The sequence below is a fragment of the Ectothiorhodospira magna genome, from assembly GCF_900110965.1.
In the GTDB taxonomy this organism is placed as follows: Bacteria; Pseudomonadota; Gammaproteobacteria; order Ectothiorhodospirales; family Ectothiorhodospiraceae; genus Ectothiorhodospira; species Ectothiorhodospira magna.
Genome location: NZ_FOFO01000025.1, coordinates 1 through 46,894, shown reverse-complemented (window position 1 = coordinate 46,894; position 46,894 = coordinate 1). Strand labels below are relative to the sequence as shown.

39 protein-coding genes, 1 tRNA gene and 1 rRNA gene are annotated in these 46,894 nt (G+C 59.9%); 8 read left to right on the top strand and 33 right to left on the bottom strand.

Annotated features, from left to right (window positions below; genetic code table 11):
* The coding region (locus BMX62_RS10650; RefSeq protein WP_143339752.1) for an RNA-guided endonuclease TnpB family protein at positions 1–446 on the top strand (446 nt) is incomplete at its 5' end.
* A gap of 141 nt (positions 447–587) precedes the next feature.
* Here the strand turns inward: BMX62_RS10650 and BMX62_RS10645 are convergent.
* Both BMX62_RS10645 and BMX62_RS10640 read right to left on the bottom strand, forming a co-directional pair.
* Positions 588–1,415: a uracil-DNA glycosylase gene (locus tag BMX62_RS10645; protein WP_090208575.1), complete on the bottom strand. Its 828-nt coding sequence runs from the start codon at positions 1,413–1,415 to the stop codon at positions 588–590.
* A 6-nt stretch (positions 1,416–1,421) separates the two neighbouring features.
* Positions 1,422–2,972 carry a 2-isopropylmalate synthase gene (locus tag BMX62_RS10640; RefSeq protein ID WP_090208572.1) on the bottom strand — a complete coding sequence of 517 codons (1,551 nt, stop codon included), beginning with the start codon at positions 2,970–2,972 and terminating at the stop codon, positions 1,422–1,424.
* 419 nt (positions 2,973–3,391) lie between these two features.
* Here BMX62_RS10640 and folD point away from each other — a divergent pair, with 419 nt between their 5' ends.
* A complete protein-coding gene (folD, locus tag BMX62_RS10635; RefSeq protein ID WP_090208569.1) occupies positions 3,392–4,267 on the top strand; it encodes a bifunctional methylenetetrahydrofolate dehydrogenase/methenyltetrahydrofolate cyclohydrolase FolD in 876 nt (291 codons plus the stop codon).
* A gap of 57 nt (positions 4,268–4,324) precedes the next feature.
* Here the strand turns inward: folD and cysS are convergent, their stop codons facing one another.
* Positions 4,325–5,707, bottom strand: coding sequence for a cysteine--tRNA ligase (gene cysS, locus BMX62_RS10630; protein WP_090208566.1), 1,383 nt, complete (start codon positions 5,705–5,707; stop codon positions 4,325–4,327).
* A gap of 149 nt (positions 5,708–5,856) precedes the next feature.
* On the opposite strand from cysS, the gene BMX62_RS10625 reads away from it, so the two are divergent.
* Both BMX62_RS10625 and BMX62_RS10620 read left to right on the top strand, forming a co-directional pair.
* Entirely contained in the window at positions 5,857–6,429 is a 573-nt protein-coding gene (locus BMX62_RS10625; protein ID WP_238375962.1) for a peptidylprolyl isomerase, read from the top strand.
* Between the two features lie 10 nt (positions 6,430–6,439).
* Positions 6,440–7,159, top strand: coding sequence for a UDP-2,3-diacylglucosamine diphosphatase (locus BMX62_RS10620; RefSeq protein WP_090208559.1), 720 nt, complete (start codon positions 6,440–6,442; stop codon positions 7,157–7,159).
* A gap of 12 nt (positions 7,160–7,171) precedes the next feature.
* Here the strand turns inward: BMX62_RS10620 and BMX62_RS10615 are convergent, their stop codons facing one another.
* From BMX62_RS10615 to rnr, 9 genes are all read right to left on the bottom strand, one after another.
* Positions 7,172–8,362 (bottom strand): O-succinylhomoserine sulfhydrylase, encoded by a 1,191-nt coding sequence (locus tag BMX62_RS10615; RefSeq protein ID WP_090208556.1) that lies wholly within the window; start codon positions 8,360–8,362, stop codon positions 7,172–7,174.
* A gap of 55 nt (positions 8,363–8,417) precedes the next feature.
* Positions 8,418–9,506, bottom strand: a complete 1,089-nt coding sequence (alr, locus tag BMX62_RS10610) for an alanine racemase (RefSeq protein WP_090208553.1) — start codon at positions 9,504–9,506, stop codon at positions 8,418–8,420.
* A complete protein-coding gene (gene dnaB, locus BMX62_RS10605; protein WP_090208550.1) occupies positions 9,503–11,446 on the bottom strand; it encodes a replicative DNA helicase in 1,944 nt (647 codons plus the stop codon). The genes alr and dnaB overlap by 4 nt, the downstream gene beginning before the upstream one ends.
* A 116-nt stretch (positions 11,447–11,562) precedes the next feature.
* Positions 11,563–12,015 carry a 50S ribosomal protein L9 gene (rplI, locus tag BMX62_RS10600; protein WP_090208546.1) on the bottom strand — a complete coding sequence of 151 codons (453 nt, stop codon included), beginning with the start codon at positions 12,013–12,015 and terminating at the stop codon, positions 11,563–11,565.
* A 65-nt stretch (positions 12,016–12,080) separates the two neighbouring features.
* The gene (locus tag BMX62_RS10595; RefSeq protein ID WP_238375960.1) at positions 12,081–12,965 is read right to left on the bottom strand and encodes a DUF2232 domain-containing protein; all 885 of its coding nucleotides are present in this window, start codon (positions 12,963–12,965) and stop codon (positions 12,081–12,083) included.
* Between the two features lie 70 nt (positions 12,966–13,035).
* A complete protein-coding gene (gene rpsR / locus BMX62_RS10590; RefSeq protein ID WP_090208543.1) occupies positions 13,036–13,260 on the bottom strand; it encodes a 30S ribosomal protein S18 in 225 nt (74 codons plus the stop codon).
* 35 nt (positions 13,261–13,295) lie between these two features.
* Positions 13,296–13,706: a 30S ribosomal protein S6 gene (gene rpsF, locus BMX62_RS10585; protein ID WP_090208540.1), complete on the bottom strand. Its 411-nt coding sequence runs from the start codon at positions 13,704–13,706 to the stop codon at positions 13,296–13,298.
* An 86-nt stretch (positions 13,707–13,792) separates the two neighbouring features.
* Positions 13,793–14,566: a 23S rRNA (guanosine(2251)-2'-O)-methyltransferase RlmB gene (rlmB, locus tag BMX62_RS10580; RefSeq protein ID WP_090208537.1), complete on the bottom strand. Its 774-nt coding sequence runs from the start codon at positions 14,564–14,566 to the stop codon at positions 13,793–13,795.
* A 3-nt stretch (positions 14,567–14,569) separates the two neighbouring features.
* The gene (rnr, locus tag BMX62_RS10575; RefSeq protein WP_238375959.1) at positions 14,570–16,828 is read right to left on the bottom strand and encodes a ribonuclease R; all 2,259 of its coding nucleotides are present in this window, start codon (positions 16,826–16,828) and stop codon (positions 14,570–14,572) included.
* Positions 16,829–16,952: 124 nt separating this feature from the next.
* Between rnr and BMX62_RS10570 the strand changes: the two genes are divergently transcribed.
* A tRNA-Leu gene (locus BMX62_RS10570) sits at positions 16,953–17,039 on the top strand.
* Between the two features lie 113 nt (positions 17,040–17,152).
* Here the strand turns inward: BMX62_RS10570 and BMX62_RS10565 are convergent.
* Positions 17,153–17,377, bottom strand: coding sequence for a tetratricopeptide repeat protein (locus BMX62_RS10565; protein WP_090208535.1), 225 nt, complete (start codon positions 17,375–17,377; stop codon positions 17,153–17,155).
* 488 nt (positions 17,378–17,865) lie between these two features.
* Here BMX62_RS10565 and BMX62_RS10560 point away from each other — a divergent pair, with 488 nt between their 5' ends.
* Positions 17,866–18,378: a pilin gene (locus BMX62_RS10560; protein WP_090208532.1), complete on the top strand. Its 513-nt coding sequence runs from the start codon at positions 17,866–17,868 to the stop codon at positions 18,376–18,378.
* A gap of 310 nt (positions 18,379–18,688) precedes the next feature.
* Here BMX62_RS10560 and BMX62_RS10550 read toward each other — a convergent pair whose 3' ends face one another.
* The 5 genes from BMX62_RS10550 to BMX62_RS10530 all read right to left on the bottom strand — a co-directional run bounded on the left by BMX62_RS10550 (position 18,689) and on the right by BMX62_RS10530 (position 22,951).
* On the bottom strand, positions 18,689–19,447 hold the full coding sequence (locus BMX62_RS10550; protein WP_202906258.1) for a sulfite exporter TauE/SafE family protein: 759 nt from the start codon (positions 19,445–19,447) through the stop codon (positions 18,689–18,691).
* A 94-nt stretch (positions 19,448–19,541) separates the two neighbouring features.
* Positions 19,542–20,612, bottom strand: a complete 1,071-nt coding sequence (locus BMX62_RS10545; RefSeq protein ID WP_090208580.1) for a 3-deoxy-7-phosphoheptulonate synthase — start codon at positions 20,610–20,612, stop codon at positions 19,542–19,544.
* Between the two features lie 141 nt (positions 20,613–20,753).
* Positions 20,754–22,094, bottom strand: coding sequence for a UDP-glucose dehydrogenase family protein (locus BMX62_RS10540; RefSeq protein WP_090208529.1), 1,341 nt, complete (start codon positions 22,092–22,094; stop codon positions 20,754–20,756).
* Between the two features lie 77 nt (positions 22,095–22,171).
* A complete protein-coding gene (locus BMX62_RS10535; RefSeq protein ID WP_090208526.1) occupies positions 22,172–22,381 on the bottom strand; it encodes a DUF6447 family protein in 210 nt (69 codons plus the stop codon).
* 150 nt (positions 22,382–22,531) lie between these two features.
* Complete coding sequence (locus BMX62_RS10530) at positions 22,532–22,951, bottom strand: OsmC family protein (RefSeq protein ID WP_090208522.1); 420 nt, start codon at positions 22,949–22,951, stop codon at positions 22,532–22,534.
* Positions 22,952–23,244: 293 nt separating this feature from the next.
* Here BMX62_RS10530 and crp point away from each other — a divergent pair, with 293 nt between their 5' ends.
* Entirely contained in the window at positions 23,245–23,886 is a 642-nt protein-coding gene (gene crp, locus BMX62_RS10525) for a cAMP-activated global transcriptional regulator CRP (RefSeq protein ID WP_090208520.1), read from the top strand.
* Between the two features lie 22 nt (positions 23,887–23,908).
* Here crp and recQ read toward each other — a convergent pair whose 3' ends face one another.
* From recQ to BMX62_RS10490, 11 genes are all read right to left on the bottom strand, one after another.
* Positions 23,909–25,723 carry a DNA helicase RecQ gene (gene recQ, locus BMX62_RS10520; RefSeq protein WP_202906257.1) on the bottom strand — a complete coding sequence of 605 codons (1,815 nt, stop codon included), beginning with the start codon at positions 25,721–25,723 and terminating at the stop codon, positions 23,909–23,911.
* 142 nt (positions 25,724–25,865) lie between these two features.
* Positions 25,866–28,499, bottom strand: coding sequence for an aminopeptidase N (gene pepN, locus BMX62_RS10515; protein ID WP_202906259.1), 2,634 nt, complete (start codon positions 28,497–28,499; stop codon positions 25,866–25,868).
* A gap of 198 nt (positions 28,500–28,697) precedes the next feature.
* On the bottom strand, positions 28,698–29,648 hold the full coding sequence (locus BMX62_RS10510; RefSeq protein WP_090208512.1) for a CobW family GTP-binding protein: 951 nt from the start codon (positions 29,646–29,648) through the stop codon (positions 28,698–28,700).
* Between the two features lie 13 nt (positions 29,649–29,661).
* Positions 29,662–30,543, bottom strand: coding sequence for a hypothetical protein (locus BMX62_RS12710; protein ID WP_143339750.1), 882 nt, complete (start codon positions 30,541–30,543; stop codon positions 29,662–29,664).
* Positions 30,543–31,481: a hypothetical protein gene (locus BMX62_RS12705; RefSeq protein WP_143339749.1), complete on the bottom strand. Its 939-nt coding sequence runs from the start codon at positions 31,479–31,481 to the stop codon at positions 30,543–30,545. Before BMX62_RS12705 ends, BMX62_RS12710 begins: the two co-directional genes overlap by 1 nt.
* The gene (locus tag BMX62_RS12700) at positions 31,478–34,375 is read right to left on the bottom strand and encodes a hypothetical protein (protein ID WP_143339747.1); all 2,898 of its coding nucleotides are present in this window, start codon (positions 34,373–34,375) and stop codon (positions 31,478–31,480) included. The genes BMX62_RS12705 and BMX62_RS12700 overlap by 4 nt, the downstream gene beginning before the upstream one ends.
* A 2-nt stretch (positions 34,376–34,377) precedes the next feature.
* A complete protein-coding gene (locus tag BMX62_RS12695) occupies positions 34,378–34,809 on the bottom strand; it encodes a hypothetical protein (RefSeq protein WP_143339745.1) in 432 nt (143 codons plus the stop codon).
* 130 nt (positions 34,810–34,939) lie between these two features.
* A complete protein-coding gene (locus BMX62_RS10505; protein WP_090208509.1) occupies positions 34,940–35,953 on the bottom strand; it encodes a peptidoglycan-binding domain-containing protein in 1,014 nt (337 codons plus the stop codon).
* A gap of 149 nt (positions 35,954–36,102) precedes the next feature.
* Complete coding sequence (locus BMX62_RS10500) at positions 36,103–38,283, bottom strand: HAD-IIB family hydrolase (RefSeq protein WP_090208507.1); 2,181 nt, start codon at positions 38,281–38,283, stop codon at positions 36,103–36,105.
* The gene (locus BMX62_RS10495; protein WP_090208504.1) at positions 38,284–39,657 is read right to left on the bottom strand and encodes a glycoside hydrolase 100 family protein; all 1,374 of its coding nucleotides are present in this window, start codon (positions 39,655–39,657) and stop codon (positions 38,284–38,286) included.
* A gap of 19 nt (positions 39,658–39,676) precedes the next feature.
* Complete coding sequence (locus BMX62_RS10490) at positions 39,677–40,756, bottom strand: EAL domain-containing protein (protein ID WP_090208500.1); 1,080 nt, start codon at positions 40,754–40,756, stop codon at positions 39,677–39,679.
* Positions 40,757–41,008: 252 nt separating this feature from the next.
* Between BMX62_RS10490 and msrB the strand changes: the two genes are divergently transcribed.
* Positions 41,009–41,407, top strand: coding sequence for a peptide-methionine (R)-S-oxide reductase MsrB (gene msrB, locus BMX62_RS10485; RefSeq protein WP_090208497.1), 399 nt, complete (start codon positions 41,009–41,011; stop codon positions 41,405–41,407).
* A 19-nt stretch (positions 41,408–41,426) separates the two neighbouring features.
* On the opposite strand, the gene BMX62_RS10480 is transcribed toward msrB, so the two are convergent.
* From BMX62_RS10480 to rrf, 4 genes are all read right to left on the bottom strand, one after another.
* Complete coding sequence (locus tag BMX62_RS10480; protein ID WP_090208495.1) at positions 41,427–44,543, bottom strand: efflux RND transporter permease subunit; 3,117 nt, start codon at positions 44,541–44,543, stop codon at positions 41,427–41,429.
* Positions 44,540–45,622: an efflux RND transporter periplasmic adaptor subunit gene (locus tag BMX62_RS10475; protein ID WP_143339743.1), complete on the bottom strand. Its 1,083-nt coding sequence runs from the start codon at positions 45,620–45,622 to the stop codon at positions 44,540–44,542. The genes BMX62_RS10480 and BMX62_RS10475 overlap by 4 nt, the downstream gene beginning before the upstream one ends.
* A 51-nt stretch (positions 45,623–45,673) precedes the next feature.
* On the bottom strand, positions 45,674–46,681 hold the full coding sequence (locus BMX62_RS10470) for a glutathione S-transferase family protein (protein ID WP_090208493.1): 1,008 nt from the start codon (positions 46,679–46,681) through the stop codon (positions 45,674–45,676).
* Positions 46,682–46,822: 141 nt separating this feature from the next.
* Positions 46,823–46,894: ribosomal RNA gene (rrf, locus tag BMX62_RS13455) — 5S ribosomal RNA — on the bottom strand; the annotation flags it as partial.

Genomic DNA, 46,894 nt, shown 5'->3' with positions numbered 1-46,894 from the left:
AGCGGGTCGCCAATGCCCGCCACGACTTCCAGCACAAGCTCTCTCGACAGATCGTTGACGACAACCAAGCGGTGATCGTCGAGACGCTGAAGGTCAAAAATATGATGAAAAACGCCAGACTCGCCAAGCACATCGGCGATGCGTCCTGGTATGCCTTGACCACCAAGCTGGACTACAAGGCCAAGGAGCAGGGCAAGCATCTGGTCAAGATCGATCCGTGGTTTGCCAGCTCCAAAACCTGCCATGTCTGCCAGCACAAGAGGGACGCCATGCCGTTGAACGTCCGGTCGTGGGAATGCCCGGCCTGCCACACACAGCATGACCGGGATATCAACGCGGCGCTGAACATCAAGCATCAAGGCATAGTAAAGCTGAAGGCGGAAGGGCTGTCCGTCTCTGCCCATGGAGGCTTGCGTAAGTCCGGCACATCGCCGGCTGCTGCCTGAGAAGTGGGAAGCCTCGCCCGTGGCGCGTCAGCGCTTAGGGCGGGGAGCAGTCACCCAGCATCATGGTGCGTGCGGAATGGGCGCCATTGCGGCCAAATTTGAAGCCGAATTTCTGTTGTGAAGCGGTACTACTCATCCTCATCATGTAACTATCCGAGCAGCGGTAGTAGGGCTTCCAGATGGCGGCACGCAGCGCATGACCTGCCGGGCCAGACATAGATCATCCCATGCCTTGCGCTTATCCAAAGGCTTGCGCAGCAGGTAGGCCGGATGGTAGGTGACCACCAGAGGGATGGTCCGGTATTCCAGAAGATGGCCCCGCAGGGCACCCAGAGGGGTCTTGGTCGCCAGTAGATTCTGGGCCGCCACCCGCCCCAGGGCCACGATGATCCGGGGCTGGATCAGGGCAATCTGCTGGTCTAAAAAATCCCGGCAGGCGCCCGCTTCCTCCGGTTTGGGATCACGATTGTCAGGCGGGCGACACTTGAGGATATTGGCAATGTAGACCCCCTCCCCCCGGGCCAGGCCCAGGGCGGCTAGCATGTTGTCCAGCAGCTTGCCTGCCCGTCCCACAAAAGGCTCTCCGCGCCGGTCTTCCTCCGCCCCAGGGGCTTCACCAATGAACAGCCAGGGGGCCTGGCGGTCACCGACCCCGAACACGGTCCGGGTGCGACTTGACGCCAGTTCCGCGCAGCGGGTGCAGGTCTCAACTTGATGTGACAGGGTTTCCCAGTCGGGTACCGTTTCTACGGGGCTGCTGGTTTTCGGCGCCGGCAACGTCGTTGCCGGACGGTCCTCCTGGGCCGGCGCCATCGACGGGACATCGGGTTCCATGACCGCAGACGCCCTGACAGCGGGCGCCTCATCATGATGGGATACGCCCGCTGTCAGGGTCGGAGTGTCGTCCCTGGGCACCCATTGCTGGATGCCCATGACCTCAAGATAACGACGCCGCAGTCCCTCATCCATGGGGGATCAGACGTCGCCGCGCTGGGGATGGGCACGACGATCCGGCATCACCAGCCGGTTGAGGGCATTGAGATAAGCCTTGGCCGAGGCAATCACGATATCCGTGTCCGCCCCCTGACCGTTGACGATGCGCCCCGCCTTTTCCAGCCGGACCGTCACCTCCCCCTGGGCATCGGTGCCACTGGTGATGTTGTTCACCGAGTAGAGCAGCAACCGGGTGCCGCTGGGCACGATGGTCTCGATGGCCTTGAAGGCCGCATCCACCGGGCCGCTGCCCTCGGCCTGGCCGCCCCGCTCGGCCCCGTCCACGCTGAGGGTGACATTGGCCACCGGCGTCTCCCCCGTCTCGGAACAGACCCGCATGGACACCAGCTTGAGCTGTTCGCTGTCCAGGGCCATGGTGGCTTCCGACACCAGGGCCTGCAGATCCTCGTCGAAGATCTCATGTTTTTTGTCCGCCAGTTCCTTGAAACGGGCAAAGGCTTCGTTGAGTTCCTCCTCGGACTGGAACTCGATGCCCAGGTCCTTGAGGCGGGTGCGGAAGGCATTGCGACCGGAGTGCTTGCCCAGCACGATGCGGTTTTCCGACCAGCCCACGTCCTGGGCCCGCATGATCTCGTAGGTATCCCGATGCTTGAGCACCCCGTCCTGATGGATGCCGGATTCATGGGCAAAGGCATTGGCGCCCACGATGGCCTTGTTGGGCTGCACCGGAAAACCGGTGATGCTGGACACCAGGCGGGAACAGGGCACGATCTGGGTGGTATCCAGGGTGGTGTCGCAGGGGAAGACATCCTGACGGGTACGCACCGCCATGACGATCTCCTCCAGGGCCGCGTTGCCGGCCCGCTCCCCCAGACCGTTGATGGTGCACTCCACCTGACGGGCGCCATTGAGCACGGCGGCCAGGGAGTTGGCCACGGCCACCCCCAGGTCATTGTGGCAATGGACCGAGAACACGGCCTTGTCCGAGTTGGGCACCCGTTCGATCAGGTTCCGCATCAACTCGCCGAACTGCTGGGGGATGTTGTAACCCACGGTATCGGGGATGTTGATGGTCCTGGCACCGGCGTCGATCACCGCCTCAATCACCCGGCAGAGAAAATCCAGCTCGGAACGGCCCGCGTCCTCGGGGGAGAATTCCACGTTATCGGTCCACTGCCGGGCCCGCTTGACGGCGGCCACCGCCTGGGTGAGCACCTCGTCGGGGGACATCTTCAGCTTGTACTGCATGTGAATGGGGGATGTGGCCAGGAAGGTGTGGATGCGGGCGGAATTGGCCGCCTTGAGGGCCTCGCCGGCGCGGTCAATGTCCACATCCTTGGCCCGGGCCAGACCGCAGACGGTGCTGTCCCGCACCGCCTGGGCCACCGCCCGCACGGACTCGAAGTCACCGGTGCTGGCGGCGGGGAAGCCGGCCTCGATGATGTCCACCCGCATCTTTTCCAGCGCCTTGGCGATGCGGACCTTTTCTTCCCGGGTCATGGACGCGCCGGGACTCTGCTCGCCGTCGCGCAAGGTGGTGTCGAAAATAAAGAGTTTGTCTTTGCCTGCCATGTTCTGTGACCTCTGCGCGCCGGAGGGGTCCGGGCGCTTGCTCTCTGGGGGAAATTCTACATGACCCGCACCCTGGGATGGATGTCATGGGATCAGCGAATGCGTTTGGCCTCGCCAGGCATGAGAGAATGTGCCGCTAGCGCGGCAGTCGCAGCGGGGATAGCAGGCGGGCCACGGAAGATATGCCCACCCAGGCGCCGCTCCGGGAGGGCGGCGCCTGGATCACACCATGTTGTGCGCGTGGGTGGGTCATGGGGGCGTATTTTTTGGACTTGGTCTTGACTTTAGCAGAGGCCCCGCAGGGAGTAAAGCCTACTGCAATCATCAACCATTCACAGCCCCCGGCATTGGACGATCAGCACATTCAATGGGAAAATACCGCCCCAGAGACATCCACCCCCCTCAGTCAGGACTCGCCCATGCCCGCCCGACTCATCGATGGCCGCGCCATTGCCCAGACCGTTCAACAGGAAGTCCGCCAGGCGGTGGAAGCCCGTCTTGCCGCGGGCAAGCGGGCGCCCGGACTGGCGGTGGTGCTGGTGGGGGACGACCCGGCTTCCCACGTCTATGTCCGCAACAAGCGCCGCACCTGCGACGCCATCGGCATGGAATCCCGCTCCGTCGACCTGCCGGACAATGTCTCCCTGGGGGATCTGCTGGACGTGATTGACGAACTCAACGCCGATCCCACCGTGGATGGCATTTTAGTCCAGCAGCCCTTGCCCGGGCACATCGACACCGAGCAGGTGGTGGAGCGCATGGACCCGGCCAAGGACGTGGATGGTTTTCATCCCTACAACATGGGCCGACTGGCCCTGCGCCTGCCACGCCTGCGCCCTTGTACCCCCTATGGGGTGCTGCGACTGCTGGAAGCCACGGGGGAAACCTACAAGGGCCGTCATGGGGTGATCGTGGGCGCCTCCAATATCGTTGGCCGTCCCATGGCCCTGGAACTGATGCTGGCGGGGGCCACGGTCACCGTCTGCCATCGCTTCAGCACCGACACCCCGGAGCATGTGGGGCGTGCAGACATCGTGATCGCCGCGGCGGGCAAGCCGGGGCTGGTGCGGGGGGACTGGATCAAGCCGGGGGCCACGGTGATTGACGTAGGCATCAACCGGCTGGAGGACGGCAGTCTGGCGGGCGACGTGGAATTTGATCGGGCAGCGGAACGGGCCGCCTGGATCACCCCGGTTCCCGGCGGCGTGGGACCGATGACCGTGGCCATGCTGATGAAGAACACCCTGCAGGCCTGTGAGGATGCAGAACAGGTGGCCAGCTGTTTCCTGCCGTGAGCCTGTCCCCTGGCCTCAACCCCTCTCCCGCAAGGGGAGAGGGGCTTTGCGATTCCCTCAGCCGCGACGCCAGGTGGTGCCGCTTGGGCCATCCTCAAGTACCACGCCCTGTTCCTTGAGGACATCCCGAATCCGGTCCGCCTCGGCAAAATCCTTGCGCCGACGGGCCTCCAGACGGGCCTCGATCAGGGCCTGGATCTCGGCCTCGCCCGGTCCCTCGCCAGCCCCTCCCTGCAGATAGGCATCCGGGTCCGACCCCAGAATCCCCAGCACCCCGCCCAACTCCCGCAACAACCCGGCCAGACGCCCCGCCGCTTCCGGCTGACCGTCCCGCAGACGGTTCACCTCATGGGCGATGTCGAACAGCACCGACAGCGCCACCGGCGTGTTGAAGTCATCCTGCATGGCGGCATCGAACCGGCTCCGGAACGGCGCCCCCTCCCCTTCCGGCGGCAGCGGCGCCACCCCCCGCAAGGCGGTGTACAGACGGTTCAGGGCGGCACGGGCATTGTTGAGGGGCTCGTCACTGTAGTTGAGCGGGCTACGATAATGACTGCCCAGGATGAAATACCGCACCTCCTCGGGCCGGTAATGCGCCAGCACCTGGCGCACGGTGAAGAAATTGCCCAGGGACTTGGACATCTTCTCCTCGTTCACCCGCACGAAACCGTTGTGCATCCAGTAATTCACATAATGTTCGCAGGAGGCCGCCTCGCTCTGGGCGATCTCGTTCTCATGGTGGGGGAACTGCAGATCCTGCCCGCCCCCATGGATGTCGAAATGATGTCCCAGATAATGGGTGGACATGGCCGAGCATTCGATATGCCAGCCGGGCCGCCCCGGTCCCCAGGGGGAATCCCAGGCCGGCTCGCCGGGCTTGGCCGCCTTCCAGAGCACGAAATCCAGCGGGTCCCGCTTGGACTCGTCCGGCGCCACCCGCTCCCCCGCCCGCAGATCCTCGATCCGCTTGCCCGACAGTTTGCCGTATCCCTCGAACAGGGAGACGCTGTAATACACATCCCCGTTATCCCCCACATAGGCAAAGCCCCGCCGGAGCAGGGTGCCGATCATGTGCAGGATGTCGTGGATATGGGCCGTGGCCCGGGGCTCAAAGCTGGGACGGGCCACCCCCAGGGCATCGGCGTCCTCGTGCATGGCCTGGATGAAACGGTCGGTCAGGGCCTCGATGGATTCACCGTTTTCCGCCGCCCGGCGGATGATCTTGTCATCGATGTCGGTGATGTTGCGCACATAGGTCACCTCATAGCCCAGCGCCTGAAGGTAACGGTAGACCACATCGAACACCACCAGCACCCGGGCATGGCCCAGATGACAGTAGTCATACACCGTCATGCCGCAGACATACATGCGCACCTTGCCGGGTTCCATGGGCTGGAACGGCTCTTTGCGACGGGTGAGGGTGTTGTGGATATGGAGCATCGAGGTGTCTGTCTCTGAATTCGTTGGAGCCCTGATCTTATCAAAGCCCATGGATACGGGGCCATCGCCGGACTTTGCCCCTCCGGGCGCCAGCGGCTATCATCACGGATCGTCAACGGTATACCGACGGACATCCACTAATGAAATCAATGATTCGACAGCTTGCCCTTAGCCTCACCCTGCTGTCTGCAACCATGGGAACTCAAGTCATGGCCGAAAACACTGCCCCCAGGGTCACCATCGAGACCACCAAGGGCACCATCGTCCTTGAACTCTACGCCGACAAGGCCCCCGAGACCGTCGCCAACTTCCTGGCCTATGCCAATGACGGCTTCTATGACGGCACCATCTTCCACCGGGTGATCCCCGACTTCATGGTCCAGGGGGGCGGCTTCACCCAGGACATGCAGCAAAAGCCCACCAAGGACCCGATCCGCAACGAGGCCAATAACGGCCTGAGCAACGAAGTGGGCACCGTGGCCATGGCCCGTACCCCCAACCCCCATTCCGCCACTGCCCAGTTCTTCATCAATGTCCAGCACAACCGTTTCCTGGACTTCACCGCCGAAACCCCCCAGGGCTGGGGCTATGCCGTCTTTGGCCGGGTGGTGGAAGGCATGGACGTGGTGGAAAGCATCGTCGCCGTGCCCACCGGCAGCCAGGGCATGCACCAGGATGTCCCCCGGGAACCCATTGTCATGACCCGCGTCAGCGCCGAGTGATTCGGCAACCGTGAGCGAGACGCTGTTCATCTCGGATCTGCATCTGGACAAGGATCGTCCCCACGGTCTGCGGCACTTTGAACATTTCCTCCACACCCGTGTCCCCGGTGCCGATGCCCTCTACATCCTGGGGGATCTGTTCGAGTACTGGGTGGGGGACGACGACCCGGCGGACCACCTGCAACCGGCCTTTGACCAGCTCAAATGCCTGAGCGATGGGGGCATGCCCCTGTACTTCGTCCACGGCAACCGGGATTTTCTGGTGGGAGACACCCTGGCCCGGCGCTGCGGCTGCCAGCTGCTGGACACGGAAACGGTGGTGGACCTCTACGGCACCCCCACCCTGATCATGCACGGCGACAGCCTGTGCACCGACGACGTGGACCACATGGCCTTTCGCGCCCTGGTCCGGGACCCGGACTGGCAGGCGGCCTTTCTCGCCCTGCCCCTGGCCCGGCGTCACGCCGAGGCGGAAGCCGCCCGACAGCAGAGCCGGACCAGCACCCGCAACAAGCCCGACCACATCACCGACGTCAGCCCCCTGGCGGTTGAGGATGCCCTGCGCCGCCATGGTGTCCACACCCTGATCCACGGCCATACCCACCGCCCCGCCATCCATGATCTTGATCTGGACGGCCACCCGGCCCGCCGCATTGTGCTGCCCGACTGGTACGACACCGGTGGCGTGCTGGTATGCCGCCCGGACGGGATGGCGCTGGCCGGCATCTGAGCCGGCCCCCTCTCAGCACAGGCGGTCCAGGCCCCGGGCCAGATCGGCCTGGATATCCGCCGGGTCTTCCAGGCCCACCGCCATCCGCACCAATCCTTCGCCAATCCCCTGCTCCACCCGTTGCTCCGGGGTGATCCGCCCGTGGGTGGTGGTGGCCGGATGGGTGATGGTGGTCTTGGCATCCCCCAGGTTGGCGGTGATGGACAGCATCCGGGTGCTGTCGATGACCTGCCAGGCCGCCTCCCTGCCCCCCTTCACCTGGAAGGCGACGATACCGCCGAAAGCGGCCTGCTGGCGGGCAGCCAGGGCATGCTGGGGATGGGAAGCCAGACCGGGATAATGGACCTTCTCCACCGCCGGATGCTTTTCCAGCCAGTGGGCCAGGGTCAGGGCCGATGCACTATGGGCGCGCATGCGCAGGGACAGGGTTTCCAGGCCCTTGTGAAAGACCCAGGCATTGAAGGGACTCATGGTGGGGCCGGCGGTGCGCAAAAAGCCGAGAATTTCCTTGCCCACCCGACTCTCATCGCCAACCACCGCCCCTCCCATACAGCGCCCCTGCCCATCCAGATACTTGGTGGCGGAATGAATCACCAGATCGGCCCCCAGGGTCAGGGGCCGTTGCAATGCGGGAGTACAAAAGCAATTGTCCACCGCCAACAGGCAGTCGTGGGTATGGGCCAGTTCCGCCAGGGCACGGATGTCCACCAGCTCGGTCAGGGGATTGGAAGGCGTCTCGGCAAACAGCATCCGGGTATTGGGGCGCAGGGCCTTGGCCCAGGCATCCAGATCCGACAGGGGCACATAGCTCACCTGGATACCGAAACGGGTGAGGTAATTGCTGAACAGGTTAGTGGTGGAACCAAACACGGACCGGGACGAGATGATATGGTCCCCCGCCTGGAGCAGGGACAGGCAGGTGGACAGGATCGCCGACATGCCCGAGGCGGTGGCCACACAGGCTTCCCCCCCTTCCAGGGCCGCCAGCCGATCCTGAAAGGCGCGCACCGTGGGATTGGTGAAACGGGCATAGATATTACCGGGCGCCTCGCCGGCAAACCGGGCCGCCGCCTCGGCGGCACTGGCAAAGACAAAGCTGGAGGTGGCGAAGATGGGATCGGAATGTTCCTGTTCCGCCGTGCGGGTCTGGCCGGCGCGAATGGCCAGGGTATCGAAACCGGGGTTATCCTGAGACTGGGACATAAAAACTCCTGGTTAAATTGACAAGTATCAATCCTGACACCCCAAAGCGCCAGACTCAGGACATGGGGCCGGTGGTTACCCGCACCCGGTCATGTACCCGACACAATAAATCGTAGCTGATGGTTCCTGCGGCCATCGCCACCTCATCCACCGGCAGCCCCTGGCCCCACAGAGTCACCTGATCGCCCACCTGAACCGTCTCCAGATCGGTCAAATCCACGGTAATCATGTCCATGGAGACCCGCCCAATGAGGGGAACCCGCTGACCGCGCACCAGCACCGGCGTGCCGCTGGGGGCATGGCGGGGATAACCGTCGGCATACCCGATGGCCGCCACCCCCACCCGGCTGGGCCGCTCGCTGCGCCAGGTGGCCCCATAACCCACCGCCTCTCCCGGCATCAGGGTATGTATGCCGATCAATCGGGTTGTCAGGGTCATCACCGGGTGCAGGCCCAGTGCAGCAGCGGACTGATCTGCCAGTGGTGAGCCGCCATAGAGCATGATACCGGGCCGTACCCAGTCGGCGTGGGTATTGGGCAAGGCCAGAATAGCGGCGGAATTGGCCAGACTGCGTTCGCCGGGCAGATGCCGGGTCGCGGCCTGGAACCGGGCCAGTTGGGTGGCATTTTCCGGGCGATGGGGGGTATCGGCACAGGCCAGATGGGTCATCAATCCCGTCACTGCGGCCACATTGGTGTTTGCAGTCAGGGCGGCCATCAGTTCCGTGGCTCGGGACGGGGCGAACCCCAGTCGCCCCATGCCGGTATCCAGTTTCAGCCAGACCTGCACCGGGCGTTGCAGGCGGGTGGTTGCCAACCGGCGTAATTGACTGTCCTCATGCACCGTCACGGCCACCCCGAGTTGGGCGGCGCTGTGCAGGTCCCGTTCATCCTTGAATCCCTGCAGGGCAAGTACCGGCTGCCGGTAACCGGCCTCGCGCAATGCCGAGGCCTCATCCAGGCAGGATACCGCCAGGGCATCCACCTGTGGTGCCAGGCATTCCGCCACCTGGAGCAGGCCATGACCATAGGCTTCGGCCTTGATTACTGCCATGATCCGGCGACCGGGGGCTGCCACCCGCACTCTGGCCAGATTGGCTGACAGATGGCCGAGGCACAACTGTGCCGAGGCGGTTCTTCTCACTGAAAGCCCTCATTGGAATAGATTTCGGGCGCATAATTTTCAAAGCGGGTGTATTGTCCCAAGAAGGTCAGTCGTACATTGCCGATGGGGCCATTACGTTGTTTAGCGATAATGATTTCTGCCGTCCCCTTGTCCGGGCTATCCTCGTTGTACACCTCATCCCGGTAGATAAAGACGATCAGGTCTGCATCCTGTTCAATGGCGCCGGAGTTATGACTGACAATCCCGTCGGCCAGCCAGCAGGCATTACCGGGCACAGTCAGATCGAATACCTCCTCCTCTCCTGCCGGCTCCACCGCCACCACCCGATCCCAGAATAATGCTTCATTGGCGATGAGTCCGAGGCGCTCGTCTTGTTGAAGTAGCTCGGTTCGCGTCAATTTTTTAATGCCCATCTGGTGACTGATGTCATCTTCAACCTCCCGAGGCAGGTCATCAAATCTGACAAGGTTGCCAGATTCCTCAAGCACCTGCCTGGATACGGCAAGATAATCTCCCAAATTCAGATTCCCACCTTGTATCCAGTCCCATAAACCAAGTAGCCGATGATCAGGGGTACACCGCAAGGTACGACCGCTGGCCAGAGTGATTTTCAGCACCTGTCTTCGGCCCACGGACCAGATGAGATCCGTCGCCGCAGATTGCAGATGCCCCTTGGCATCCACGGAAATCACTTCCGGTGTTTGGCCCACAAGATCAGCGATAGGCACCCGAGTGCCATCAGCTAAAATGACCAAGGTATCTCCGGTCACGCATTCACGCAGATCCGACATCACCGGACGTTTGCTGGGACGTTGTTCCAGACCACGGTTAAGCTGAGACAAGGCGATCACAGGAACCCCCATTTCCTTGGCTAACGCCTTGAGGCCACGGGAGATCTCGGAAATCTCGTTGGTTCGGTTCTCTGAACTGCCGGGCACCTGCATCAGCTGCAGATAGTCCACCACGATGAGGCTAAGCTGCTTATGCTCTCGCATCAGCCGGCGGCAGCGGGAACGCAGGTCAGAAGGAGACAGCGCCGGACTGTCGTCGATATACAACTGAGCCTCGGACAACATGGATACGGCACTGGAAAAACGCGGCCAGTCATCATCTTCCAAACGCCCGGTACGCAAACGCTGCTGATTGATCCTTCCCAGGGAGGAAAGCAGACGCATGGCCAGTTGCTCGCCGGGCATTTCCATACTGAACACCGCCACCGGCGATTGCTGCTTCAGCGCCGCATATTCGGCGATATTCATCGCGAAGGTGGTTTTACCCATCGACGGGCGCCCCGCCACAATCACCAGATCCCCCGGCTGCAAACCAGAAGTCAATTCGTCAAAATCATCATAGCCCGTGCTCAAACCAGTGATGGGACTGGACCGCTCAAAGAGCTTTTCAACATGCTCCACCGTAGATTTGAGCAGGGTACGCATCCCCCGAAAACCCTGACGATTACGGGCCCCCTGCTCGGCAATCTCAAATACCAGCCGCTCAGCTTCATCCAGCAGCTCCCGACTCTCCCGACCCTGGGCATTAAACCCACTGTCAGCAATCCGGGAACCTACACTGATCAGCTGACGCACCACCGAATGCTCACGCACAATCTCCGCATAAGCCTGGATATTGGCCGCACTGGGCGTATCCTTGGCCAACGTCCCCAAATAACTCAACCCACCACTGTCCACCAGCTGACCCCGGGCCTCCAGACGCTCGGAAATGGTCACCACATCAAACGGCGACTGCCGATCCGCCAACTCGGCAATGGCCCGAAAAATCAGACGATGGTCATAACGGTAAAAATCCACCTCGGTCACATGGTCCGCGACCACATCCCAGGCATCATTCTCCAGCATCAGGCCACCTAGCACGGCCTGCTCGGCTTCAATGGAATGGGGAGGAATCTTGAGCGCTTCGGTCCTGTTGCGGGACGCAAAGGTGCGGGGCTTTTCGGGCATGGTCAGAATACCAATCGACGCAACGACAGACGCTCGGACCTGTCTTGTTCACCCCGGACCCGGACCGGTTCCGGCATGGGGCCCGCGGGACATGGCGCCCCGCGGGTAAAGCAGTCCTACTGTTCTACACCCACCACCACCACCTTCACAGTGGCATTGACATCGGTGTGCAGGTGTACAGCCACTTCAAACTCACCCGCCTGACGCAGGGGGCCATCGGGCAGACGCACTTCACGCTTTTCCAGTTCCACACCAGCCGCCTTGGCAGCATCGGCAATGTCATTGGTGCCCACGGAACCAAACAGCTTGCCCTCACCACCGGCACGGGCCGTGATGGTCAGGGTCATGGCTTCCAGCTTGGCCTGACGGGCCTGAGCCGCTGCCAGAGCCTGGGCCGCTGCCTTTTCCAGTTCTGCACGGCGGGCCTCAAACTCGGCAATGTTGGCCTCGGTGGCAAACTTGGCCTTGCCCTTGGGCAGCAGGTAGTTGCGGGCATAACCAGAGCGCACACGCACCTTGTCCCCCAGGCTTCCCAGGTTTTCCACCTTTTCGAGAAGAATCACTTCCATCGGTCTATACCTCAGTCAAAAATCAAAGATGTTATCTGCCAGGAAGGCGACAGTATGGGCAGACATCAAGGGGCGTCGTTACCCGCCTGTCCCATCCGTCCACGAAGATCCACAAAGCTGTCCACCATCCCCAAAGTGGCCAGGACCACCATCATCTGCGGCAGGGCAAAAGCCATCACCACATAGGTCATCACCAGCCACAGACGGCTCAGGTTCAGCTTGCGATTAATCCCGTGAATCACCGCCAGCCCGTGCAGGAAAAAGGCGGCCAGAAACACCAGGGACAACTCGAACATCAGACTCACGCCGGCAAACAGCCCCAGCACCAGCAACACCAGCAGCAACAAGGCCGGCACCCGACCCAGACTCAGCTGATGAAACTCCTGGGCAAAACCACCCGGGTTGTAAAGGACCGACTGCCAATAACGGGCCAGCAACAAGGACAGGGACAAAGCCAGCAGGGAAACCGCAGCCAGCATTCCCGTCATCACCGCCGCCGCCTGCCTGAAGGCTTCTTCCCGCTCCTGGGCGTTCATGGCCGAGGTGTCAAACAGCGGCCCAACGGTCTGCTGCAGCACCGAGTACCACATCTGGGTGATGTCGGGCACGGACAGATGCAACATCAGCACCACGCCACAGCCCATGAGAATGCCACTGGTGAGGGTGGCCGCCCAGGACACGGTACTGCGCAACACTGCAGCCAAGGCCAGGGCCGGCACCCATTGCACCAGAGCCGTCACCAGGCCCACCATCGGTGACAGGCCTGCCACCCAACCGATCAGGCTCACCACCACCGCCGCCAGGGCCACCACCGCCAGGGCCTGTTGCAACCCCACACGCAGGGTCACCAGGGCCACGGCAGCACTGCTGACCAGCGCCAGGGGGGGAATCAGCAGGCCGATCACACCAAAGCCGACGGTGACGGTCACCGCCCGCAGTCGGCTTTGCATGATGAAAGATGCCAGTTGCCTCATGGTGGTCTCATGCACCGGCACCCCAGGGCGCCGGTGGCTGCCGTCCTCAGTGGTTGTCGGAGTAAGGCAACAGGGCCAGGAAACGGGCGCGCTTGATGGCAGTGGCCAACTGGCGCTGATAACGGGCACTGGTGCCAGTAATGCGGCTGGGCACGATCTTGCCGGTCTCGGTGACGTAGTTCTTCAGGGTATTGAGATCCTTGTAGTCGATGAACTCGACCCCTTCGGCACTGAAACGGCAATACTTGCGACGACGGAAGAAACGGGACATGGTCTATCCTCGGAATGAATCAGGTGAACAGTGGCTCAGTTCGACGAAGAGGACGAACGATCATCATCATCGCCATCGTCATCATCGCTGTCGTCGGAAGAAGAAGACGTGTTGCTGTCGTCATCGTCCCGATTTTTGGCCAGGGGAGAAGTTTCGGTAAAGGCCTGCTCCATGCGCATCACCAGATGACGAATCACCGCATCGTTGAAGCGGAAGGCACTGACCAGTTCTTCCAGCGCGCTTTCCGGGCATTCCACGTTCATCAGCACATAGTGGGCCTTGTGCAGCTTCTGGATCGGGTAGGCCAGCTGACGGCGACCCCAGTCTTCCAGGCGATGGATCTCGCCCTCGGCCCCTTCGATGATGCCGCGATAACGCTCCATCATGGCAGGAACCTGCTCACTCTGGTCCGGGTGAACCATGAATACAATTTCGTAATGACGCATATTTGGGATGTCCTTGCGGGTGACAGCCTCCCGACCAGCGGTGAGGCAAGGTGAATCTCCGGGGCGCCCCGGAAAAGAGCGGAATCTTAGCCGTTCGGGACGGGGGAAGCAATCCGGCGCTGTCGCACCGCCTCGTACAGACAGACCCCGGCGGCCACCGATACGTTCAGACTGTCCACCTGTCCCAGCATGGGCAATTGCACCAGAACATCACAGCGGTCCTGGGTCAGCCGCCGCATACCCTTGCCTTCCGCCCCCAGCACCAGCGCCGTGGGGCCGGCAAGGTCGGCATCATACAGCACCGTATCGGCCTGGCCGCAGGTGCCCACAATCCAGAGGTTGAACGTCTTGAGCAGGTCCAGGGTGCGGGCCAGATTGGTGACCTGGATGAAGGGCACGGTATCCGCAGCCCCGGAAGCCACCTTGCGCACCACCGGGGTCAGACCAGCGGCCCGGTCCCTGGGGGCAATCACGGCAGTGACCCCCGCCCCGTCGGCGGTACGCAGACAGGCCCCCAGATTATGGGGATCGGTCACCCCGTCCAGCACCAGCAACAGGGGCACGGTGCCCCGGCGCTCCAACGCCATCAGCATATCCGGCAGGTCCCCTTCTCCCAGGGGCGTCATCGGCGTGATCGTGGCCATCACCCCCTGATGACGGACCTTCCCCGCCAGGGCATCCAGTTCCCGGCGGGCCACCGGCTGCACCGTCACTCCGGCCTGGGCGGCCCGCTCCAGCAGCCCCCGCATCCGGCCATCTCCCCGGTCTGCCTGCACCCGCAGTTCCCGCACCCGCTCAGGACAGCGGGACAGCAGCGCCTCTACGGCATGTTGTCCAAACACCCGATCATTGGCTGCCATGATTTATGATTCCGTCCGCTTGCGCCGACGCCGACGACCCGGCTTGGCCGAATCGCCCCGGCTACGCTTGGCCTCCGGGCCGGAGGCTTCCGGTACGAAGTCGATCTTGCGCTCGTCCAGGTCCACCCTGGCCACCTTCACCCGCACCGGATCCCCCAGCCGATACACCCGGCCACTGCGCTCCCCGGTCAGACGATGCCCCGCCGGATCGAATTGGTAATAATCGTTGGACAAGCTGGTGACATGGACCAGACCTTCCACATAAATGTCCTTGAGTTCGACGAACAGGCCAAAGGAGGTGACGCTGGTCACCACCCCGTCGAACACTTCTCCCACCTTGTCCAGCATGTATTCGCACTTGAGCCAGGCGGTCACATCCCAGGAGGCTTCATCTGCCCGGCGCTCCCGCATGGAGCAGCTTTCTCCCAGGGCCACCATGTCGATATGGGCATAGGTGAAGTCCTTGGGTTTGCCACCATCCAGTACATGATGAATGGCCCGATGCACCAGCAGATCCGGGTAGCGGCGAATGGGTGAGGTGAAGTGCAGGTATTCCTCGTGGGCCAGCCCGAAATGACCCAGGTTGTCTGGGGCATAGACCGCCTGGGACAGGGACCGCAGCAAGGCGGTCTGCACCAGCCGGGCATCGGGCCGGTCCTTCACCTGCTCCAGCAGAGCAGAGAAATCCGCCGGGGTGGGTTCGTCCCCGCCCCGCAGGGACAGGCCCAGCCCCCCCAGAAACCGGCGCAGATCTTCCAGCTTGGCGGGCTTGGGGCCTTCATGTACCCGATACAGGGTGGGCATACGTTTGCGCTTGAGGAATCCGGCAGTGGCCACATTGGCGGCGATCATGCACTCCTCGATGATCTTGTGGGCGTCGTTGCGCTCATAGGCCACGATGCGTTCGATCTTGCGATCGGCGCCAAAGAGGATGCGGGTCTCGGTGGTCTCGAAATCCACCGTGCCCCGGGTATCCCTGGCCTTGCGCAACAGCCTGTAGAGGCCGTAGAGGTTTTCCAGGTGAGGCACCAGGGATTGGCGACGGCGGATGGTATCGGCCTTGCGTTCCACCAGGATCTCGGCCACTTCCGTATAGGTGAGGCGGGCATGGGAACGCATCACCGCCCGGTGGAATTTGGCATCCTTGATGCGGCCACGGGAGTTGACGGTCATCTGGCAGACCAGGCAGAGGCGGTCCACTTCCGGGTTCAGGGAACACAGGCCGTTGGACAGCACCTCCGGCAACATGGGAATGACCCGTTCGGGGAAATACACGGAGGTGCCCCGGTTGCGGGCTTCCAGGTCCAGGGGGTCTCCCGGCTGGACATAATGGGCCACGTCGGCGATGGCCACCCAGAGGGTGTAGCCTCGTCGGCCCAGGGATTCGCAATACACCGCGTCGTCGAAGTCCCGGGAATCCTCCCCGTCGATGGTCACCAGGGGCATGTCCCGCAGGTCCAGCCGGCCTGCCTTGGCTTTTTTGGGGACTTTGTCGGAAAAGCCTTCCACGGCTTTCAGTACCGCTTCGGGCCATTCAAAGGGCAGGCCGTGGGCGCGCACGGCGATGTCGATTTCCATGCCGGGGGCCATGTGCTCCCCCAGCACCTCGATCACTTCGCCAATGGACCGGGTGCGTTTGGTGGGTTGTTCCTTGATGCGTACCGTGACGATCTGGCCGGGCCGGGCTTCGCCCAGGCACTCCGGCGGGATGAGGATATCCTGAGGCATCCGTTTGTTGTCCGGGGCCACAAAGCCGATACCCCCTTCCAGGCTCAGGCGACCCACCACGGTCTGTGTATTGCGCTCCAGCACTTCGATGATGGCCCCTTCCCGGCGGCCCCGGCGGTCGATGCCGATGACCCGGGCCACGGCCCGGTCGCCGTGCATGAGGGCGCCCATCTGGCGGGGGGAGAGGAATAAATCCTCTCCCGGTTCGTCGGGCACCAGAAAGCCGAAGCCGTCCGGGTGGCCGATGACCCGACCCCGGACCAGGTCGGACTGGTTCACCGGCAACCAGCCGCCGGCCCGGTTGCAGACCAGTTGGCCGTCCCGTTCCATGGCCCGCAGGCGGCGGCGCAGGGCTTCCAGGTCAACGTCGTCTTCCAGACCCAGGCGACGGGCCAGGGGGTCAAAACCCATGGGGCCGTTGGCCTGGTCCACCACCTGGAGGATCAGTTCCCGGCTGGGGATGGGGCGTTCATATTTGCGGGCTTCGCGGTCGAAGTGGGGGTCTTGGGGCAAGCTCTTTTTCTTTTTTGTCATTTAATCTTTTCGTTCAGGCCAGGGCCGATAATTTTTTTGGCGGGGGCGTTGACAACCCCCTTATTGGGTACTATGATGGCGCCTTCAGCTGAGACGCAAGAGCAACATGCTTCTCACTGGGATTGCCGAGGTGGCGGAATTGGTAGACGCGCTAGTTTCAGGTATTAGTGGGGGAGACCCCGTGGAGGTTCAAGTCCTCTCCTCGGCACCAACTTGATTTCGATAAACGGCCCGCTTGATGCGGGCCGTTTTCGTGTTCAGCGCTGGATTGTACCTGCCTTGAGTGGAAAATCCCAGCGGGTTCGTGGTCCCTCCCCTGCCCTGTCATTCCACGTTGACCCGGATGCCTGCCATCTGCCGTTGGGAGATGACATGGCCCAGGGCGGCGGCCCGCTGGAGCCAGGAGAGGCCCAGCATTTCATCCTTGGGTACCCCTTCACCAGAGATGTGGCATCTGCCCAGCCAGTGCATGGCGTCGGGGTAGTGCTGGTCTGCTGCTGCTTGTAGCCAGTGCAGGGCCAGGTCCGGGCGGCGGGCTTCCAGCAGCATCAGGGCGATGTCGTTCTGGGCTTCGGCGTCGCCCTGCTCGGCCCGTTGAATGATGTGGATGTCTTCGGGGGTGAGGGTGATGGGGAGGTCGTTGAGGATGAGGTCGATCTGGATTTGGGCCGGGCCTGGTTTTCTACCCCCCCCCCCCCGCCTTGCGCGTGTGTGGGGCCGTGTGCCGCGACAGGCGCCGCCAGAGGGTGCGCTTGGTGAGGCCGGTGAGCTGGGCGGCGGTGTCCATGGAGATGGTAGGCATGGGGTCGGCTGGGCTGTTTTTGGTGGGGTTAGTGTATCCGGGGTGGATGGGGGTGGGTAGTTGTCACTAAAAATGGTGACAGAGGATGGAGTGTCAGGGAAAAGTAGTGACAGGTGTCGTTAAAAAATGATGACATCGGTGGCTGGGGTGGGTAAGTTGTTGTTTTTTGAGGGCGGTGGTTTTGGCATTGGTTTTGCTTCGGTTGGGGTGTGATGTCCACAACGGGAGTATGACGATGCAGAAGCAGAAGGGCTTTACTTTGATTGAACTGATGATCGTGGTGGCGATCATTGGGATTTTGGCGGCGATTGCTTTGCCGGCGTATCAGGATTACACCGTGCGGGCCAAGATGGGGGAAGTGGTTCTAGCCGCCTCTCAGTGCAGAACTTCTATTACCGAAGCGGTGCAGACATTTCCGGGAACGGACATGGGGACTGCATTGAATGAATCCTGTGATGTGACGACGACGAAGCATGTGAACGGGACTGCGTCATCCACCAACGCAAATGGCCACATCATTATCCAAGCCCAAGGATTTGATAATGCCGCGATTGATGGAAAACAGATACAGCTTCGTCCCTTCGTGATGAATGCGGCCGGCACTGATGTGGAAGCCTTCGTCCCAGGAACTCATGGCGGTCGCGCTATTGCAGCATGGCAATGTGGTCCCAGCCCAGGTACCGACGGCATCCCCGTCAAGTTCCTGCCTGGGTCGTGCCGGACTGTCTTTGCAGCTCAGGCAGGTTAAGGGACAGGCACTCTTGACTGCCACGGTAGGATAACCAAAAAAAACCCCGGCCTCGCGCCGGGGTTTTTTTCGCCTGACGGAAGGTTCGCATAATGCCCATTATGTTCTTCCACCTTGCCTTACGAAATTAACGCATCTACAATAATTTCATGTGCACCCGTTACTGCTGGGACGAAACCAAACGGCAGGCCAACCTTGAAAAGCACGGCTTGGACTTTGCCGATGCCGATCTTGTGTAGAAATGGAGGACAGGCAGTGCGCCGTTGACGGCCAGACTCAAGAGTGCCCGCTCTCCCGGTCCCCAATTCGATCACCGCCCCAAAAAGAACAGCATCGTGGTCACCGCACCCACCCCAACGATGCCACGGTGCAGGAACACCGGCGGCAGTGCCCGGCCAATGCGGGCACCAGCCAGACCACCCAGGACCGCCGCCAGCGCCATGGGGGGAATCTCCGGCCAGGAGATGGCGCCACCCCAGATATAGACCATCACCGCCATCAAAGTAAGCACAGCCGATAGCAGATTTTTTAGTCCATTGGCCGCATTCAGGTCATGGACACCCAGCAGGCGAAACAGGGCCAGCATGACAATGCCCATGCCACCATTGAAATATCCTCCGTATCCACACACCCCCAATACGCCGAGTCGCTTCCACAAGCCGCCACTGCCGTAGCTGTGTCGCGCCAGATGCTGGTTCAGGCGCGGCCCGAAAGCAAATAGCAATGTAGCAAAGAGCAACAGCCAAGGCACAATCAACTGAAATGCCTCGTTGGAGGTAGCCAGCAACAGCAAGGCCCCTACGGCTCCACCCAACATACCGATGAACACCACCAGCGGTACGGTCATGCCCAGAGGTGCCCGGATCAGATCCCGACAGGCCCAGGCGCTGGCCAGATAACCGGGCAACAGCGCCGCTGTGCCGGTGGCATTGGCAGCGATCGGGGGAACACCACTAAAAACCAAGGCCGGCAAGGTGAGAAAACTTCCGCCTCCCGCCAGGGCGTTGAGGGCGCCAGCCACAAAAGCGGCGACGACGATCAGAACAAGGCCAGATAATTCCAGTATCACGGAAATGCTCGAAACGGTCCCCAGTTCGCTCGCGATCCTCCCGATCCTCACTGCAGGAAGGCATGGCTCTGGAAGAGGTCTTCAAGGTTTTGAGCTATCCCGCCGATCGGGGATAAGCACGCAATATCTCTGCTCCATTACGGATCATCGCCTCGGTGGTCGGCCAATCCACACAGGCATCCGTGATGGAACAGCCATAGCGCAGTTGGGAACGATCTGCAGTCAGCGGCTGGTTGCCAGCCTCCAGAAAACTTTCCACCATCAGCCCCACAATGGAACGATTGCCCTCCCGAATCTGATGCATCACATCCTTCATCACCAACGGTTGCAATTCCGGATTCTTGGAGGAATTGGCATGGGAGCAGTCCACCACAATGTTGCGAGGAATCCCCGCCTTGTCCAGCGCCTGCTCTGCCAAGGTCACTGAAACGGTATCATAATTGGGCTGTCCGTTACCGCCTCGCAGCACCAGATGCCCGTAACGATTCCCCCTAGTGCGCAGAATCACCGACTGACCATCATTGCCGATGCCCAGAAAACTATGGGGACTGCCGGCAGATAAAATGGCATTGATCGCCACGCTCAAGCCGCCATCGGTGCCATTTTTGAAGCCCACCGGCGTGGACAGGCCCGAGGACATCTCCCGGTGAGTCTGGGATTCTGCGGTGCGGGCACCAATGGCCGTCCAGGCAATCAGATCACCGTAGTACTGGGGAGCAATGGGGTCCAGAGCCTCGGTAGCCGTTGGCAGACCCAGTTCGTTGATGTCCATCAAAAAGTGCCGGGCCTTGGCCATCCCTTCGTCAATACGAAAGGTGTCGTCCAGATGGGGGTCATTGATGAACCCCTTCCAGCCCACTGAAGTGCGGGGCTTTTCAAAATAGACCCGCATCACCAACAGCAGCACATCCGATACCTGGTCGGCCAGTGCCTTCAACCGCCGGGCATAGTCCATGCCCGCTTCGGGATCATGGATGGAACAGGGGCCAACCACCACGAACAACCTTGGGTCCCGGTGATCGAGAATGTCACATAACGCCTGGCGACCCGCGAGAACCGTATGGGCAGCCTTATCAGACAGGGGCAAACGTGCCTTGATCTCCCTGGGAGAAGGCATGTAGTCCATGGCGGCAATATTGAGGTTTTCAGTCTGAGCTGTGGTCATCATTGTGCGCGAGAAACCCCGTCCTTCAGGGCGGGAGGGAGAGCGCATCGTGCATGGCACGATCACGCGGCCCAACTCGTGTCCTCCAGTGTCGGCTTGGGTTGAAGGGCGCCGCGGCATGGGTACCGCCGTGGGCGGGGTTTAATGCCGGGGTTCGGCCCGGCCCCGACCGATAGCATAATAGGCAAAACCCAGATCCTCCAGATACTGGGGATCGTACAGGTTGCGACCATCAAACAGGGTCGGGGTTTTGAGTCGACGGCGAATCAGATCAAAATCCGGGCTGCGGAATACATGCCATTCAGTGACGATCACCAACGCATCAGCCCCCAGCAGGGCTGTTTCATGGTCTTGACACAGGGTCAGGTCAGGACGCGAGCCATAAAGACGGGTACATTCCTCCATCGCCACCGGATCATGGGCGCGAACATGGACACCAGCTGCCCACAATGCCTCCATCAGGGTACGGCTGGAGGCTTCCCGCATGTCGTCGGTGTTGGGCTTGAAGGCCAGTCCCCATAGCGCGATGGTGCGCCCCTGGAGATCGCCGTTGAAATGGGCATGAATTTTATCAAACAGACGCGTTTTTTGATGATGGTTGACCGCCTCTACAGCGGCCAGCAGCCGGGCCGGAAATCCCACCTGCCGGGCGGTATGCTCCAGCGCCTTGACGTCCTTGGGAAAACACGATCCTCCATAGCCGCAACCGGGATAAATGAAGTGATACCCGATGCGCGGGTCTGAACCCATGCCCTGACGCACATGCTCGATGTCGGCGCCCAGTTTTTCCGCCAGATTGGCCAATTCATTCATGAAGCTGATTTTGGTGGCCAGCATGGCATTGGCGGCATACTTGGTCAGCTCCGCCGAGCGGATATCCATGATCATGACCCGATCATGGTTCCGGTTGAAGGGGGCGTAGAGGGCCCGCATGAGTTCGGCAGTGCGTGGATTATCCGTGCCGATGATAATTCGGTCGGGTTTCATGAAATCGTCGATGGCAGCCCCTTCCTTGAGAAATTCCGGGTTGGAGACCACGTCAAAATCCACCGGGGCACCGCGCTGGGCCAGGGTATCGGCCATGACGGTCCGCACCTGATCGGCGGTACCCACGGGCACGGTGGATTTATTCACCACGATCCGGTAGTCATCCAGATGCTCGGCAATGGTCCGGGCCACCGCCAGCACATGGCTCAAATCGGCGGACCCATCCTCATCGGGGGGTGTCCCTACGGCAATGAACTGAAACAGGCCGTGGCGAACACCTTCAGCCGGGTCCAGGGTAAAAGCCAGGCGTCCGGCGGCGATGTTATCCGCCACCAGAGCATCCAGACCCGGTTCATGGATGGGGATTTCACCCTGTTCAAGGCGGGCGATCTTATCCGGATCGATGTCGACGCACAGGACATGATTGCCCACTTCCGCCAAACAGGCGCCGGTAACCAGTCCGACATAGCCGGAGCCATAGATGGTGACCTTCACGAGACAGATGACTCCCTAACCAAGGGTGAACAAATCCCGACGACATGAGCAAGGAGGGGTGCCCCGACGGGATGGTGTTATTGCTCTACTTTGGGCAGGGCTTCTGCCAGCGCTCTGGCATAGGCAGACCTGGCCGTCTGGGCAATGGCTATCTGTTGTTGCAATCGCTGGATTTCCTGATCGGTGACCCGCAGGTTGGCAATCTGGGCCTTGGCGTTGTCCGACAGGCTGTCCAGGTCGTACTGTTTGCCGTCAATGGTGATGTTTTTTCCGGGGGTATCTACCATGGAAGTGGTTTCCTTTTTTTTGAAACGGTTGATCGCAACCCACTCAATTGACGCTCTCCGTCGATAGGAAAAACGACAAGGCAGGCGCCGGGCAGAGTACCTGCCCGTTGAAAAAAAGACCAGACCCGGCAAGGGCGCGTTCGGGAAGACTCACTCTGGGGCGCGAATTTCGAAATCGTGAGTGATTCGGGCGGTTTTGCCCAGCATGATGGAGGCCGAGCAGTATTTTTCTGCGGATAATGTCACTGCCCGGGCCACCTGCTTTTCGGCAAGGTCATGGCCGGTGACGATGAAATGGACATGAATCCGGGTGAACACCTTGGGTTCGGTATCGGCCCGCTCGGCCTGCAACAGCACTTCACAGTCGGTCACCGCCTGGCGGGATTTTTTCAGGATCTGCACCACATCAAAAGCAGAACATCCCCCCATGCCCATCAGCAGCATTTCCATGGGACGCGGCCCCAGGTTGCGCCCGCCAAACTCCGGCGGCCCATCCATAACCACCCCATGACCACTGCCAGATTCGGCCATGAAGGTCATCTGTTCCACCCATTTTACCCTGGATTTCATCAATTCCTCCGCGAGAAACCCGGCTTTGTATTCGGGTTTTTGCAGCCAACAGTGTGTGGCAGGTGCTCGACAAGTGTACCACCTTAAACCTACACTTTTTCTGGAAAAACCCATCAGGTAGGAATCCTCTTCCTTCAGGGAGAGGAGGAGGTCAAGCCCTCACACAGCCACAGCCATATACCTTTCAACCCCAACCGATACAGAGGAGGACGCGACCAGGGCCAGGTGATCGTGCTGCGCACGATGGGCTATCCCTCCCCGCCCTGAAGGACGGGGTTTCTCGCGCAAAATTGATGAGTACCTTGCCAAGACGGCAAAAGCAGGCGCCGGACCCAGCGCTGGAAAGGCTGCTGTCCCATTGCCATCGACGACAATATCCGCCCCGGTCCACCATCATCCATGCGGGGGACCGACCAGATACCCTGTACTATGTGATCCAGGGTTCGGTCAGCGTCACCATAGAGGATGAGCACGGCCATGAGATCGTTCTGGCTTATCTCAATCCGGGCCAGTTTTTTGGTGAAATGGGCATCTTTGCTGCCCAGGCCCGTAGTGCTGTGGTCATGACCCGTACCCTGACCGAAACCGCCGAGATTCATTATCCCAAGTTTCTTGACCTGGCCATGCAAGACCCCCAGATCATGTTCCTGCTGGCCACCCAGCTGGCCTCCCGGCTACGGGAAACCAGTCGCAAGGTGATTGATCTGGCCTTTTTGGATGTCACAGGCCGCATTGCCCGCACCCTGATGGAACTGGCCCGGCAACCCGATGCCATGACCCACCCCAAAGGGATGCAGATCCGCATCACCCGACAGGAACTGGCCCGGATCGTGGGTTGCTCCCGGGAAATGGCAGGCCGGGTGCTCAAGGAACTGGAGGAGAAGGGCCTGATCAGCGCCCATGGCAAGACCATCGTGGTGTTCGACGCCCGCTGACGCGGCAACGGCGGTCTGTTGCTCAACCGTCGGCTTCCCGGATCACCTCCAGAAACACCAGTCCGTAGGATTCCAGCTTTTTCTCTCCCACCCCGGAGATATTCGCCATGGCCGCCAGGCTATGGGGACGAGCCTGGGCCATGTGGTGCAGGGTGGCATCACTGAATACCATGTAGGGCGGCACCCCCTGCTGGTCCGCCAGGCGGCGCCGGCACTGACGCAGGGCCTCGAACAGGCGGTGATCCTCGGGGCTGTCCAGTTCCAGCGCTCGGGAACGGCGGGGTTCCCGGCTGGGCTTGGGCGGGCGGGTTTCCTTGCGCAGCATCAAAGGCACTTCACCCCGGAGCACGGGGCGACAGGATGGGTTCAGGTGCAGTCCACCATGTCCTTCCAGGTCCACGGTGAGCAGCCCCCGAGCGATGAGCTGACGAAAAATGCCCCGCCATTCGTTCACGGTCAGGTCACGGCCAATGCCGAACACACCCAGCCGATCATGGCCAAACCCTTTGATGCGTTCATCTGCCTTGCCCCTGAGCACGTCCAGCAAATAGTTCACCCCAAAACGCTGGCCGGTACGGTGGACACAGGACAGGGCCATCTGGGCCGGGATCGTCCCGTCCCAGGTTTGCGGCGGTTCCAGGCAGTTGTCGCAGTTGCCGCAGGGTTCGGGCAATGGCTCCCCGAAGTAGGGCAACAGGGTCTGGCGCCGGCAGGCGACGCTCTCGCACAGCCCCAGCATGGCGTCCAGCTTGTGCCGTTCCACCCGCTTGTGGGCCTCGTCGGCCTCGGAGGCGTCCACCATCTGCCGCAGGGTGATCACATCCTGCAGGCCGTAGCTCATCCAGGCGTCCGCCGCCAGTCCATCCCGTCCGGCCCGGCCTGTTTCCTGATAGTAGGCTTCGATGCTTTTGGGCAGGTTCAAGTGGGCCACGAAACGGACATTGGGCTTGTCAATGCCCATGCCGAAGGCAATGGTGGCCACGATGATGATGCCTTCCTCGTTGAGAAAACGTCGCTGATGGGCCTCGCGCACCGCCGCCGACAGGCCCGCGTGGTAGGGCAAGGCGGTGAGTCCCTGTCCGGTGAGCCAATGGGCCACCTCATCCACCCGTTTGCGGGACAGACAATACACAATCCCCGCCTCATCCGGGTGAGTGTCGCGGATGAAACGCAGCAGATCCCGGCGGGCATTGCCGGTGGACTGGTGGATGCGGTAGCGGATGTTGGGGCGATCAAAACCGCTGATGAACACCCGAGCCTGATCCAATCCCAGGCGGCCCCGGATTTCCTCCCGGGTACGGGCATCGGCGGTGGCAGTGAGGGCGATGCGGGGCACCTGGGGCCAGCGTTCGGCCAGCAGGGAAAGCCGGATGTATTCGGGCCGAAAGTCATGGCCCCACTGGGAGACGCAATGGGCCTCGTCGATGGCAAAGAGATTGATGCGTGCCCGTTCCAGCAAGGTCAGGGTGCGCTCGGTGAGCAGGCGTTCCGGCGCGATGTAGAGCAGATCCAGCCGCCCGCTCAGCAGTTGTGATTCCACCGCCCGCACGGCGTCCAGGGTGAGACTGGAATTAAGACAGGCAGCGCGGACCCCGGCCTGTTGCAGGGCAGCCACCTGGTCCTGCATGAGGGCGATGAGGGGCGATACCACCACACCGGTGCCGGGCATGGCCATGGCGGGAATCTGGTAGCACAGGGACTTGCCACCGCCGGTGGGCATCAATACCAGGGCGTCTCCGCCCTCCAGCAGGGTCTGGATGACCTCATCCTGGGGAGAGCGGAACCGGTCGTAGCCAAAGGTGTTGCGCAGGATGTTCAGTGGGGCTTGATCGTCCATGATCGGTGCGGTCTTGGTCTGCATAGGTTGCCGTGGGGCCGTTACGGGTTCAAGGACATCCCGTTCCATGAGGACGCCCCATGGTTTTGAGGATAGCGCCGACCCACCCACGAGGGCAACCCGCCCCGGCGGGCGCTGTTCCCTATCCATCCAGGCTGCGGGAGGCGACCTCGTACACGTCCCGGGACAGTCCGGGATGGGCCACGATCCGCTCCAGACAGCGCCGCATTGAGCCTTGACGCTCCTCGTCAAAACGCCGCCAGCGACTCAGACTGGTCACCAGCCGAGCCGCGATCTGCGGGTTGAGGGCGTCCAGTTCCAGGACGCTGTCGGTAATCAGCCCGTGACCGGACCCATCCAGGGCGTGGAAATGCACCGGGTTGGCCATGGCAAAGGTCCCCAGCACCGCCCTCACCCGGTTGGGATTGCGGATGCTGAAACCGGGGTGGGACATCAGTCCCCGCACCCGATCCAGCGCGCCCGGGGCCGCATCCATCGCCTGCAGGCCGAACCACTTGTCCAACACCAGGGGATCGTCGCGCCAGCGGGCCTCGAAATGGGCCAGGGCCTGGTCACGGGCCTCCCCAGGGCAGTCCAGCAACGCCCGCAGGGCACCCATGGCATCGGTCATGTTGTCGGCGGACCCATAATGGGTCCGGGCCAGGGCCACCGCCTCGGCCTCGCCGGAGGCGCACAGATAGGCCAGGCACAGGTTGCACAGGCGACGGCGTCCCATGGCCGTCGCGTCCATGCCTTGCGCCCCCGCCGTGGCCTCGTAGACGGCGCGGAATCGATCCCCCAGGGCGGCGCCCAGGGCCTGGCGCAGGAACTGTCGGGCCTGATGGATCGCATCCACGTCCACCACCGCCATCTGCTCCGCCAGATAGCCTTCTCCCGGCAGGGTCAGGGCCTCGGCCACCAGAGCGGCATCCAGCGCCCCGTTGGCCAGCACCTGACCGAAGGCCTGCGCAAAACGGGCATCCAGCATCAGGGGTTGCCCCGCCTGGACGGCCTCGATCAGTCCCTGCAGTACCTTCAGGGCAAACTGCTGGCCCGCCTCCCAACGGTTGAAGTCGTCCGTGTCATGGGCCATGAGGAAGGCCAGCTGCGCATCGGTGTAGGGGAAGCGCAGATTCACCGGCGCCGAGAATCCCCGCAACAGCGAGGGGACCGGCAACTCCGGCACGTCCTGGAACACGAAGACATGGGTGGGCGCGGTCAGCTCCAGGGTGCGCTCACCGGCAACGGCACTGTCCTCCCCCTCCAGGCGCAAGGGGATCTCCCGCCCCCGGGCATCCAGCAGGGCCATGACCAGGGGAATGTGCAGGGGCAGCTTTTCCGGCTGGCCCTTGGTGGGAAGGCAGGACTGGCGCACCGTAAGCCGGTAGGTGGCGGTTTCCGGATCATGGGTTCCGGTCGCCTCCAGCAACGGCGTTCCGGCCTGGTCATACCAGCGGCGGAACCGGGAAAGATCCCGGGCATTGGCATCCTCCATGGCCTTGACGAAGTCGTCCGTGGTCACCGCCTGACCATCGTGACGGTCGAAATAGAGGTCCAGCCCGCGGCGGAATCCTTCACGACCCAGCAGGGTCTGGATCATGCGCACCACCTCGGCACCCTTTTCATACACGGTCATGGTGTAGAAGTTGTTGATCTCGATGTAGGACTGGGGCCGCACCGGGTGGGCCATGGGACCGGCGTCCTCGGGGAACTGCAGGGTGCGCAGGCGCTGGACATCCTGGATCCGCTTGACCGCCCGCAGGCTTTGGTCGGCGGTGAATTCCTGGTCGCGAAAGACGGTGAGGCCTTCCTTGAGGGAGAGCTGGAACCAGTCGCGGCAGGTGACCCGGTTGCCGGACCAGTTGTGGAAATATTCGTGGGCGATGACGCTCTCGATGGCCACGAAGTCGTCGTCGGTGGCGGTATCCGGACGGGCCAGCACGTACTTGGAATTGAAGACGTTGAGCCCCTTGTTCTCCATGGCCCCCATGTTGAAGTCGTCCACCGCCACGATCATGTAGATGTCCAGATCGTATTCCCGGCCAAAAGTGTCCTCGTCCCAGCCCATGGATGCCTGCAGGGAGCGCATGGCGTGATCGCATTTGTCCAGGTTGTGACGCTGCACGTAGATGCGCAGGTCCACCTCCCGTCCGGTTCGGGTGGTGAAGCCGTCCCGCCGGCAGACCAGATCCCCCGCCACCAGGGCAAACAGATAGCTGGGCTTGGGGAAGGGATCGTGCCAGACGGCGAAATGACGCCCCTCGGGCAGGTCGCCGCTGTCGGTGAGATTGCCGTTGGAGAGCAGCACGGGATAACGGGCCTTGTCGGCCTCGATGCGCACCGTGTAGACGGCCATCACGTCGGGCCGGTCCAGGAACCAAGTGATGCGACGGAATCCTTCCGCCTCGCACTGGGTGCAGAAGTTGCCGCCGGAGACATACAGCCCCTCCAGCGCCGTGTTGGCCGCCGGGGCAATGCCCGTCTCCAGGCTGAGTTCACAGCGCTCGGGCAGATCGTGCAGGGTCAGGGTCTCGCCCTCCAGATGATAGTCACCCGGCTGCAGGGGACGGTCATCCAGGCGGATGTGATGGAGCACCAGATCCTGGCCGTTGAGTTGCAGCGGGGCCTCTGCCTGGCCGTTGCGTACCAGGGTCAGGCGGGATCTGACCCGGGTATCCTCTGGATCCAGCACGAAGCACAGGTCCACCGAAAGGATGCGCCACCGAGGGGGTGCGTAGTCCTTGAGATGAATGGCGGCGGGGGCGGTTTCTTTCATCATTTTGCGCGAACAACCGGGTTGGGCGTGTGCCTGACTTCCATGGTGCACTATAGCGTTTTGAGATGGGGGGCGTCCAAGCTTGCCAAACGGACGCCCCTTGTTGATCATGTCCCATACCCGATATGGCACCAGGCTATGTGCCATGAGCATGCTGGCAAGCATCCAGCAGACATTGTTCGAGGGGCTGGCCCCGGTTTATATCGCCCCCCGGAATCCGGCCTCGATGGCAGCCCAGTCCATGGCGGCTGTCGGCGCGATGCACTCCACCCGACTGTCACGGCGCCAAGCCACCGGCTCGGCGCTGAAACGTCCTTCCGCCCAGTCGAAGCGCTGCCATTCCCGGCCGGTGCGCAATACTCCCTTGGCCCGGATCAGGTCCCGCCAGGGGGAGGCCGCGAACAATGCCTGCACCCGCGACAGGTCGAAGCGCTGTGCGTGGTCGAAGTGCCAGCCCCGGGCGGTGTCCGCTGGCGGGGCCTGGACGGCACGGCCCAGCGGACGCAGGACCGGCCCGGACACCCCCCCCGCAACCGGCACATCCAGCACCGCCGCGTCCACCTCGCCCCGCCGGGCATGAATGATGGCCCGCTTGGGTGGGTACAGGCCCTTGAGGTAATCCTCCACGGCCTGGATCTGTTGCGGGGTGGCGACGTCCGTCTTGTTGATGATCACCACGTCCGCCAGGCTGATCTGGTCCCGGTAAATGGCTGAACGGGACAGACGATCCGCGGAAAAACCGCCGGGATCGACCACGCAGAGGCTGTTGCCCAGGGTGACTGCCCGGGCCAGCCAGGGGTCCCGCAGGGTGTCGATGATGCCGGCGGGATGCCCAAGGCCCGTGGGTTCCAGCAACAGCCGGTCAGGCCGGATCTGCCGCAGCAGACGGGTGAGGGCCACCCGCAGGCTCATGGCGCCGGTACAGCAGATGCAGCCACCGGATACCTCCCGTACCGCCACGCTGTCGCCACCGGCCGACGAGACCAGGGCGCCATCGATGCTCACTTCCCCGAACTCGTTCACCAGCACCGCCCAGCGCTCGTGGGCAGGACGCCGGCCCAGCAGGTGCAGCACCGTGGTGGTCTTGCCGGCGCCCAGAAAGCCGGTGATCAGGTTCAGGGTGGTGACTGCGCCGCCTGAAATGGTCATGGGGAAACAAAAATCAATCGAACAGGGTGGCGGGAATTTCTTCGGGAGAATCTGCTTTTACCCAGCGGTTGTATCGGTCGAACCAGAGTTCTCTAACTCTTTTATTAGAAACATAAGCATCTGAGGCAAGATTAACACCATGCCCGCCCAAATTAAAAACCGTTGCGCCTGCTGCTTTAGCAGCAGAAAGAGATGCCTGTCTATGCTGGAGACATCCATTGAAAAATCTATATGGATAAATTACCACATCATCATCCAAACTAAGTAAGGCATGCCGATATCCACCAATTACCCAAGCAGGACCATTTCGCCCATCAACCTGACCGCCAAAACGAACAAAAAGATCAGCAAACATCAGATACATTTTTGAAGAATTGCAGCCATCACCACGCGAATCACCAGAAAACTTTGTATCATGAGGTGGAATTCCCGCAGCCCGAGACAACTGATTTGTCAATAAATCGTTTTCAGTGATTACGGTAAGTAAGGACATGAACTCGGCGGGCGTCACCGGCGCGGCCTTGAAGCTCCTCAGAACAATATTCTGAGTCACTGTATCACCTCGGAGCACTGCGTCCACAAAAGCGCCGTAAATGACAGGGAAAGACATCATGATACGTACAGGCGGCTCTCCAGCGAAAACCTGTACCGGTCGGCAGGATTCATCGAGAATGACAAGATGATCGCCAATGCGCTGCCGTACACCAGGCGTAAGATTTAGATAGGTCTCAGGAGTCAGGCGAAGAGGCTGGACAACACCTCCGCTATCCAGTGATTTCAAAAAATCACCTATTGCATACAGCCGCTCATCATCCATGCAGCTGGCATGAGATTGAGAAACATACAAAGATGCGGCACAAAAAAATAAAAATATTGCAAAATTTCTAAACAGCATCAGCGACACTCCTTGGGAAAGATTCTTACATTCCTTTCAATATTAAAATAGGGATTAACAGGCGTATCAATCAATTTCCCCTCAGCCAGGGTGAACCCTTCACTTTCTCGTCTTACCGAGGGGCGCCAAGCACCGCTGTAACGTATACCTTCCGCATTATATAAAGCAGCAATGGATGACCATTTTATATTTTTGTCTACGATAATATCTTGACCAGGCTCGGCAGATTCACCTCTACACTGATTTGTGTTCGGGACATACATATTATCGTTCATATCAGCCTTGAACACGACATCATATATATGCCAATAACTATTTTCCGGTGTAATCTGCCGCTCTGGACCCGGCAAAGCCATGGCAAGTGCACGTACCAGATCATAGTCTCGCCCCAATAATCTATGGTGATCCTGATCCAGCACAAAGAAAGTCCAGAACCATCTGGCATCTATACTGGCAACCTTTGTAGAACGAATAAAATCAATATGTTCAGAAATTCTTGGCGTTTCATCCAGCTTTCGGAAAAGAATATCAATATACTCTTCAAAGGGAAGCACTGGATGTCCAATAAAATCTCCTTCAAAGTGATATACAGGGTTACACTCCATACTGGCAATGTACATGTTTCTTTTCAGTAGCGCCTGAATAGACTCACCTGAAAATAAAAAAGTACGCAAGGTGACCTGTAATGGTTCAATGGGCTTTCCTTCAGCCAAATCAGTCAAGACACCTCGTGGATTTTCAACAAGTCGAGGGTCATCACCATAGCTACAGCCATGACGGGCACTCTCCTCACTGATATAGTAATTCCACGCATCCAGCTGAGCATCCGTTAAAGAACTACCAAAAAATGGCGTCTGTACAATTTCTGCTTTCAATGGGATCGCAAAAAATATAAATAATAAAATTTGGAAAAAAACCGCTATCCTGAAAATTTTCATAAAACCCCATTCCTTGAAATCAGTATTTTATAATTCTCAATTAAAACGTCTTCACTTCTTGATCCCGGAGAAAAGAAAACACCAGTGCGACCTGGAAAATCTCTTAAAAACTCATGCATCACATGACTTTCATGCCTGTGATGAATCACTATGGCATCATTTTCTTTCAAGCTTGAAAAAGGCATATCCAACGTTTGGGGTGAAATGGAAAATGCATATGGCCTATAACCATCGCCACGAGCACGACCACGAAGACTAATAATTTCCTGGCGAGAAATATGATGAGGTGTTGACTGTGCCACAATGCCAGGATCACCATATTCCGGCCCCATATATATTACTGCATAATCTCTTGGCATATCTAAAAAGCAGGCCAACGTCTCGGAACTACTGACTACCGCAGAAAACTTTTCCTGTCCCAGCATTGCGGACAACTCAGCCGCACCTCGACGAAGATGATGACAAAACACTTCCCCATGAAGAGTGGGCTGAAAGTGAACCCAAATGGATATATCCGGGAAACGGGCAGAAACTTGACGAGAAAAGTCAGTTAAAAATGGGATGCTGACAGGATTTATAGCAATCATGTCACTACCACAGGATCCATGTCTGGCTGCCCTCCATTGCACACTATCCAAAAGGCCAATATCGACTATTCTTTGATGATTGGTCAGACAGGTTCCAGTTCCCGTAATTAATGGAGAACGATGTACTACCCAAGCACCGTCCCGAAGCTGTTGCACATCGATCATAATGGCATCATTTTTATTATTGACAGCGGTCATAACCTGAGGCATCAGTGGTGTAAGACCGGAAAGATGCAACGCATGAACCATATCTCTCATATGGTCATTGACATTCAATCCCACTGAATCAAAAACATCATCAATACTTTCGCCAGCATCAATTGATGATTTTAAATTAAAAGGATAATGATCGTTTTCCAAACGTTGCTCATTAATTAATAGATCATCTGCCAATGAGACATCAGAATCATCATAAATATTTTCTTTTTTATGATCACCAGATGAAATCAATGGAGGGGCCACATGCTGTGCAAATCGACCGACAGCATAAACCGAAGGTTCGGTATTAACTACCCATGTCGCAAAAAAACCAGCCACTGGGCCAAGTGTATCGCTGACCTGTGATTCAAAGTATTTATATGTTTCAGTTTCAACCACAGAAGAACTATTTATCATTGGAATGGCAATAACCCCAATGATACCACCCAGCTTCATTGACCATACAAGAATCGGTCTCTTCCAACCAAACAAGGCCGGAATACTGGCAATCAATCCAATGCTATTTACAAGAGCAAAAAATAATGAAAAGCCCATGGCGATTGGAGGAACAATAAGGGCTCTGACATAACTTTTCCCCTCTTCCTCGCGCCAACCCCCATTGGCCATCTCTTGGATATCCTGATGAAGCTTTTGATATTCATTTTCAGCCATATGAATAAAGCGTGGCTTAAGCACCATCTGGTGAAATTCCAGAGGAGTATAGTCCAGTCTCAGGATCATCAAAGGATCCATCGGCTGCAATGCTTTATGCAAACGAGCCTGAACAAAATCAGATCTTAAAAATTCTTCCGCACTCATATCAAGAGGCAAGATGACGCCTAGCCTCTGTAGCATTTCATTTTCAAGACGTTCTCTCGCGAGATTTGCTCTGGCTTCAACAGCGGCAGTCATGAACCCATCCCTATCATCAGCAATCCATGAATCTTTTAACACAACTCCCTCCGCCAATAGATCAGAGCGGATCTGAGATGAAAGCACAGGATCCCTAATAAATAAATCGTATGAAATAGGTGCCCTGACAAAAAATGAAAGTTTTGAGGAAAGATGATCATAGGACAGATCGTGACATTGCTGAACCTCTCTTCTTTCGGTTACAAACCTGGAGCCACGCTGCACTGTTTTAGTAACGGTCTCGGGTTCGTGACACCAGTCCCTGGGAGCAACATAGCGCCCAATAGATTTCACAATCTCAGCCCTGTAAATATCTTCTACCTTAATGATACATTCATTTCTGAATCTTGAGTCTTCACAGCTTTCCCTGGCCTTGAAGTAAGTATCAAGATTTCTTTGTAATGCAAGTACCTTCCGAGTAAATTCATGTTCATCAAGGTTTTCTGACAATTGTTCCCATTGATTCAAAAGATTTGACTGCAGTATATTCCATCTTTCTCCTGCTTCTTGGTAAAAATATGATTTTGCAGCCCAGTATTCATCTGAAATTTTTTCATATTCATTCCATAAATAAACAATACTATCCCGTAGTTTTAAATAATCTTCATAGGATGAAGGGGTTGCCTTAATCGATTCATTAATAGCCACTTGATTCAGTATGCTTTCTGCATTATCCCTAAGATCAACAATGAAATCCGGTGAAAAGAAAGTCATCAGACCCACGATTGAAATAAAGCTTCGAGTATGCGCGGAATCCAGATCAGAGTCATCGAATTCAATCCCTTCAAGCTGAAGTGAGTTTGTGGCAAGCCCTTGCTTCATAAAAACAAGAAGCTGTGCGTCCATGCGCTGTTCTGCAGTGGTTCTATCTACCAGGAAATCAACCAAAATACGCTGACCGAAATACATGGAAGAAAACCCAATGGCAATCAGCATTATTGATATTTTTAGAAAACGCAGAGCAGAAATATGATTTATTTTAATAAAACGCAACAAAAGAAGACTGAGACCTATACCTGAAAGAATTCTGCCCTCAAGCTCAAGCGCTCTTACCTGAGCATCAGTAATACTGGTAACAGCCACATCCACCAGCCTACTGTTAAAAGAAAGCTCATAAAGAAGATATATCAAGTTGACAGAAAAAAGAAAAACCAGCCAAAAGAAAACCCTTCGATCAGTTTTTTCTTTTGTTTTCATCTTCATTTACTCTGAAAAGATCTTTCAGGAATAGTAATAATTACAGGGCCGTGCTGCTCCAAGTAAAAGTCTGAAGGTATTGAATCATCAGAAACGAGAAGACCACGACTCGGCAAAAACGGCTTGGATTCCATTGACTCCAGCTCGGCAACCACACCACCTTCCGTCAAATAGTTACCCTGACGCATGAGAACCCTTTGTTCTGCATTTCTATTTCGAGCAGCATCATTTGGCAAAACCCTGCCATCCACAACAACAGGAGAGACATCATTTACACGGTCAAGAATTTCTTGGCAATCCGTGTGCCCAGATTCATTCTGGCATAGCAAATAAGCAGCAAATTGCTCCAGAGCAAATGCTTGAGAAGAAGTAAAGAAAATAAAAAAAATGGAGGGAAAAAAGGAGTATGGGATATTTTTCAGGCAAAAAAACATGATGCTGCTCCCATAAAAGCTACAACCAAATAATGGGGGATTGGTTTTTTCATATATTGAAAGGGAGTCATCGGAGGCAGGCACATATAGTTAAAAAGCAAGCCATGCCTGCCTCCGATCACAGGATCAATCAACGCATCAATTCAGCCTGAGTAGTCATATCCAGACGCCCTGTCACGGGAATACCTCGTTCCGCCTGAAATTCTCGTAGAGCCCTGGCAGTACGTGGACCCATGGCACCATCCACTGGGCCAGCATCATATCCCATGTTGTTGAGTATCTGCTGTGCTTGACGTAAGTTCACCCGCCCACCGGAATAACCAGCTGGCTGTGTAGCACCATCCACCTGAAGTCGTCCACCAGTCCCAAGGCCACGATCCCCCATCGTCTGTGCCTGATAATTCCGCAAGGAAGCAACAAGCTGATTATATGAATGCATAAATGCGCCGGAAATCACCTTACCCTGTGGAGTATTGGTATATCCACCCATTCCACCCACAGCACCGCCACCACCAAGAAGACCACCAAATCCCATATCTGTATTTCTGGCACTACCCTCTGCAACAGCAACCTGAACGCCACTACGATTATCAACCAAAGTCAACAATGTGGCTGCTTCATTGGTTCTAAGCGAACCCATCAATGCCCCAACAAGACTGCCACCTACCACCCCTGCGGCCGCACCAAGACCTCCTGTGCCCCGTTCACTGAAAAGTACTTCCGGAGCAATGGAGTAATCCGCGCTAGCCATCTGGCCGCTACCAAAATTACTACCGGCACGCAGCTCACCACTACGAGCAAGAGCGCGCTCCTGCTCCATCATCGACATGCCTCTACCCCGATCGACCACAATAAAGCAGTTCGACTGCTGAATAAGCAGCCTTAACACTGGTACTGTTGAAGTCAGCCGATATTGATTAGTGAGTATTTGATACCAGTCTGATCCACGGTCTTCAATAACGGCAATGGTTCCAAAAGGCTGCTCACAACGTTCCAAGCCTTCTGTAACATTGGACCCGCTGGCGCCTGCCGCAGCGCCGGTTGCCAAAGTGCCTGATCCACCAGTGCGTACTGGAGCAGAAACGCACCCAGCCAGCGTTAACGAAAGACAAGCAACCATCAAAAACTTTATCTTCCTTTTCATTTTTCAAATCCCGCCCTAATTAATTATCTAATAAGAAACATCCAAACTTCCCAGAAAATTAAAATAAAAACCAAAATAAATTACATGATTAAATAAGGCATTTCCTCGATAGAATTTAAAAACTGAATAACTCAAATGTGAATAATGGGTCACTCCTCGTCATCATCCCCCGGCACCCCGCATCGACTGAAGAAGTCATAGTGATCAAAGGCCTCTGCAATACCGCCCGCATGGGTGGCGTCAGCAAAATACACCCGCTTGAAACCATAAAGATGCTCCAGTTCCGGCTGGTGATTGCCCACCACCACCCCCAGGGTGCTGCCTCGCAGCATGTCCTCGTCATTGCCCGAATCCCCCGCCACCAGGGTGTGGTCCAGGGGGATGCCCCATTTGTCGGCGAAGTAGCGCACGGCAAAACCCTTGGAGGCCCGTACCGGCAACAGGTCCAGAAAACGGTCATGGGAGTAGATGATGTTGGCGTGCAGGTCTTCCTGATGCAGTAACCGCTCGATGTCCTTCATGCCGGGGGCCTTGGCCGGGTCGACGAAGAAACTGAGCTTGTGACGGCGCTGATCCTCCGCCGGCTGCGGGGTGATGCCCGGCAGGTCCAGCAACAGACGGCGCAGGGCCTCCGGGTTCCAGCGGTGGTCGATGTGCCGGGACCAGCCCTGATCCTCGGTCATCTCCGGGCCGTAATGGATCTCGGCGCCCACGGAGGTGATCATCACATCCGGCGTGGGTACACCCCATTCCTTGAGAATCTGGATGGCCGAGTCCAGGCGGCGGCCAGTGGCAATGCCGAAGGCCACCCCCCTGCCCCGTTCCTTGAGCCGTTGCAGCATGATCCGCAGGGAGGGCCGATCCCCCAGCAGGGTGTTGTCGATGTCGGAAATCAGCGCCCGATCCGCCTGGGACAGTTTGCCGGACAGCCGCTGCTGACCCCGGCGATGGCGGCTGGCCTCCCGGCGTAGCCCCTTGATGCGCTTGACATAATTTTCTGCGTGACCTTCCCAGGCATAGTGCCGTCGTACCCCCTTGAGGCCGTTGTCGGACAGGCGCTTCCAGCGTTCCGGATCACTGATGATGCCGTAAATGGCCTCCGCCATGGCCTGGCCGTCCAGGGGGTGTACCAGTTCACCACTGTGGCAGTGGGCCATGATGTCCCGGGGACCGCCGTCTTCCGTGGCCACAATGGGCGCACCACTGGCACAGGCCTCGATCAGGGTCAGGCCAAAGGGTTCGGTCAGGGCCGGATTGACGAAGACGCCCCGGGTGCGGGTCACCAGGCGGTAAAGATCAGGCACATCGTCGGCTGCGTGATGCTTGGGGAAGGCCACGGTACCGTAGAGGTCATGGTCGTCAATGAGCATCATCACCTCGGTGAGCACATCCCTTGGTCCCTTGTCCATCTGGCGGATGCTGTCCCGGTTGCCGGCGATGATGACCAGATTGGCGGCCTTGCGCAGTGCCGGATGTTCGGCATAGGCCTTGACCAGAGTGGGGATGTTCTTGCGTTCGTCGGGTCGGGACAGGGCCATGACCATGGGCTTGTCCGGATCCTTGAGAAAGCGCTTGAGGGTCTGGTAGATGGGGGGACGAGGAGCGCGGACTTTGGGGGGGTGGAACCGGCTCAGGTCCGTGCCCGGCGGGATCACCACCATGCGTTCCGGGCGGTAATGGTCGTAGAGGGCATATTGTTCCTCCACTTCCTGCCGGGTGCTGGCAATGACCATGTAGGCATTGCCCAGCACCTCCTCCTCGGCCTCGATGCGGCGGCTGATATGGTAGCGACGTTCGATGTCGTCCGCCGTGGCGCCCTTCTCCAGCAGGCGTTCCCGCTTGACCCGTCCCAGGGAATGCCCCGTCTGCACCAGCGGCACCCCCAGCAGGTTGGCCACCCGTACCGCCACATACCCGGCATCGGCGTAGTGGCCATGCACCACGTCCGGCATCAGGCCTACCTGCCGGATGTGCTTCATGGCGTTATCGGCAAAGCAGTCCAGATAGGGCCAGAGCTTTTCCTTGCGCAGATAACGGCGGGGGCCGCAGTCCAGGCGGACGATGCGCACCCCGTTGCCCAGGTCTTCTTCCGGCTGGGCATAGTCGTTGGACACCCGGTTGTCCACCACCCGTCGGGTGAGCAGGTCCACGCGCCCCACTTCGGGGTGGGCGCCCAGGGCACGGGCCAGTTCCACCACGTACTTGATCTGTCCGCCGGTGTCGGCATCGCGCCCCAGTTCCAGGTCATCCCCACGGACCAGGCCGTGGATGCTGATCAGGACGATATACAGGCCCTCGCCCTGACGGGCCTTGCTTTGGGTTTTCTTCATTTACCGTTTCTCGTATCCCTTGAGGCTCAAGACGTCCAGGGTGGACGGATCCTCGATGAACTTGTGTGACAGGATCAGCGCGGTGGCCGACCAGGTCTGATTGAAGTTGGAGCGGCGGCCGATGAGACGGCCGTTGCGCCCGTCGTAGTATTCGGGCCAGCCGTTGGCGTAGAGACGGGGGGCGGCGGTGTCATGGGCACGGCGGGCCAGGTCTTCCCGTCCGGCGTGGAGGGCGGCGGCGACGAAGGCCCACAGCAGGGCCGGCCAGTTGCCGCCGTTGTGATAGGACCAGGGGATGTTCTTGGGATCGGAACCGGTCATCAGCCGCCATTCATCCCCTTCCATGGCGGGGAAACAGATCTTCACCGGCATCATCCCCGCCAGGTCGCTCCAGCGCTGGTCGAACAGGGCCATGATGCGCCGCCCCTGCTCCGGGTCCGCCAGGTCGAACAGCACCGCCAGCAGGTTGCCCAGGGAGAAGAAGCGAAAATCCATCCGTCCCGGTCCCAGGTTGCCCACCAGATAGCCGGTCTCCGGGGGCAGCCAGTCGCTGACCCAGTCGGGGATGCTCTCCGGATGGATATTCAGGGCATTTTCCGAATCATGGCCGAAGATCTCAGTCCGGTAGCGATGGATCCGGTTGAGTCGATCCTCGTCCAGCCAGTAATAGTGGCGCACGTACTCGGTGAGCTGGTCCAGACGCTTGCAGGACTGCTGATGGATGGCCTGGCTTTCCGTATCTTCCGGGTCCAGCAGCTCCAGGGCCGCCCGCAGGGCGCCGAAGAACAGGGACTGGATTTCCAGGGGGTGGCCGTAGACCCCCATGCGCCGGTCGATCATGAACGAGCCGTCGGGCACCAGCAGGGTCGGGAAGATCTCGAAGCGATCCTGCAGGCAGATGTTGAGGATCATGCGCACGCCCCGGCGGCACTCCGGGGAACGGGTGAAGGCGGTATCTCCGCTGACCCGCTCATAGGCCACCAGCAGGATCAGCCACCACATCATGGAATCCACCGGCGCCACCCGGCCGATGGCCCGGTCACCGAAATCGGTGTGGATCTCTTCCTCCCCGGCCTCGTTGCACAGCACCCGGAAACTGGCGGGCATCACCTTGGCCACCGCCCGGTGACCCTCCACCTCTTCCTGCTGATCCCTCAGCTTGAGCACCAGGGCCAGAAAGTCGCGGACAATGTCGTGGCGACCGTCCAGCAGGAACACCAGGCCGGAGGGGACGAAATCCCGGACGAAGCAGTCGGCGTAATTCTCGGCGGGGGCATGGGCATCAAGGCTGGCGATGGTCCCGACCACCCGGCCTTGATAATGGACCTGGGAGGCCTCTAGGAGGCGGTAGGCGGAGCTGATAGGGTCGGTCAAGCGGGGGTCTCCCTTGTCGTCATCTCGGGTCTTCGGGCACCTCGGGGGCCGGCGGCGGTGTCGCCGGACGGGCAAACAGGTAGCCCTGTACGTAGTCCACCTGCTGGCCACGGAGCCAGTCCCATTCGGCACGGGTTTCCACCCCTTCGGCGATGGTGGCGATATTCAGTTCGCCGGCCATTTCGATCAGCTTGGTCAGCACTTTCTGGCGGAAGGGGTCCTGGTCGATCCCTTTCACCATAGCACGATCGAACTTGACGAAATCCGGCCGCAACTCCGCCAGCAGGTTGAGGGAGGCATAGCCGGCGCCCAGATCGTCCAGTGCCACGCGAAAGCCGGCCTCACGATAGAAGTCCACGATACGTCGCAGGTTGGCGGTATCGGACACGGCCTCGGTTTCCACCACTTCAAATACAAAGCGGGTGGGATCGGCACCCAGCCGGTGAGCCTCGCTCAGCGTGGTGCGAAGACAGTAGGCCGGATCGTAAATGGTGGTGGGATTGAAGTTGATGAAGATATTGCAACGGATATCGTGTCCTGTCGCCTGGCGGATGGCATTGATGCGGGCCACCCGGTCGAGCTGGAACAGGAGGCGGGCGGCCCGGGCCTGTTCCAGCAACCGGTCCGGGTAGATCAGCGCGCTTTCGCCGGGGATTTGGCCCCGCATGAGGGATTCGTAGGCAAAAACCTGATCCGGGCGCCGGGTATGGACGATGGGCTGGAAATGGAACACCAGGCTTTCCGTCTCGATGATATCCATCAGCCAACCGCCGCAGGCCCGGGCCAGCAGGGCGTACAGGCTCTGGGTACGGGGCAGATGGGCGATGCCAAAGGGTTGATCCCCGGCCAGCAGGACGGCCTGACAGTCCCGGATCTCCGCCTCGCTCAACTGATCCCGGAGCCATTGGGCCAGCGGCTGCAGATCACCGCTATCCAGGTGGATCTCCAGTACCCCTTCGCTGGGGTGTTGAACCGGATGGCCCCGGGCCTGCAGGTGTTTGTGGAGTGCCTTGAGGGTATGGGACAGGAACGGCGCCAGATAGAGCCGTCCCGGTCCGGGGTCACAGCGCTCGATGACCTGGCAGTCTTGGCATGTCATGGCGGGCACCTCATCTCAGGGAGTCTTTCCATGCCCGGCACTGTCCCAATACGATGAACACTCACTGTGCATTCCCTATCTGGCGAAAGGTTCCAGCAGATCGTCCGTGGACGAACCGGCCCTGGCATTCTCCCCTGCCATTCTTCCCCGTGGGGAGGACGCAGACAGTCCCTCTGGAACGGATGGGAGACGTGGCGATATGATCATAACCGATCCCGGGTGGGGATCAAAAAACGACGAGGTATCTGCATCATGAGCGAGAAGGTCAGCAAGTCCGAGGCCCAGTGGCGTGCCGAACTGACGCCAGAGCAGTATCGCATCACCCGGGAGGCGGGCACGGAACGGGCCTTCACCGGCTGTTTCCATGATCACAAGGCGGCGGGGGTGTACCACTGCATCTGCTGTGATGCCCCGCTGTTCAGCAGTGATCACAAGTACGACTCGGGCAGCGGCTGGCCCAGCTACTGGCAGCCGGTGAGTGAATCGACCCTGGAACGGCATGTGGATCGCAGCCTGTTCATGACCCGGGTAGAGGTGCGCTGCGCCGGCTGCGATGCCCATCTGGGGCATGTGTTCGAGGATGGCCCACCGCCCACCGGACTGCGCTACTGCATCAACTCGGCGGCGTTGCGGTTTCAGGGGGCACAATAGCCCCCATCTCCCCGGCACCTCAAACCCCGGCTTCCCCATGTTGCCGGTCCAGTTCGTCGATGCGCCGCCCGGTCTCGCCCGGCGAGGTGGTGTGGCGGGCCAGGGTCTGGTAGGCCACCGGCACCACGAACAGGGTGAACAGGGTGGCGAACAGTACGCCAGCAAACACCACGGTGCCGATCACGAACCGGCTTTCCGCGCCCGGACCGCTGGCCAGGATCAGCGGCAGGGTGCCCATCACCGTGGTGAAAGCCGTCATCAGCACCGGCCGTAGCCGGATCTGCGCCGCCTCCACCAGGGCCTCCCGGAACTCACGTCCGGTGTCCCGCAACTGATTGGTGAACTCCACGATCAGAATGCCGTTCTTGGCCGCCAGACCGATGAGCATGACGATCCCGATCTGGCTGTAGATGTTGAGGGTCTGGCCGGTCAGCAGCAGTCCCACCAGCGCCCCCACCACCGCCAGCGGCACGGTGGTGAGGATCACCGCCGGCTGGACGAAGCTCTCGAACTGGGCCGCCAGCACCAAAAACACCACCATCAGGGCCAGTACGAAAATGAACAGGATGGCACCACCCGCCTCCTTGAACTCCAGGGATTCCCCCTTGTAGTCGATGCGCGCCTCCGCCGGCAGCTCCTCCGCGGCGATACGCTCCAGGTACTCCAGGGCCTCCCCCAGGGTGTAACCGGGAGCCAGACCCGCGGTGATGGTGATGGCGCGCATGCGGTTGTAGCGGCTCAAGGTGGCCGCGTCCGCCCGTTCCACGAAACTCACCACGTTGGACAGGGGAATCAGCGCCCCCGTGGTGGTGGAGCGCACGTAGATGTTGCGGATATCGTCAGGGGTCTGGCGCTGGTCCGGTATCCCCTCCAGGATCACGTCATACTCCTCGCCCCGGTCGATGTAGGTGGTCACCCGCCGTGAACCCAGCACCGTTTCCAGGGTCCGGCCAATGCTCTCGAAGGACAGCCCCAGATCCGCCGCCCGGTCCTTGTCGATGGTCACCATCAGCTGGGGCCGGGTTTCCTTGAAATCGGAATCCAGATTTCTCAGGTTGGGGTTTTCCGAGGCCCGTTCGATGATCAGGTCCCGCCACTGCACCAGTTCGTCGTAACTGGGACCACCGATGACGAACTGGACCGGCTGGCCCACCCGGCGCCCGCCCAACCCCTGACGCATGACGGTGATGGCCCGCACATCCGGGATCTGGGCCAGTTCGGCGGACAGGGCGCTCATGATCTCCCAAGCAGAGCGCTCACGATCATTCCAGTGGGCCAGCACCACGATGCCGAAACCGTTGTTCACCGCCTCCGCGCCGCCGAAACCCCGCGGGGTGCGGGCCAGCACCCGGATGGCCTCGCCGGATTCGATCAGGGGCATGAGCCGTTCCTCCACCTGGCGCATCTGGGACTGCATGTGCTCGTAGCCCGCCCCTTCCGGGCCGTCCACCAGGACGAAGAAGGCCCCCCGGTCTTCCGGCGGGGCGTATTCGTTGGGGATGCGCTCCACCAGACTGATGATGGCCACCAGCATGGCCACCATGACCACCCCGGTCACCACCGGCACCTTGAGGGAACCCCGCAGCGCCTTGCCGTAGAGGGCCGACAGACGATCAAAGGTTACCGCCATGGCATGATTCAGCCCGGTCTTGCCGGTATCCTTGCGGATCAGACGGGCACACATCACCGGCGACAGGGTCAGGGCCACGATGCTGGAAAAGGCCACCGCCGCCGCCATGGCCAGGGCAAACTCGGTGAACAGACGCCCGATATTGCCCTCCAGGAAGGCCAGGGGGACGAACACGGAGATGAGCACCAGGGTGGTGGCCACCACTGCAAAGCCCACCTGCCGTGCCCCCCGATAGGCCGCCAGCAGGGGCGGCTCGCCGGCCTCGATGCGCCGATGGATGTTCTCCAGCACCACGATGGCATCGTCCACCACCAGGCCGATGGCCAGCACCAGTGCCAGCAGGGTGAGCAGGTTGACGGAAAAACCCAGGGCATAGAGGGCGATGAAGGCCGCCGTGAGGGAGACCGGCACGGTCACCGCCGGCACCAGCATGGCCCGCACGCTGCCCAGAAACAGGTAGATCACCAGGATCACCACCAGCATGGCAATGAACAGGGTGGTAAACACCTCCTTGATGGCACCGTCGATGAACACCGAGGTGTCATAGCTCATGGCGATGCGGGTGCCTTCGGGCAGGGTGGGGTTGATCAGGTCCACTTCCGCCCGCACCGCCCGGGACACGGCCAGGGTGTTGGCGGTGGACTGCTGGATGATGCCCAGGCCCACCATGTCCTCGCCGTTGCCCCGCAGTTCGCTGCGGTCATTTTCCGGTCCCACCGCCACCCGGGCCACCTCCCCCAGGCGGGTCAGGTGGCCGTCATCCCCGCGCCGGATCACCAGGCGGGCAAAGTCATCGGCGCTCTCATAGCCCCGGGCCAGGCGCACGTTGAATTCCCGCTGCAGGGAGTCCACCCGTCCGGCGGGGAGTTCCACGTTTTCCCGCCGCAGGGCGGATTCCACGTCCTCCACCGTCAGGCCCCGGGCGGCCAGGGCCTCCCGGTCCAGCCAGATGCGCATGGCATACCGCTTGGCGCCGCCGATCCGGATCAGGGCCACCCCGTCCACGGTGGACAGGCGATCCACCAGGTAGCGCTCGGCATAATCGGTGAGTTGCAGGCCGTCCATGTGTTCGCTGGCCAGGTTGAGCCACATGATGGGATCGGCATTGGTATCCGCCTTGAACACCTGGGGCGGGTCCGCCTCGTCCGGCAGTTGCCGCAGCACCCGGGCCACCGCCTCGCGCACGTCGTTGGCGGCGGCGTCGATGTCCCGGTTGATCTGAAATTCGATGGTGAGGCGGGACTGGCCGTCGATGCTCTGGGAGGAAATCCACTTGATCCCCTCGATACCGCTGACCCGGTCCTCGATGAGCTGGGTGATCTTGGTCTCGACGATGGCGGCATTGGCGCCCCGATAATCGGTCTGCACCGTCACCACCGGCGGGTTGATGTCTGGATATTCCCTCAGGGGCAGACGGTCAAAGGACAACACTCCGAAGGTGACCAGCAACAGGCTGATCACCACGGCCAGGACCGGCCGGCGGTTGGCAACATCGGACAGGATCATGGGCGGCCACCGACGGGCTGATATTCACGCACCACCTCCACAGCGCTGCCGGGGCGGATGCGGACCGTGCCTTCCTGGACCACCCGGGTGCCGGCTTCCAGCCCGCCCAGGATTTCCACGTAGCCGGGCACCCGGCGACCGGCCTCCACATCCTGTCGACGCACCCGGTTCTCGTCGGTGATCACAAAGACATAGTGCTGATCCCGCACCTGCATCAGGGCCGATTCAGGGATGGACAGGGATTCTGTCTGATCCTTGACCAGGGTAAGGGTGAGCAACATGCCGGGGCGCAGGGCGCCGTCGGGGTTGGGGATGGCGGCACGCACCATGGCGGCGCGGGTGCCGGGATCGACCCGGGTATCCACGCTGGTGACCTCGCCTCGAAAGGTGCGATCCCGGTAGGCGGCGCTGCGGGCCTCGATGGGCTGTCCCGAGGCCACCCCGGGCAGGAAGGTTTCCGGCACGCTGAAGTCCAGCTTGATGACGCTGATGTCATCCAGGGTGGTGATGACGGTTCCGGGCGTGACCAGGGCACCGAGGCTGACGCGACGAAAACCCACCACGCCGTCGAAGGGGGCACGGATCACCCGGTCGGCCACCCGGACCTGGGCCGCCTCCAGCCGGGCCTGGGCCTCGCTCAGGCGGGACTGCTGCTCGTCCAGGCGCTGCCGGGGCAGGTTACGGTCGGCCACCAGGCCGCGGATGCGTTCCAGTTCCCGACGCTGCTCCTCCACGCTCACCTGCCGCTCCCGGGCCTCGGCCATTGCCTCGGCGGCTGCCAGGCGCACCAGTACCTGACCACGGCTCACCTGCTGACCATCGCTGAATTCGATGCGCTCCACCGGCGAGGTGATGCGAGCGGTGATTTCCACCGACTCGTTGGCGCGGGCGGTGCCGAGGGATTCCAGACGGGTTTCGAAATAGCGCTGGACCACGGGAGCCACCACCACCGGCACCGGTCCCTGAGCACCGCGGGCCGGTGGCGGCGGAGCCGCGTGATCCGCCAGGATCACGTAGGCAACTCCCGCCAGGATGGCCAGGGTCAGGATGCCTGGGGCGATCAATGTCTTTCCAGTCACATTCAGTCCTCGACAAAATCGAATCCTTCCGCCAAGGACGGAAGGAGGCAATCAATACTCCCTCCCCGAGGGGAGAAAAGAGTCAATGCGCTCACGGCCATGGGTCGCCATGAAATCCAGCGCCGGGCCGCGGGGGATGATACCACCGGGATTCAGATGCTCATGACTGCTGTAGTAATGGGTCTTGATGTGATCCATGTTCACGGTCTCAGCCACCCCCTGCACCTGATACAACTCCCGGGTGTACGCCCACAGATTCGGATAGTCCACCAGTCGCTGCCGGTTGCACTTGAAATGGCTGTAATACACCGCGTCAAAGCGCACCAGGGTGGTGAACAGGCGCCAGTCTGCCTCGGTGATCCGGTCACCCACCAGATACCGCTGCCGGGACAGTCGCGCCTCCAGCCAGTCGAGGGTCTCGAACAGGCGGTCGAAGGCCCGCTCATAGGCGGCCTGCTCGGTGGCGAACCCAGCCCGGTACACACCATTATTCAACGTGTCATAGACCCTTTGGTTGACAGCATCGATCTGTCCCCGCTGGGCCTCGGGATAGAAGTCCACATGCTGATCCGTATGCGCCTCGAAGGCGCTGTTGAACATGCGGATGATCTCGGAAGACTCGTTGTTGACGATGGTCCGGCGATGCCGGTCCCAAAGGGTGGGCACGGTGACAATGCCAGTGTACTCCGGGTCCGCCAGGGTATAGGCCTGATGCAGGTATTCAAAGCCGTTGACATGATCTTCCGTGGCCCCCGGCCAGGGCTGAAAATTCCAGCCCTGTTCCAGCATGAACGGGTTCACCACCGAGACACCAATGACATCTTCCAGCCCCTTGAGGGCACGGAAGATCAGGGTGCGGTGCGCCCAGGGGCAGGCCAGGGACACATAGAGATGATAACGGCCAGGTTCAGCGGGAAAGCCGCCCTCGCCGGTGGGTCCGGGGGCGCCATCGGGAGTGATCCAGTGCCGGAACAGGGAATCCTTGCGAATGAATTCACCGTCCTCGGTTTCTTCCGCCAGCCAGTCACTGCGCAGTTGACCCTTGATGAGCAGGCTCATAATCTCTCCGCAAGTAAGCCCGCGATTTCAATCGCGGGAGGAATTGGGCTGCGGTATTGCAGTCCCATGGAAAATTAATCAAAAATTTTTCGGCCACGAAAAAAACCCCGACTGGTTAACCAATCGGGGTTTGGAATAAGTGCCTGGCAGTGACCTACTTTCACATGGGGAGGCCCCACACTATCATCGGCGCTGAACCGTTTCACTTCCGAG

Coding starts and splice junctions, on each gene's coding strand:
- BMX62_RS10530 (WP_090208522.1), bottom strand. CDS start 22,951: ATGAAATCCAGGGTAAAATGGGTGGAACAGATGACCTTCATGGCCGAA.
- rplI (WP_090208546.1), bottom strand. CDS start 12,015: ATGGAAGTGATTCTTCTCGAAAAGGTGGAAAACCTGGGAAGCCTGGGG.
- BMX62_RS10480 (WP_090208495.1), bottom strand. CDS start 44,543: ATGATCCTGTCCGATGTTGCCAACCGCCGGCCGGTCCTGGCCGTGGTG.
- BMX62_RS12695 (WP_143339745.1), bottom strand. CDS start 34,809: ATGTTTTTTTGCCTGAAAAATATCCCATACTCCTTTTTTCCCTCCATT.
- BMX62_RS10625 (WP_238375962.1), top strand. CDS start 5,857: ATGATTCGACAGCTTGCCCTTAGCCTCACCCTGCTGTCTGCAACCATG.
- BMX62_RS12705 (WP_143339749.1), bottom strand. CDS start 31,481: ATGAAAATTTTCAGGATAGCGGTTTTTTTCCAAATTTTATTATTTATA.
- folD (WP_090208569.1), top strand. CDS start 3,392: ATGCCCGCCCGACTCATCGATGGCCGCGCCATTGCCCAGACCGTTCAA.
- BMX62_RS10500 (WP_090208507.1), bottom strand. CDS start 38,283: ATGAAGAAAACCCAAAGCAAGGCCCGTCAGGGCGAGGGCCTGTATATC.
- rnr (WP_238375959.1), bottom strand. CDS start 16,828: ATGACAAAAAAGAAAAAGAGCTTGCCCCAAGACCCCCACTTCGACCGC.
- BMX62_RS10565 (WP_090208535.1), bottom strand. CDS start 17,377: ATGCTGCTGGAAGCCCGCCGCCCGGACCTGGCCCTGCACTGGCTACAA.
- crp (WP_090208520.1), top strand. CDS start 23,245: ATGAGTACCTTGCCAAGACGGCAAAAGCAGGCGCCGGACCCAGCGCTG.
- rpsF (WP_090208540.1), bottom strand. CDS start 13,706: ATGCGTCATTACGAAATTGTATTCATGGTTCACCCGGACCAGAGTGAG.
- BMX62_RS10545 (WP_090208580.1), bottom strand. CDS start 20,612: ATGACCACAGCTCAGACTGAAAACCTCAATATTGCCGCCATGGACTAC.
- BMX62_RS10560 (WP_090208532.1), top strand. CDS start 17,866: ATGCAGAAGCAGAAGGGCTTTACTTTGATTGAACTGATGATCGTGGTG.
- msrB (WP_090208497.1), top strand. CDS start 41,009: ATGAGCGAGAAGGTCAGCAAGTCCGAGGCCCAGTGGCGTGCCGAACTG.
- rpsR (WP_090208543.1), bottom strand. CDS start 13,260: ATGTCCCGTTTCTTCCGTCGTCGCAAGTATTGCCGTTTCAGTGCCGAA.
- BMX62_RS12710 (WP_143339750.1), bottom strand. CDS start 30,543: ATGCTGTTTAGAAATTTTGCAATATTTTTATTTTTTTGTGCCGCATCT.
- BMX62_RS10470 (WP_090208493.1), bottom strand. CDS start 46,681: ATGAGCCTGCTCATCAAGGGTCAACTGCGCAGTGACTGGCTGGCGGAA.
- cysS (WP_090208566.1), bottom strand. CDS start 5,707: ATGCTCCATATCCACAACACCCTCACCCGTCGCAAAGAGCCGTTCCAG.
- BMX62_RS10640 (WP_090208572.1), bottom strand. CDS start 2,972: ATGGCAGGCAAAGACAAACTCTTTATTTTCGACACCACCTTGCGCGAC.
- recQ (WP_202906257.1), bottom strand. CDS start 25,723: ATGGACGATCAAGCCCCACTGAACATCCTGCGCAACACCTTTGGCTAC.
- pepN (WP_202906259.1), bottom strand. CDS start 28,499: ATGAAAGAAACCGCCCCCGCCGCCATTCATCTCAAGGACTACGCACCC.
- BMX62_RS10645 (WP_090208575.1), bottom strand. CDS start 1,415: ATGGATGAGGGACTGCGGCGTCGTTATCTTGAGGTCATGGGCATCCAG.
- BMX62_RS10510 (WP_090208512.1), bottom strand. CDS start 29,648: ATGACCATTTCAGGCGGCGCAGTCACCACCCTGAACCTGATCACCGGC.
- BMX62_RS10595 (WP_238375960.1), bottom strand. CDS start 12,965: ATGCAAAGCCGACTGCGGGCGGTGACCGTCACCGTCGGCTTTGGTGTG.
- BMX62_RS12700 (WP_143339747.1), bottom strand. CDS start 34,375: ATGAAAACAAAAGAAAAAACTGATCGAAGGGTTTTCTTTTGGCTGGTT.
- rlmB (WP_090208537.1), bottom strand. CDS start 14,566: ATGGCAGCCAATGATCGGGTGTTTGGACAACATGCCGTAGAGGCGCTG.
- BMX62_RS10505 (WP_090208509.1), bottom strand. CDS start 35,953: ATGAAAAGGAAGATAAAGTTTTTGATGGTTGCTTGTCTTTCGTTAACG.
- dnaB (WP_090208550.1), bottom strand. CDS start 11,446: ATGCCCGAAAAGCCCCGCACCTTTGCGTCCCGCAACAGGACCGAAGCG.
- BMX62_RS10490 (WP_090208500.1), bottom strand. CDS start 40,756: ATGACATGCCAAGACTGCCAGGTCATCGAGCGCTGTGACCCCGGACCG.
- BMX62_RS10615 (WP_090208556.1), bottom strand. CDS start 8,362: ATGTCCCAGTCTCAGGATAACCCCGGTTTCGATACCCTGGCCATTCGC.
- BMX62_RS10535 (WP_090208526.1), bottom strand. CDS start 22,381: ATGGTAGATACCCCCGGAAAAAACATCACCATTGACGGCAAACAGTAC.